The following is a 57,671-nucleotide window of genomic DNA, read 5'->3' as shown; positions in this document are numbered from 1 at the left end:
CCTATGAGTGCAAGGTGGCTTTCATCGGAAATCGCCAGGCTTGCGTCACGACAAACCTGGCCCGGGACCTGCCCGATCGGTTCATCCTGTCAGCAGCCCCTGATTTCGCACCGCGTCGCTGCTCGGTGACGTGGCGAGGAAAGCGCCAAGTCGAAGTCGAGATGTTCGGATAGTCTCTTGCTTCGGCAGGCAGGTGCGAATGACTCGGCTATCTACCGCTCGACCACAACTCGAAATCGACGAGACCGTCAGATCGGATCGATATAGTATTCTGATCTCGCGCCGCAGACGCCAGCAGTTCTCCTTGCGTGTCGCGTGCCCGTTGCGGCGACTTGGAGCCGCGCCCGATCGCGTTGCGACGGGGCACGGCTCCAAGCCGTTGTTGTGACGCGCTCTCTTGCGCCGAACCGGCATCCACTTCGGCTCAAGAGCGCTCGAGCGAGGGCACCAGATCGTCGGCGAACACGGCACGGGTCGCGGTCACTCTCGGTCTGATCCCGAGAACCGCGACGCATGCGCCACCCCTTCGTGGAACGACCTCTGCCCGACCGAACGACCGTTATTTTTCTGAAATGGGACAGCGAATACAGAGATCCATCAATAAATATTGGCGCGAATGATCGCGCACCAGACAGATCGAAGATCGGTCATCTTCAAAAAGTCGAACTAATTTGATTTGGGGAGGCCTGAGTCGACTTCGATCTCGCATGGTTAATCGACGAGCGCGCATCGTTCCAATGTAAGCGTCTGAAAGAAGCCATATAGCCGGCATCGCGATGGAGGGATCACATCTCTGTCATCTTGGCCTTGCTTCCTAACACATTTGCATGCAATCCAACTGGCCGGGTCGTACCGTCTTTGCAGGATGGGCGCACGTCACGCGTCCACCACCGAGAACAGCCCCAACGGGGAACAATGATGTCCCATTTCGATCTGAGCCGCCCGAACAGTGTCCGTGAGACCGATTCGGCCATTCCGTTCAAGGACGGGCGGGCGGCGCTGGCGCTGCCGCCCGCCGCGCAGGCCACGCTGGACGAACTCGCCGCCGCTCTCGGCGTGACCACGGCCCTCCTCGATGGGCGGAAGGGGGTAAGGCCTCGGGATGAGGAATCGGCGACCTTGCTCGAAGCCTCCACGCTGCTGCAGGCCTTCATCCGGATCGATGATCCTGCCGCACGCAGCCGCTGCCTGGCCTTCGTGGAGGCGTGCGCGGCCGAGGGCAGGACCGGCCGTTCCTGACCGTATTGTCTTCGATTTTGCTCCAAGTCATTCTTTTGATGGGACTTTTCTATCGAAGCGGCATGTCCTTCGGCGGAGATCGCTCTCGGGACGGGTTCGCCGATCCGGCATCCACGTCGGCTTGAGAGCGCTCTGGAACGCGCCCGCGCGAACCGGCCTCGGGGTTCGGCACAGGAGCCTGTCGGACCAAGTATCCGAAGCCATCGACCGGCACCGACCGGTGGCGCAGATGCACCGGCCGAGCGCGTCGCATCACCGTTCCCGCCAGGCCTTCGCGACCTGATCGGTGAGGGGCTTCGTGAGGTAGCTCAGCACCGAGCGTTCGCCGAGCTGGAGGAATGCCTCCACCGGCATGCCCGGCACGAGGCGCAGGCCCCCTAAGCGCTCCTTCTGTGCCTCCGGAACCTGGATGCGCGCGATGTAGTAGGTCGCCCCGGTCTTCGGGTCCTGGCTCACGTCGGCGGAGACGCGCGACACCTGTCCCTCGATCTCCGGCGTCGTGCGCTGGTTGAAGGCGGAGAAGCGCAGCATGGCCGGCTGCTCGACGCGGACGCTGTCGATGTCCTGCGGCCGGATCTTCACCTCGACGGCGAGCTGGTCCGCGCTCGGCACGATCAGCATCGCCGGCTCGCTCGGGATCACGAGGCCGCCGATCGTATGCACGGTGAGCTGGTGCACGGTCCCGTCCTGCGGGGCCCGCAGGTCGACGCGCTTGAGCTGGTCCTCGGCGGCGACGCGCTTCTCGACCAGCTCCGACCACTTGCCGCGAACCTCGGCGAGGTCCTTGCCCACCTCGGTGCGCATGTCCCCGTCGATCTGCAGGATCTGCAACTCGGTCTCGGTGATCTTGCCCCGCGCGGAGGCGATCGAGGCGGTGAGCTGGCCGCGCTCGCCCTCCAGGCGGGCCGCGTCGCGCTCCAAAGCTGTCACCCGCGCGTAGGGCACGAGGTTCTTGCCGTAGAGCTCGCGGACGCCGGTGAGTTCGGTGCCGATCAACGCGATCTCGCGCCCCTTGGCGGCCACCTGCTCGCCGAGGCCGGCGATCTCTTGGCGCAGCTGCGACACGCGCTCGCGCAGCTGCGCCTTCTGGCCCTCGCGCCCGCTCACGCGGGCGGCGAACAGCCGCCGCTCGCCGGCCAGCAGGTCCGCCACCGTGCGGTCGCTGTCCGCCCGCGCCAGGAGCGCGCCGGGAAAGGTGATCGCCGCCGCCCCGTCCCGCTCGGCCTCGTTGCGCGCCTGGCGCGCCGCGAGTTCGTCGAGGGCCTTGAGCACGATGTCGAGGCCGGCCCGGGTCTGGGTCTCGTCGAGCCGGATCAGGATCTCGCCGGCCCGCACCCGCGAGCCCTCGTGAACGCGCAACTCGCCGACGACGCCGCCGGTGGGGTGCTGCACCTTCTTGACCTCGGACTCGACCACGAGCTGGCCGGGCGCGATCACGGCGCCGGAGATCTGCGTCAGCGTCGCCCAGCCCCCGACGCCGACCACCAGCACCGCGGAGAGGCCGAGCGCCAGCGCGAGGTGCCGCCGGATCGCGGCATGGGCGCGCGGCCGTGGCAGGGTGGGCGCGATCGGCCCGGCGCGGAGCGGCCCGAGCGGGATCGAGGCGGGACCGGACGGATTGAGGCTCACGGCCATCAGGCGCTCTCCTGCAGAGCGGCCGCCGGGACGGGCGGCGCATCGGTGTTCGCATCGCGGGCCTGGACCGGCGCCGGGGCCGGGCGCAGCACCCGCCGGAAGACCTCGTCCTTCGGTCCGAAAGCCTGAGCGCGGCCATCGGCCATCATCAGGACGAGGTCGACGGCCGCCAGCGCGCTCGGGCGGTGCGCCACCACCACGCAGATGCCGCCCCGCCGGCGCACGCCGAGGATCGCCTGCGTCAGGGCGGCCTCGCCCTCGTTGTCGAGATTGGCGTTCGGCTCGTCGAGCACCACGAGGAAGGGGTCGCGGTAGAGCGCCCGGGCCAGGCCGATCCGCTGGCGCTGGCCGGCCGAGAGACCGGCCCCGCTCTCGCCGATGCGGGTGTCGTAGCCCTCCGACAGGCGCAGGATCAGCTCGTGCGCGCCCGCCGCCTTCGCGGCCGCGATCACCAGTTCGGGATCGGGCTCGGGCTCGAAGCGGCAGATGTTGTCGGCGATCGTGCCGGCGAACAGCTCGACCTCCTGCGGCAGGTAGCCGAGATGGCGCCCGAGATCGGCGCTCGACCATTGGTCGAGGGCGGCGCCGTCGAGGCGCACCTTGCCGCGGCCCGGCGGCCAGACGCCGACGAGGGCGCGCACCAGCGAGGACTTGCCGGAGGCGGAGGGGCCGATCACGCCGAGGCCCTGGCCGGCCTTCAGCCCGAGCGAGAGGTCCTGCACCACCACGCGCAGGGTGCCGGGCGGCGCGATGCTGACGCCCTCGACGGTGAGCCCCTGCGACGGCGCCGGCAGGCCGTGCGGCTGCCCGGCTGCCGGGATGCGGGCGAGCAGCTCCGCGAGCCGGCCCCAGGCCTGGCGCGCCTGGACGAAGCCCTTCCAGTTCGCGATGGCGAGCTCGGCCGGTGCCAGCGCCCGCGAGACCAGGATCGAGGAGGCGATGATCACGCCCGCGCTCGCCTCGTCGTGGATCACCAGCCAAGCGCCGAGCGCGAGCACGCCCGATTGCAGAGCCATGCGGAAGACCTTGGACAGGGCGCCGAAGCCCCCCGCCACGTCCGACACGCGCGCCTGGGCATCCATGTATTCGCGGTTCGCCCCCGCCCAGCGCGCGGCGAGGCGGTCCTGCATGCCGAGGGCGGCCAGGACCTCGGCATTGCGGCGCCCGGCCTCGGCGAGGCCGTTGCGGCGCAGGCCGTGCCCGGTGGCCGCCCGGGCGGGTTCCCGGGTCACGCGGTCGGTGAGCCAGGTGAGCAGCGCCAGAACCACGGCGCCGCCGAGCGCCAGGACGCCGATCAGCGGGTGGAACAGGACGCAGATGGCGAGATAGACCGGCAGCCAGGGCAGGTCGAACAGGGCACCGGGCCCGGCACCCGCGAGGAAGGCACGCACCTGGTCGAGGTCGCGCAGGGGCAGGAGGCCGTCGGCGGGCGGCGCTCCCTTGAGGGGCGCGCGCACCACGAGGTCGAAGACGCGGCCCGAGAGGGCCTCGTCGAGGCTGGCCCCGATCCGCGCGAGGACCCGGGAGCGCAGCATCTCCAGGGCGCCCTGGAAGCCGTAGAGGACGAGGGCCAGCACCAGCAGGCCGACGAGGGTCGGGACAGACCGGCTCGGGATGACCCGGTCATAGACCTCGAGCATGAAGAACGAGCCCGTGAGGTAGAGCAGGTTGATGAGCCCGCTCGTCAGGCCTGTTCCGAGGAAGGCGGCCCGGCACGGCGCCAATGCCGTCACGAGTTCGGCACGTCCCTGGTTCGCGATCACGCTGCACACTCGCTGCACGGGAGGGGCATGGGGCGGCGATCCGATCGCTGCGGCGCCATGCATCGGGGAAGGAGCTGGGGTGGCCGGGCGCGGCCGTGAGGCGCGCGCCCGGCCCGGTCGGCGGCGCCTCAGATCGTCGCGCGGGCGTTCTCGAGGCTGTGGTGGAGGTAGAAGGACAGCGGATCGATGCCGGCCTGGGCCGCCTCGGGATGGCCTTCGAGGAAGGTGTTGGTGTCGAACGCGGCGCTCGGGTTGCGGCCCTGGAGCCAGCCGACCTCCTGGTAGTGGACGAGCGGGTTGGCACCCGAGGCGGCGACATCCGGATTGTTCTGGAGGTAGTAGGCCGTATCGAACAGCGGGTTCGGGTTGCGCAGTTCGCTCGCCCCGTAGGTGAGGTAGTGCTGGAGAGCGAAGGTGCCGGGGTTCTGGCCCCCGGGCACGGCGGCCGCGACGTCCGGGTTCTGCGCGAGGTAGAAGCCCGGATCGAAGGCGCCGATATCGGGGTTCGGCCCACGGGCGTCGCCCTCGTAGATCGTGCGCCCCTCGGCCTGACCGTATTGCAGGTAATGGGCGAGGGCGTTGACGCCTGCGGCCGCCACGTCCGGGTTCTCGTGCAGGTAGGTGACGGCGGTGAAGTCCGGTCCGGGAGTGCGCCCCTCCCGCTCGCCGCTCTGGAGGTAGTGGTCGAGCGGGTTGATCCCGGCAGCGGCCACGTCCTGGTTCTCGGCAAGGTATTCCCGCGTGTCGAAATAAGCGTTCGGGTTGCGGCCCTCCTTCCAGCCGAAGATCGCGAAGTGGACGTCGGCATCGACATGCGCGGCCCAGACGTCGTGGTTGTTGGCGTAGTAGAAGATGTCGTTGACGAGCGGGTTGTCGTCCCTGTTCTGCACCTCGCCGTCGGTGAAGCGCAGGGTGTCGATGCCGCTGATGTCCCGGGCGACGCCGTCCGGGCCGATCAGGACCAGTGCCTCACCCGAGAGCTCGACCCGCGCGTCGACGAGGGCGAAGTCGAAGGACGCGCTCCCCTGCGGGGCGTGGCCGTCGATGCGGATGTCGAGCGCCGCCTGCGCGCTCTGCCCCGCGTCTGTCTCTGCGGTGTAGGTGAAGTGCTCGAGGGCGCTCGCCCCGTTCAGGAGGTTGTTGGAGCCGATGGCTTGGTAGCTGTAGCTGCCGTCGGCTGCGACCGTCAGCGTGCCGTGCTGCGCGACGACGTGGGTGCTGCCTTCGCTCGGAACCGAGACCGTGAGGCCGTCGGCGAACCGGATCTCGGTCACGTGCAGGCCGCTGCCCGCATCGTTCGCGAGCAGGTTGCCGGTGACCGCCGGCGCATGCGCCACGGCCTGGTTGGCATCCGCCGCCAGGACAGGGGACGTGCCGCCCGAGCCGGCATCGACGACCAGGGAGACCTGGGTCGTCCCCTCGGCGCGGTTGCCGGCCGGATCCACCGTTCCGATGGTGAAGGTGTAGGACCCGTCCGACAGGGTCGGCACGTCGATGGACCAGCGGCCATCGGAGCCCACGGGCCCGGTGATCACGACCGGCCCGTCCGGCGTGTCGTAGGAGACTTCCACCGTGCTGCCGGGCTCGGCCGCGCCCGTGAGGGTCGGGCTGGAGTCGTGGACCGTGCCGGTCCCGTCATCGCCCACGACGTCCGTGATGGCGGGCGTCACAGGCGGCGCCGTGTCGATCACGATCCGGAACGGATCCGAGGGCGGGGAGACGCTGCCGTCCGCGGCGGTGGCGGTCGCCACCACGCTGTAGCTGCCGTCCGCCAGCGTCGGGAGCTCGACCTGCCAGGAGCCGTCGGCAGCCGCGGGCCCGCTCGCCGTGTGCGGCCCGGCCGCATCCGTGTAGGGGACCGTGACCGTCGTGCCGGGCGAGGCCGTCCCGACGATGACCGGCGTCGCGGCCGCGGGGATGCCGTCCCCGGGCGTGCCGGTATCCTCGATGATGCCGCCGATAACCGGGGCGCCGAGGAGGCCGCCGACCGTCCGCGAGGCCGGGGCGAGGGTGGCCGCATTGCCGGCCGCGTCGGCAATGTCGGAGCCCTCCGCGAGAGCGAGCGTCAGGCTGCCGCTCCCGGTGACGCCCGCCACGGTGACCGTGTAGGTGCCGCCCGAGCCGGAAACGGCGGTGATCGTTCCGCCGGCGCCGTTCGTGCCGGTGAGCACGAAGTCCTCGATGCCGACATTCGTCACCGTCTCGGGGAAGCTCACCGCATAGGTGAAGCTCGCCGCCGCCGGACCGCCTGCGGTGTCGGCGACCGCCGTACCGGCCGGCGCCAGGGTGTCGAGGCTGAGATTCGGCCCCGCGACCGTGCTGGGATTGCCGGCGGCGTCGGTGACGGTGAGGCTCGTCGTCACCGGACCGTCGAGCCCGCGCAGATCGGCCGTGTAGGTGCCGTCGGCGCCGACCGCCACGCTGACCACATGGCTGCCGTCGCTGAACACCGCCGTCCCGGTGGCACCGGCACCGAACCCGGCCACGGTGAAGCCCGTGGCCGCCGCCTCGGCGGCGTTGAGGATCCCATCCGCCGTCGTCGCCACGGTGAAGGTGACGGGCGCGGCGGTGTCGATGACGACGGTGACCGGAGCGGAGGGCGTGCTGGCATTGCCGGCCGCGTCGGTCAGCTGCACGGCGAGATCGTGCGGGCCCTCGGCGAGCGGATTGGTCGGGCTGACGCTGAAGCTGCCATCCGCGCCGACCGTGGCCGTGCCCACCGGGTTCGTCCCGTCGAGGAGCGTCACCGTGCTGCCGGGCTCACCCGTGCCGGTGATGGCCGGCGTGGTGTCCGCCGTCGTCCCGCCGCCGCCGGTCACCACCGGGGCGATAGGGGCAGTGGTGTCGACGACCACGGCGACCGGGGTCGATGTCGCGCTGACATTGCCCGCCGCGTCGGTCAGCTGCACGGCGAGGTCGTGCTGCCCCTCGGCGAGCGGATTGGTGGGGCTGACCGTGAAGCTGCCATCCGCGCCGACCGTGGCCGTGCCTACCGGATTCGTCCCGTCGAGCAGCGTCACCGTGGCGCCGGGCTCGCCCGTGCCGGTGATGGCCGGCGTGGTGTCCGCGGTCGGACCGGCACCGCCAGTCACCACGGGGACGAGGGGCGCGGCCGTGTCGATCGTGATCGCGACCGGGGCCGAGGCCGCGCTGACATTGCCTGCCGCGTCGGTCGCGGTGGCGGTCAGGCTGTAACTGCCGTCTCCCAGCGCGGTCACCGGGGTGAAGCTGAAGGCGCCGTTGGCGTCGGCGACCGTGGTGCCGAGCACCGTTCCGCCGTCGCTGATCGTGACGGTGCTGCCCGCTTCCGCCGTGCCGGTGAGCGTCGGCGTGGTGTCATTGGTCGGGCCGAGCGGCGCCAGGACCGGAGCCGCCGGCAGGCTGGTATCGACGACGACGCCGACCGGGGCTGAGGGCGTGCCGACATTGCCGGCGGCGTCCGTGAGTTGCACGGAGAGGTCGTGCGAGCCCTCGGTCAGGGGATTGGTCGGGCTGACCGTGAAGCTGCCATCCGCGCCGACCGTGGCACTGCCCACCGGTGTCGTGCCGTCGAGCAACGTCACCGTGGCGCCGGGCTCACCTGTGCCGGTGATGGCCGGCGTGGTGTCTGCCGTCGCTCCGCCGCCGCCGGTCACCACCGGAACACCGGGAGGTGCGGTGTCGATCGTCACCGCGACGGGGGCTGAGGGTGCGCTCACCTGGCCGGCCGCGTCCGTGGCAGTGGCCGTCAGGCTGTAGCTGCCATCGGCCAGCGGCGTGGCCGGGGTGAAGCTGAAGGCGCCGTTGGCGTCGGCGACCGTGGTGCCGAGGACGGTCCCGCCGTCGCTGATCGTGACCGTGCTGCCCGCCTCGGCTGTGCCGGTGAGGGTCGGGGTGGTGTCGTTGGTCGGGCCGAGCGGCGCCAGGACCGGTGCATCCGGAGGGCCGGCATCGATGACGACGGCGACCGGGTTCGAGGGCGCGCTGGCATTGCCGGCCGCATCGGTGAGCTGAACCGTCAGGTCGTGCGGGCCCTCGGCCAGCGGACTGGTCGGGCTGACCGTGAAGCTGCCATCCGCACCGACCGTGGCTGTGCCCACCGGTGTCGTGCCGTCGAGCAGCGTCACCGTGCTGCCGGGCTCACCCGTGCCGGTGATGGCCGGCGTCGTGTCGGTGGTCGCTCCGCCGCCGCCGGTCACCACCGGGACGAAGGGCGCAGCCGTATCGACGACGAGGCCGACCGGGCCGGAGGCCGCGCTGACATTGCCCGCCGCATCGGTCGCGGTGGCGGTCAGGCTGTAGCTGCCGTCGCCGAGCGGCGTGGCCGGCGTGAAGCTGAAGGCACCGTTGGCGTCGGCGACCGCCGTGCCGATGACGGTCCCGCCGTCGCTGATCGTGACGGTGCTGCCGGCTTCCGCCGTGCCGGTGAGCGTCGGGGTATTGTCGTTGGTCGGGCCGAGCGGCGCCAGGACCGGCGTCCCGGGCGCGACCGAATCGACGAGGACGCTGACCGGGGTCGAGGGCGTGCCGACATTGCCGGCCGCGTCCGTCAGCTGCACGGCGAGATCGTGCTGGCCCTCGGCGAGCGGATTGGTCGGGCTGACGCTGAAGCTGCCATCCGCGCCGACCGTGGCACTGCCCACCGGTGTCGTGCCGTCGAGGAGCGTCACCGTGCTGCCGGGCTCACCCGTGCCGGTGATGGCCGGCGTGGTGTCCGCCGTCGTCCCGCCGCCGCCGGTCACCACCGGGGCGATAGGGGCAGTGGTGTTGACGACCACGGCGACCGGGGTCGATGTCGCGCTGACATTGCCCGCCGCGTCGGTCAGCTGCACGGCGAGGTCGTGCGGGCCCTCGGCGAGGGGATTGGTGGGGCTGACCGTGAAGCTGCCATCCGCGCCGACCGTGGCCGTGCCTACCGGATTCGTCCCGTCGAGCAGCGTCACCGTGGCGCCGGGCTCACCCGTGCCGGTGATGGCCGGCGTCGTGTCCGCGGTCGGACCGGCACCGCCGGTCACCACGGGGACGAGGGGCGCGGCCGTGTCGATCGTGATCGCGACCGGGGCCGAGGCCGCGCTGACCTGACCGGCCGCGTCGGTGGCGGTCAGGCTGATCTGGTGGCTGCCGTCACCGAGCGGCGTGGTCGGCGTGAAGCTGAAGGCGCCGTTGGCGTCGGCAACCGTGGTGCCGAGCACCGTTCCGCCGTCGCTGATCGTGACGGTGCTGCCCGCTTCCGCCGTGCCGGTGAGCGTCGGCGTGGTGTCGTTGGTCGGGCCGAGCGGTGCCAGGACGGGCACGCCCGGTGCGGTGATGTCGACGATGACGGCGACCGGAGCGGAAGGCGTGCTGACATTGCCGGCCGCGTCCGTGAGCTGGACCGTCAGCGCGTAGGAGCCCTCGGCGAGCGGGTTGGTCGGGCTGACGGTGAAGCTGCCATCCGCGCCGACCGTGGCACTGCCCACCGGTGTCGTGCCGTCGAGCAGCGTCACCGTGCTGCCGGGCTCACCCGTGCCGGTGATGGCCGGCGTGGTGTCCGCCGTCGTCCCGCCGCCGCCGGTCACTGCCGGGGCGATAGGGGCAGTGGTGTCGATGACGACGGCGATCGGGGTCGAGGCCGCGCTGATATTACCCGCGGCATCGGTCAGCTGCACGGCGAGGTCGTGCTGCCCCTCGGCGAGGGGATTGGTCGGGCTGACCGTGAAGCTGCCATCCGCGCCGACCGTGGCCGTGCCTACCGGATTCGTCCCGTCGAGCAGCGTCACCGTGGCGCCGGGCTCACCCGTGCCGGTGATGGCCGGGGTGGTGTCCGCGGTCGGACCGGCACCGCCAGTCACCACGGGGACGAGGGGCGCGGCCGTGTCGATCGTGATCGCGACCGGGGCGGAGGCCGCGCTGACATTGCCTGCCGCGTCGGTCGCGGTGGCGGTCAGGCTGTAGCTGCCGTCTCCCAGCGCGGTCACCGGGGTGAAGCTGAAGGCGCCGTTGGCGTCGGCGACGGTGGTCCCGAGCACGGTCCCGCCATCGCTGATCGTCACCGTGCTGCCGGCTTCCGCCGTGCCGGTGAGCGTCGGGGTGTTGTCGTTGGTGGGATCGAGGGGCGCCAGGACCGGAGCCACCGGCGCGCCGGAATCGATCGTCAGGGTGATTCCGGCTGAGACCGGGCTGACATTGCCCACCGCGTCGGTGGCCGTCGCGGTGATCACGTTCGGGCCGCTGCCGAGCGCCGAGCCCGGCGTGAAGGTCCAGGTGCCCGCGCCGTCCGCCTGGACGGTGCCGATCGCGTTTCCGTCGTCCAGGATCGTGACGATGCTGTTGGCCTCGGCCGTGCCGGCGATGGTCGGCGTGTCGTCGGCGCTGATGCCGGCCGGGGTGGTGATGACCGGGGCGGCGGGCGCGGTGGTGTCCACCAGCACGGTGATGGCGGCGGAGACGTCCGAGCCGTTGCCGGCCGCATCGTGGGCGATGGCCGTGAGCGTCGCGGTGCCTTGCGGCAGGGGCACGCCCGTCGTGATGGTGAAGCTGCCGTCGGCAGCCGCCGTGGCCGTGCCGAGAACCGTGCTGCCGTTGTAGAGCGTGACCGTGCTGCCCGCCTCGGCGGTGCCGGTGACGGTCGGCGTGGCGGAGGCGATCGCACCGGGCAGGTCGGCGAGGACGGGGGCCGGCGGCGCGGCCGTGTCGACCTCGAGCGCGACCGGTGCGGAGGTGCCCGACAGGTTGCCGGCCGCATCATACGCCGTCGCGGTCAGGGTGACGGTCCCGTCGGCGAGCGCGGTGGTCGGCGTCAGCGCGTAGGTGCCGTCGGCGCCCGCCACCACGGTGCCGAGGGCCGTGCTGCCGTTAAAGACCGTGACCGTGCTGCCCGCCTCGGCGGTGCCGGTGATGGTCGGGGTCGAATCGCCCGTGACCGCCGGGAGGCCGGTGATGGTCGGCGTAGCCGGTGCAATCGTGTCGACCGTCAGCGCGACGCTGGCGGAGACGGGCGAGAGGTTGCCAGCCACGTCCCGTGCCTGGGCGGTCAGGGTCGCGTCGCCGTCGGCGAGCGGGGATGCGGGCGTGAAGGCGAAGACGCCGTTCCCGTCGGCGACGGCGGTTCCGAGGACGGTGCCGCCGCTGCTGATCGTGACCGTGCTGCCCGCCTCGGCGATCCCGGTGATGGTCGGCGTTGCGTCGTCGGTGGGGCTCGGGAAGCCCGTCAGCGTGGGTGCGGGTGGCGGAATGGTGTCGACCAGGACGGTGAGAGGCGCCGCCGGCGAAGCGGTTCCGCCGGGGCTCGTGGCCGTGACCGTGAGGGCGTTGCTGCCCTCGTTGAGCGGGGTCGTGAGCGCGATCGAGAAGGTGCCGTCCGCGGCCACCGTGCCGCTGCCGACCAGGGTGCCGCCATTGAAGATCGCGATCGCATCACCCGCCGCAGCCGTGCCGGAGATGACGGGCGTGGTGTCGCTGGTCGGCGGGACATAGTCGACGCCGGGCGCGCCGGGCACGCTGGTATCGACGGTGAGCGCCACCGCGGCCGAGGCCGGCGAGAGGTTGCCGGCCGCGTCGCGCGCGGTCGCCGTCAGCAGGAGATTGCCGTCCGGCAGCGGCGCGGCGGGCGTGATCGAGAAGGTGCCGTCCGCGCCCGCGACCGCGGTACCGAGCACCGTGCCGCCGTTGAACAGGGTGACGACGGCCCCGGCCTCGGCGGTGCCGGAGATGGTCGGCGTGCTGTCGCCGGTGATCCCGGGCGGCGTGAGAGCCGGCGCGGCGGGTGCGGCGGTGTCGATCGTCAGCGGCACCGCCGCCGAGACGCCGGAGACGTTGCCGGCCGCGTCCGTGGCGGTTGCGGTCAGGCTCGTGGTGCCGTCCTGGAGGGCGACGTTCGGCGTGAAGGCGAAGCTGCCGTCGGCGCCTGCGACCGCCGTGCCGAGCACGGTGCCGCCGTTGAGGATGGTCACCGTGGCGCCGGCCTCGGCGGTGCCGGTGATGGTGGGCGTCGCGTCATTCGTCGGTCCGAGCGCCGTGAGGGTGGGCAGGCCGGGCGCCGTCGTATCGATGTCGAGCGTGACGGCCGCCGAGGGTGAGGAGACGTTGCCGGCGGCATCCGCAGCGGTCGCGGTCAGGCTGATCGGGCCCTCGGCCAGGGGCGTCGCCGGTGTGAATGTGAAGCGGCCGTCGGGCGCGGCGAGGGCCGTGCCGAGCACCGTCGTCCCGTCGAGGATCGTGACGGTGGCGCCGGCCTCGGCGGTGCCGGTGATGGTCGGCGTGGTGTCGTTCGTCGTTCCGGCGGGGTCGATGACCGGGGCGCCGGGCGCGGCCGTATCGACGGTGAGCGCCAGCGCGGCCGAGACCGGCGAGACGTTCCCGGCGGCGTCGCGCGCGGTCGCCGTCAGGCTCGCCGCGCCGTCGGCCAGGGCCGTCGTCGGCGTGAAGGCGAAGCTGCCGTCGGCCGCGGCGACCGTGGTGCCGAGCACGGTGGTGCCGTTGAGGATCGTCACCGTGCTGCCGGCCTCGGCCGTGCCGGTGAGCGTCGGGATCGGATCGTTCGTCGGCCCGAGGGGAGTGAGCACGGGGGCAGCGGGCGCCATGGTGTCGATGGTGACGGACACCGCCGCCGAGGCCGCCGAGACATTCCCCGCGGCGTCGCGCGCGGTCGCCGTCAGGCTTGCCGTGCCATCGGCCAGGGCCGTCGTCGGGGTGAAGGCGAAGCTGCCGTCGGTCGCGGCGACCGTGGTGCCGAGCACGGCGGTGCCGTTGAGGATCGCCACCGTGCTGCCGGCCTCGGCCGTGCCGGTGATGGTCGGGGTCGCGGTGTTCGTCGGCCCGAACGCGGCAATGGCCGGCGCGCCCGGCGCGGCGGTGTCGATGGTGAGCGAGACCGCTGGCGAGATGCCGGAGACGTTGCCGGCGACGTCGCGAGCGGTCGCCGTCAGGCTCAGGGTGCCGTCCGGAAGTGCCGTGGCCGGCGTGAAGGAGAAGGTGCCGTCGGCGGCCGCGATCGTGGTGCCGAGCAGCGTGCCGCCGTTGGAAATGGACACGGTGCTGCCGGCTTCCGCCGTGCCGGTGATGGTCGGGGTCGAATCGCTCGTCGGCTGGAGTGCCACGAGGGTCGGCAGGCCGGGTGCGGCGGTATCGACCATGAGCATCGCCGCCGCGGAGGTGGCGGAGACGTTGCCGGCCGCGTCGCGCGCGGTCGCCGTGAGGCTCGCCGCGCCGTCGGCCAGGGCCGTCGTCGGCGTGAAGGCGAAGCTGCCGTCGGCCGCGGCGACCGTGGTACCGAGCACGGCGGTGCCGTTGAGGATCGTCACCGTGCTGCCCGCCTCGGCCGTGCCGGTGATGGTCGGGGTCGCCTGGTTCGTCGCGCCGATCGGGTTGATGGCCGGCGCGGCGGGCGCCGTGAGGTCGAGGGTGACGGCGAGGGCCACCGACGCGGGCGAGATGTTGCCCAACGCGTCGCGCGCGGTCGCGGTCAGGCTGTAGGTGCCCTGGCTCAGGGGCGTCGTCGGCGTGAAGGAGAAGGTGCCGTCGGCGGCCGCGACCGCGGTGCCGAGCACGGTGGCGCCACTGAGGATGGTGACGGTCGCGCCGGCCTCGGCCGTGCCGGTCAGGGTCGGAGTCGAGTCGTTCGTCAGGCCGCCCCCGGCCGTGAAGATCGGCGCGCCGGGCGCGGTGGTGTCGATGGTCAGGGCGACCGGGGACGAGGCCGTGCCGACATTGCCGGCGGGATCGCGCGCCACTGCGGTGAAGGTGTAGCCGCCGTCCGCGAGGGCCGTGACCGGCGTGAAGCTGTAGCGGCCGTCGGCGCCCGCCGTCGCCGTGCCGAGGGCGGTGGTGCCGCTGAAGATCGTCACCGTGCTGCCGGCCTCGGCCGTGCCGGTCAGGGTCGGGGTGTTGTCGGCCGTGGCGGCGACGCCCGCGCTGAGCGTCGGTGCCGCGGGCGCGGTCAGGTCGATCACCGTCGCCGTCGTTGTGGAGCGGGCGCTGACGTTGCCGGCCAGGTCTGTCGCCGTCGCCGTGAGGGTGTAGCTGCCGGCGGGCAGAGGCGTCGTCGGCGTGAAGCTGTAGCTGCCGTTGGCGGCCGCCACCGTCGTTCCGAGCACAGCGGTGCCGTTGAGGATCGTCACGGTGCTGCCCGCCTCGGCCGTGCCCGTGATGGTCGGCGTCTGGACGTTGGTCAGCGCCGGGGCGACGACGGTCGGGATGCCGGGGGCGGTGGCGTCGATCGTCACGCCGAGAGTTGCGGAGACGGGGCTGACATTGCCGAGGGCGTCGCGCGCGGTCGCGGTCAGGCCGTAGCTGCCCTCTCTCAGGGCCGTGGTCGGCGTGAAGCTGAAGCTGCCGTTGGCAACCGCCACCGTCGTCCCGAGCACGGTGGTGCCGTCGAGGATCGTCACGGTGCTGCCCGCCTCGGCCGTGCCCGTGATGGTAGGGGTCGTATCGTTGGTAAGGCCACCGCCGGCGGTGAAGACCGGCGCCCCCGGAGCCGTCGCGTCGATCCGAAGGCCGACGGCGGCCGAGGCGGCGCTGACATTGCCGGTCGCATCCGCCGCCCGGGCGGTGAAGTTGTAGGTCCCGTCGGGGAGTGGCGTCGTCGGCGTGAAGCTGTAGCGGCCGTCGGCGCCCGCGGACGCCGTGCCGAGGGCGGTTGTACCGTTATAGATCGTCACCGTGCTGCCGATCTCGGCCGTGCCGGTGAGGGTCGGCGTGTTGTCGGCCGTGGCGGCGAGACCCGCGCTGAGGGTCGGCGCGAGGGGGGCGGTGGTGTCCGTGGTCACGACGTCGTCGATCGCGAAGCCGACGCCGATATTCACGTCGAGCACGTTCCGGGAGAAGACGCGCACCTCGGTGATGTTCTGCCACTGGCTTCCCGTGAAGGAGACAGGCTGGTCGCCGATGCCGACCAGATTGCCGACGACTTGCGTGGCGACCTGGACGCCGTCTCGATAGCCGACGAAGACGGTGCTGCCGATGGCGGAGACATCCCGGTCGATCACCAGGCTGTTCAGCGTGAAAGCGGTGCCGGAGGCCTGCGAAATCGAGAGGTAGCCGGTGGTCGAGTTCAAGCCGAGCACAGCATCGCCGAGCAGCTCGCGCTGAACGCCGAGCGTGCCGGTCGCGGCACCTGCATTCGTGCGCAGCGCATAGACGTATCCGCCGATGGTCAGCGGGTTGCCCGAGGCGCCGACGGAATCATCAAAAGTCTGCGTAGCCATCTGCAAGTACCTGCTCAGTTTCCATGGCCCCGATTTCGGAGCACTGGGGCTCATTAACTGACTATTAGGAGATATTTTCCGGACCAATAGTCAGCGATTTCGCCAAGAAAGCTGGAGCAGTCTTTGCTGTATCGACAGGCGTCTTGCTGGAAATGACCTTTCCACGAAATGGATGGAACCCGCACAGGCCGGGCGGGCGCGGCAGTTCTCCCGTATCCCCCTGTCGGAACGCGCGGATCCGCCCGCTCCGGTTGGCCGGAGAGGCGGTTCGGGATCTCAGCGGGGACGTGCTTCGGCGCGGCCGCCCGTTCGGGCGGTCAGCCAGCCTCCGCCCGGCGCATGACCGGGTCACTGGCGCGGCGGCTCTCGCCGAAGGCCGTGCCCAGGCGCGGCACCAGGAAATCGATGAAACACCGCACCTTCGCAGGCACGAGGCGCGAGGTCGTGACCACGAAGACGTCCGTCGCGGGGGTGGCCCAGTCGGCCAGGATCCGCTCGAGCCGGCCCGCCTCGAGGTCGCGTTCGACATCGTTGAGGCTCAGGGCCGCGATACCGCGCCCGGCCAAAGCCAGATGCCGGATGAGACTGAGGCTGTTGCAGGACAGGCGCCCGCTCACCTGCGCCGTATGGATCTCCTTACCGCGGCTCAGCAGCCAGGCCGCGCTTGGCGCCGACAGGAGAATCTCATGTCGCGAGAGGCTGCCGGGATGATCGGGGCGACCATGAGCGCGCAGATAATCCGGTGCGGCAAAGAGGCCGTTCTCGATGGAGCCGACCTTGCGCACGATGACCGAGGCCTCGCGGGGGACTTCCGTGCAGATGGCGAGATCGTAGCTTTCCTGGATCAGATCGACCGCTGCGGAGCGCAGGTCCAGATGGACATGAACCTGCTCGTGCTGCTGCGCGAAATCGGAGGCGATGGCGGACAGATGCCGTGTGACCCAGAAATCGGTCGGGGCGGCGACGGTCAGCTGGCCGCTTGGCCCTTTCGCCTGGGCGACCAGATCCTCGAAGCTGCGCTGCGCATCCTCGACCACCCGTGTCGCCTGCACGAGATAGGCCTCGCCATAGGCGGTGAGGGCAAGCTTTCGCGTGGTCCGATCCAGCAATCGTACGCCGATCGTGGCCTCGAACTGCGTGATCCTTCGCGATAGCGACGAGATCGGCATGTCGAGCGCGTCCGCGGCCCGGCTGAAGCTCTTGCGCTTTGCCACCTCGACGAACAGGGCTAGGTCACGCAAGACTTGCGGGTGCGACATCTAGCTGCGACTTTCTGCGGATCAACGTGGGCGGCAGTACCCCGTGGGCGACTACAACCAGAGGTAGCAAACATGCCGCAAACATCAACCTACTCCATTGAGCAAGATTTTCTGAAATATAAATCTTGGTAAAATGTTACTTAATCTGCCTTATATTCGAGCAATCTTACCGCGGTACGCAAAAATACTTCCTTATCTGCAGAGTGGCGTCGAAAATCTCGACAAACCCATACAGATTTTCTGCGCTATGCTGCGCCCCGGTCTGGGCGGATATCAATACTGGTCAAGCGGCATTGCTCTCCTCAGTGAAAACGCCATCCTGCGCGCCCCACCCATCAGAGGGTTCGTCGACCCCGCCACGGCCCAGCCCGTGGCTGCACAGATGATCCGGCCAATCCGGATCGATGAATAGACGGCCAGGACCTGCCGGGGATCCGATGCACCTCTTGGAAGGGAGAATGGAGCACCCCGCACATACTACCATCACAGGTTGCGCATATCCCTACTGAATCACTAAGGATTGAAATGTCATCGTGAGAAATGGCATCCGATATCCCAGTCGTCAGGAACGATCCGACCCAAAAAAGCAGCGGCCTGATTCAGAGCAGGCTAGCCAGCCAAGTCTTGCAGCGGATCATTCTCTGAATTTCGTCCGCAAGCGTACCCAGACCGGCGCAGATGAATGCTTTTTTGCATGCAATGCGTGCAGCGTGATCGCATCAATGGCGGAAGTGCGAATTTGAATAGGCGTCACGCCTCAATTCCTCATAGATCGGATCACCAGACATTAACGCTACTGCTTGATCCGGATTGAACCAATTGGCGTCGACCGACATCCATTTACAACCTGTGATCATATTCGATGATGTCGGAGTGGAGCAATGGCGCATTCCATATTCGTCCGTGAGATCGTGGAGGGTTGCCGCAAGCCACCCCAACTTCTCGCCTACGATATCGGCAGTCAGCACGAAGCGAGAAGCCTCGTTCAGGGCATTGCGACCTCCTACAAGGAGCACGGCGAACATTTCAATTCTGGACTGTGCTGGTTCAAGCTCGATGGCAAAACCTACGAGCTCTATTGCTGGGATCACTAGGCGTCCCACGCTCAGATCATGGATTCCGTCGCATCAAACGCCGCCGGGCGAACGCGACAGCCCGGCGCGACGACTGCACGGACGTCGAGCGTAACCGAGAGGATCTTGTGATCGTGCCGCCATATCCGACTGGGGCCGCGCGCATGGCTGGCGCCGAGACCTTCGACATGCTCAACACGGCGGCCGAGCCTCAATTCGACGCGGTGTGCCGGATCGCGGCCCATCTCTTTCGGGCTCCGATCGCCATCATACCACTTGTCGTTGAGACACGGCTTCTCTTCAAAGCGCGGTTCGGCCTCGACGTCGATAGTTGCGAACGCGAGGCCTCCTTCTGCGACCTGACCATACGGGGCGGTCGCGGCCGGGCTCTCGTCGTTCCCGATCTCGCGCAGGATCCGCGCTTCGCGGAGAGCCCTCTCGTGCGGGGACCGCCCCATGCGCGCTTCTACGCGGGCGTGGCGCTCGGGCTCGATGCCGAATCCTGCGTCGGCACGATCTGCGTCATGGATCGGGCGCCCCGCTTCGATTTCACCGACGAGCAGGTGGCGCAGCTCAAGGACCTCGCGCAGATCGTCGAGGCGCACCTGCGGTTGCGTGACGCGCGCCTCGCCAGCGAGCGCGAGATCGAGCGGCGGCGGCGGGTGGAGGCGCTGCTCACCGAGCGGGAAGCGCGCCTGCGCGCCGCCCACACCGCCCGCGCCATGGCCGAGCGGACGGCCTGCTTCGGTCACTGGTCGATCGATCTCGCCGATGGGACGGTGCAGTGGTCGGACGGGATCTCGCGGATCTTCGATCGCAACCCGTCCCTGAAGCCCCTCAGCCTCGCCGAGCATCTGAGCTTCTACCACCACGAGGATCGCCTCACGCTCCACGGCCGCCTCCTCGCGGCGGCAGCCGATCCAGGCCATGCGGATATCACCTACGAACATCGCTCGCGGATCCTCCGTCCGAGCGGCGAGGAACGGATCGTCTCGGTGCACGGGGTCATCGAGCGTGATGATGCCGGGCAGGTCACGACCCTGCACGGGGTCTGCCTCGACGTGACGGATCACGTCCACGCCGAACGGCAGCAGCGCGAGACGCTCGAATTGCTGCGCACGACCCTCGAGACGATGGACCAGGGTCTGCTGATGATCGGCCCGGACGACCGCATCGGCGTGCTCAACCGGCGGGCTCACGACCTGCTCGGCCTGCCGGACGACGTCCTGCACGAAGGCGCGTCCTACACCGATGTGCGGGACCACCAGGCCCGTGCGGGCGAGTTCGCCCGGGCCTCGACGGAGCTGCGCCGCTGCCTCGAGACCGAGAGCCTGCAGAGCACGCCCTTCGTCTACGAGCGCGAGCGTCCCAACGGGCTCATCCTCGAGGTCCGGTCGGCGCCGCTCAGCACGGGCGGGCAGGTGCGCACCTTCACGGACATCACGGATCGGAAGCGGCGCGAGGCGGTCATCGAGCACATGGCGCGCCACGACGCGCTGACGGGCTTGCCCAACCGACGCCTGTTCCACGAGACGCTCGGTCAGGAACTGGCGAAGATCGGGAGCGGCGGCGAAGTGGCCGTGCTCTGCTGCGACCTCGACCGGTTCAAGGCCGTCAACGATACGTTCGGGCACTCGGCCGGCGACGCGCTCCTGCGCGAGCTCGCCCGGCGCCTCCTCGCCGTGCTGCGGGAGGAAGATCTCGTCGCCCGGCTCGGCGGCGACGAGTTCGCCATCATCCTGCCGATCCAGGGTCGATCGGACCTGGCGCGCACGGTCGCTGCGCGGGCCATCGAGGCCGTGGGCCAGCCGCTTGAGATCGAGGGTCACCTGACGAATGTCGGTCTCAGCATCGGCATCGCGGTCGCTCCGCGCGACGGGGCCGAACCGGAGCAGCTCTTCAAGAACGCGGACATCGCCCTGTATCGGGCGAAGGAGGCAGGCCGAAACACCTTCCGCTTCTACGAGCCCGCGCTGGATGCGCAGATCGTAGCCCGCAACTTCCTCGAACTCGATCTGCGCGAGGCCGTGCATTCCGGCGGCATGACGCTGCGCTACCAGCCGATCTTCGACCTCGCCACCGGCCGCCTGTGCGGCTTCGAGGCCCTGCTGCGCTGGTTCCATCCGCGGCGAGGCATGATCTCCCCCGCCGAATTCATCCCGCTCGCGGAGGAGACGGGCCTCATCGTCTCGATCGGCGAGTGGGTCCTGCGCGAGGCGTCCAGCGAGGCGGTGGACTGGCCTTCCGACCTACGGGTCGCGGTCAACGTGTCCTCGATCCAGCTCCGCAGACCGGGGCTCGAACAGGCCGTCCTCGGCGCGCTCGCCGCATCGGGCCTGCAGCCGGGGAGGCTCGAGCTCGAGATCACGGAGAGCGCGATGCTCGTCGACGCGGATGGCGTCTTCGCCTGCCTCGGGCGCCTGCGCGGCATGGGCGTGCATATCGCGCTCGACGATTTCGGGACCGGCTTCTCGTCGTTGAGCCACCTGACCCACTTCCTGTTCGACAAGATCAAGATCGACTGCTCGTTCGTGCGTCGCATCGATGAGCCGATCTCGGCGGCGGTCGTGCGGGCGGTGACCGGCCTCGGCGCCCAGCTCCACGCCACCGTGACCGCGGAAGGGGTGGAGACCGTGGAGCAGCTCGACCGCGTGCGGCAGGCGGGATGCACGCAGGTGCAGGGCTATCTGTATGGCGGCCCGATGACGGCCTCCGAGGCGCGCGCCTTCATCCAGGCCGGCGCCTCCGCGCGCGGCGATGTGCAGGCGGCCCGGTTCGGTCCACGTCCGGCGCCCGCGTCGGCCGAACCCGCATCGGTGCTGGCGGGCGCTCGCCGCCTGCCATCCCATACGCGGCGGGCCGCGTCCCCGTCGGAGAGGGAGCCCGAACGGGCGGATGCGCCCGGGCCCTGACGGAGGCGGGAACGGCGCTGGACTACCAGCCGAAGGGCGGCGGCGTCTGGCCGCGGGCGGCCTGGCCCGATGCGTTGGACGACCGGTCATCCGGGCGGACCGGCGACGGCACGGCCTGCGCTCGGGGCACGGCGCGCGGCTCGCTCGGCGCAGGCCCCGGATCCGCCAGGTAGCGGGGCTGCTGAGGCGCGCCCATGGCGGCCGGACGGGGGATGGATACGGGGCTCGCCTGCGCCGGGTTCTGGATCGCCGGAGGCGCAAGGTAGGCGGGACCGGTTCCCGAGGGCGGCAGGCTGATCAGGGTCCGGTTGTCGTTGATGGCGACGCTCGGGGAGGCCGGCGCCGTCCTGGGCGGCCGCGGCTCGGCCGGGGCGGGAGCGGGAGCGGCCGTGACCACTTTCGGCCGCCGCGGCGCGGCCCGCGCCGGCTCGCCGTCACGCATGCCGAGCCGGACGCGCAGGAGGGGGCCGACCAGAGCATCCTCCGAGGCCGACGCCCGCGCGCAATGCTTCACGCGCAGGGAGGCGGAGAATGGCCCGCCGTTCAGGCCAGGACGGCCGAGATCGACCCCGCGGAGATCGTCGATCCACTGCCAACCATAGGCGCAGCGCCCGCTGACCGCGATGCCGATCTGCCCATAGGCGTTGTGGAACGGCTGTTTCAGGACGCGGTAATCGCCACCGAGGGCGGCGAGCTCCGCAGCGATTCCGGCCCGGGTCGGCTTCTCGACCCTGGGGATGCCGGCCTGTCGGCTCACCACGACGAGGTCGGCGAAGCCCGCCGTTCCGGCATAGGTGATCTGCTGGCGCAGGCCGCCGGCGAGGCGCGTCTCCTGCAGCGTGCCGGGACCGCTCTGGGGCACGGTGATCAGCGGAGTCCGTGCCGACACGTCCCCGACGCTGAAGGCGGTATCGAGATGCCGCACGTCCGCGCGCTGCCCCGAGGCGGTGGTGCAGGCCGTGAGCAGCGACCACGCCAGCAGCGCGACCGCGTGCTGCGGAGCGAGGCGAGGCCAGGCGGCAGACGCGGTGCGGCTCATCGGTCCTGTCCCGTAAGGCGAGCGGTGCCGCGGCCGGCATTCGCGGCCGTGTCGAACGGGGAGAAGCGGTCCCCGTCGCGGGTCTGGGTGACGTTGAGGCCGCCCGTCGCCACTGCGAGATCGGTCTGAGCCAGCGTGCCGGCCGGAGGATTCGGCAGGCCCGCCGGCAGGCTCGCCTGGTCCTTGCCGGTCCACCCGGGCAGGAGCGTGTATCCGTAGCGCTCGTAGGGCATGGAGCCGACGCCGATGACCCGTCGCGCGATCAGCGGCTGGGCCGAGCGGACCTCCTCCAGATACTCGCGCGTCCGCTTCGTGCCGGCCGGCGGCTCCGGGAAGCGCAGCGGATTCTCCGCCGCGACGGCGATCGGGAACTCGCTGCGCTTGACCGGCAGGCCCGTCGGCTGAACCTGAGCTTGCTGGCCGGGCTTCGGCACGCGGCTCGCCCGCGCGGCGGGGGCCGCGGCCTGAGGCTGCGCTTCGGCACGGACCGGCGCGCACGGGCTCGTATCCCGGGCCTGGGGATCGGGAACCGTGAAGGCGAGGTCGACCACCTTGGGGAACAGGCCGTCGTAGCGGTTCACGACCTCCCAGTAGTCGTGCATGCGCTTGAGGCGCGAGAGAGCGAGGGCGTAGCCCAGCACGGAGCTCTCGCGGGGCTTCCAGGCGACGGCCCGCTGGAACCAGTCCGCGGCCGCCTCGAACTGGCAGGCATTGTAGGCATACCAACCGAGCGCCTGGGCCCCCTCCCCCGTGCCGAGGGTGAGGACGACCTTGGCGAACCGGTCGAGCCGGGCCGGCTCCAGGGAGGAGCCGGCGCCCCAGGCGAGCTGGCGCTCCACCAGATCGATGTAGAGGGCGGTATTGGTCACGGAGGGGCCGCGCCAGGCGAAGGCGACCTCCTCGGCCTCACGCTCCTGCCCCATCTCGCGCAAGGCGAGCACCTGGCCGGTGGCGACCGTCGCGTCGCCGCCGCGGGCCAGCGCCGTCTTGAACCACTCGAGCGCCTCTCGGAACTGGCGCCGGTGATAGGCGTACCAGCCGAGCAGGCTGAGTTGTCCCGGATCCCTCAGCTTGCGGGCGGCCTCGCCGAGCGCCGCGAGGTCGCCGGGCTCCACGGGGCCGACCGCCTCGCCGCGCAGGATCGCGGCGATCCGGGCCCGGGTCACGTCAAGCTGGATCGGACGGAACTCGCTCATGCCGTCGGCGGCCTTCTGGCCGAGCGCGAGCAGCGGCTCGACCTGCCCCATCGGCAGCACCGACATCGCCTTCTGGATCGTGGCGAGCCGCAGGGCCGTCTCGGGATGGCTCGTCAGGATGCTGCGATAGAAGGCGACGGCCTGGGCGACGTCGCCCGTTCTCGCGTAGGCCTCCGCAACGATCCAGGCGATGTCGATGTCGAGGCTGCGCACCGCCTCCGGCTCGGCTCTCACCCGAGCCAGAACCTCGTTCCAGGCGCCCTCGCGGGCCGCCGCCTTCGCGGCATTGCGGAAGGTCCCGCGATTGAACTTGCGCGCGAGTTCTTCCGAGGGCCGCCAGCTCGGATCAGCCGCCTGGCGGGAGGTGATCGCCGTCCGCAGGTCGTCGAAGCGGCCGGCCGTGAAGAGGTCCCACATCGCCGCCTCTTCGGGCGGGCTCGGCTTCAGGGTATCGAGGTCGCTCGGCACCACCCAGTTCGGATGGCGACGGCGCAGCCGCGCGATCTCGGCCTGGACACGGTCGGTCTGCTTCTGGGCGGCGTAGAAGCGCAGCGCGCTCTCGTCGACAATCTCGACATCCCCGTTTCTGGGCTCGGCCGAATCGAGGATCACGGGCGCGCGCCGCTCGTTCAGCTGGACGACCCCTGGCTGGGGCGCCGTCTCGGCTCTCGTCTCGCCCGCCGCCGTCAGGACGGCCAGGAGCGCGCCGGCGAGTGCAGGTCCGGCCCAGGCCCGATCGGGCCGGTGCCGCTTCAGCGCCCGAGGCATGACAGGTACCTCACGTTCGCGGTCGCGATCGCCAGCAGCTGCAGCGTCGCCGGATAGTAGTTCTCGGATGGGGCGATCTCGCTGAAGCCCGGGGGCAGCGCGGTGCCGGTCGCCGCGCAGGCCGCGATCGCCGGAATCGCCCCGTAGCCGGGCTCCTGGAAGCGGCCGGCGACCGCGTTCGTCTCCGTGTCGATGACCGGCATCCCGCTCGGGTCGGACGTCGCCCACAAACGCAGGAAGGGCTCGTAATACCGACGGTCCGTGATCCCGGCCATCGCGAGATAGAGCGGAATGCGCACCGCGTTGTAGGAGAACACGGTGGGGAAGCCGCTCGCCGGCTTCGGCGTGCCTCCGCGCATCGAGATCCACTCCGTCGGAAGCTGCGCCTGCCCGAACCGGGCGCGCAGAACCAGATCGAGGCCGTTCGCGCTGAGCCGGGCCCACTCGAATTCCGGTGCCACCGCGGCGAGCCGGGCGAAGGCCGGGAAGATCCAGTAGGACAGGTTGGCCACCGGCCCGTCCGTCCGATCCTCGGCGGAGAAGCCGCTCATGCCGGGCAGGAGCAGCGGCCCGCCCTCGACGCGGAACAGCACGGTGCGGCGGGCGATGTCGACCGCGAGGCGCCGCGCGGCCAGCCGGTATCCCTCGTCGGCCCAGCCATCGGCAGCCTCGGCCAAAGCCCAGGCCACGAGGATGTCGCCGTCGGTCGCGTTGTTCATGTCGGCGACGCCCGGCCGCTTGTCCGGCTCCCAACGCCAGGCCAGCAACGCGTCCTCGCGCACCATGAGATTGGCGCGGGTCCAGTCCCAGATCCGCCGGAAGGCGTCCTTGTCGCCCGCCGCGACGGCGAGCAGCATGCCGTAGCCCTGGCCCTCGCTGTGGCTGATCCGCCCGTTCGCGGTGTCGACGACGCGGCCCTGATCGGTCACGAAGCGGGCCTTGTAGCTGCGCCAGCCCGGACCGTCGGCGAGGGCGTTCAGCATGCGGCCGGCCTCCTCCGGGCGCGCCTTCGGCGCCGCTTGGGTCGCGGACGGCGGCTCGGCCTGATCCTGCCCGCGCCCAACCTCCTGCGCGCGTCCGAGAGGCGCCAGCGCCACGAGGGCCAACCCGGCGGCGGCCAGCAGGTGCGATCGCTTCATCGTGACGCCTCGCCGGTCTCGGTCTCGGTCCCTGCGGCGGCTCCCTGCCGGCCGGGATTGCTGCGGCCGACGCCGCGCAACATCGCCGTCGTGCTCAGCCCGAGCGTGACCGCCGCCGCGAACAGGATCAGCGCGAAGAAGGTCGGGTTGGTGGAGAACCACCCGGCCATGACGAGCCGCATGTTCTCGAAGCTGCCGCCGCCCGTCTCGAAGAACGCGGCCTGCTTCGCCTCGTACTGCGCGAGCGTCCCGGTATCGGCGTCGAGGGAGACGGTGCGCCCCTCCAGCCGGTTCCAGATCGCGGGCGCCGTGAGACAGATCGCCGAGGCCGCGAGCGTCGCAGCGTTCGGAGCCGTGAACACGGTCACCAGGCTGTTCATGTCCCGGCCGGACACACCCTGGCTCACCACGAGCGAGGCCTGCGGACCGATCTCGATCTCCGGCTCCTGGACCTGATTGCTCAGCCAGGCCGCCGTCCCGCGGAGGGCGCCCTCGGTCGCGGTGGCGAACCGGCTCGAGAGGTCGGACACGTAGCCGCCCACCGTGTTCTGCGGCCGGACGGCGACGCTCCAGGCGGAGGCCAGTTCTCGCCCCTCGTTATCGGCCGAGGATACGCGGATGCGCTGGCTCGCCGCCACGGCGTTGCGCGGGGCGGCCGCCGGCAGGGCGCAGGCCGGCAGCACATTGCTGCGCAGGCGATCGAGGCTCAGGCCGTCGACGACCGCCTCGCGCACGGTCTCCGTCGCTTGGCCGGCCGCCGCGCGGCCCTGCCAGATCTGCCGGATCTGATCGGGATTGAGCCCGACGGCGCGCAGGGTGTCCGGATCGAGCGCGCGGGCCGGGGCGACGACGATCGTCGGCGTGTGGCGATTGCGGCCCTGATCGGCGACCAGCTCGAAATCGATGGCGCGATTGGCGGCCAGCGCCATCTGGACGACGATCGTCGCGGCCGCGGCCATCGCGTCGCGATCGGGCGCGGGCACGACCAGGCGTGGACGCCGGTCCTGGGCGAGCCTGGGCACGTCGCCGAGGGTCGCAGCCAGATCGGGCAGGCGCACGGCCCGGGCGAGGTTCGGAATCGTCAGCGTCGAATCGCTCAAGAACAGGAAGCGCTTCCGCTCGGTACCGTCCTCGCAGACCCTGTCGTTCTGGGCGGGCAGGAAGGCGCTGACCTCGATCCTGTTGCGGCCGGGCCGCCAGCGGCCCAGCGGCAGGGCGAGTTGCGCATCTTGGAAGACATCGCCGCCCGAGCGCGGCATCGGCAGGCTCGCGACGTTGCGGCCGTTGATGTCGACGATGACCTGAGCGCCGACATCGAGCCCGGCCGCGTAGCCGCCGGCCAGACGCAGGTTGACCTTGGCGTAGTCGGCCGGGACGAAATCGGTCGGCAGCACCACGTCGAAGCCCGTCCGGAACAGGCGCCCGGCGAACTCCCGGTTGCTCACGCCGAGCGCGGAGAGCCGCAGGGTCTCGCCGCCCCGGGTCGGCACGCCGCGCGCCAGGGCGAAGGCCTGCAGGCCCTGCGGGCTCCCGACCGGCTCGGCCGCCGCGGCCGCCCGCAGGGCCTGGATCGCGGCGTCCATCTCGGCCGGGCCGTCGCCGGCCAGGACGAGGGTCAGCGGCCGATCCGCCTGGGCCGGCTCGATGGACAGGGGCTGCGACCCGGCGGCCTCCGCCTGCGCTCCGCCCACGACGAGGTTCAGGCCGGCGCGTCCCGACAGGGCCGGCCCGAAATCGACCGCGACCTGGCTGTAGCGCCCCGCGAGCGCGATGTGCTGGAGGACCGCGAGGATCCGCTCGAAGCCGGCGAAGGCCGGCCGGTTGCCGAGGACCACGCGGATCGGAACGATCCCCCGGGCATCGGGCATCACCGCCGGCAGGCCGCGCAGGCCGCCCGCCTCGGTCGCCTGGGGGACCACGAAGCCGGTCCAGGACGGATCGATCTGGGTCCACAATTCGAAGGTCGCCTGCAGGGAGCAGTCGACGCGATGCCGCTGGGATCCGGCGATCGTCACGGCGTTGTAGCCCGGCTTGAGCAGACCCGGCGGCACCTCGAACTCGATGATGCGCACGGCGCCGGGCGCCTTGATCTCGGTCCGGCCGATGACGACGTCGTTGACCGACGCGGTCAGGAAGGATTCGTGGGGGACGACGGAGATCGCCGACAGGTAGCCGATGCGGAACCGCAGGCGTTCCCGGGTCTGGGCATCGGTCAGGTAGACCGGCCATTGCAGGCTGCTTTCCTCGCCGCTCAGGCGCAGGCTGCCGCCCACGGCCGGGAGCGGCCGCTGCGGCACGGGCAGAGCGGTCGTCGCGGCCACCGGCTCGGCGACGTCCGGCCGCACCGGCCGCAGCGGAGCCGGGTCCGGGGCCGGCTGCGCCTGAGCGGCGGCCGGATCCGCATTCGGCACGGCCAGCGCCCGCGGCGCCCCGGAACCGAGGAAGCTCTGCGCATCCGCCCCGGCCCCGAGAAGCAGGAACCCGGCGGAGGCGAGCAGCCCGAAGCCCAGGCGGCGGCTGGCACGGCGACGGTCTTTGAGGGCATCTGCGGACATGGGACGCCTCTCTGACAGGCTCGCGGGGGCGGCAGGATAGCGGAAACGGTCGCGCATCGCGGATCAGCCGGCGGTCGCGTTGTTCGACGCCGGAAGATCGGAGGAACGCCGGCTCCGCTTGTGCGCCAGCGCGGCGTTCTCCAACTCGAGCATCATCTGCAACCAGCTCGACGTGGCCTCATCCGGCTCGGCGGCCCGGACGCGGGGCGCCGCCTCGGCGCGCGCGGCCATCGGCTGCGGGACGACCTGTGCCGGGGTGGGCTCCGGGACCGGGGCATTGAGGCGGCGGCGCATGCCGACCGTGCGCGGCACCGGCACGTCCTGGGCCGCCTCGGTCGCGCGGCGCGTCTCGGCGCGGGCCGACAGACAGGAGAGGACACGGAACGGGCCGATCAGCCCCCACCAGATGAACTGGAGCGTGCCCGTCAGCAGGTCCTTGTGCGTGCGGCGACGCTGCTGGAAGCGGGTCATCGCGCCGGCGTCGCCGTACATGAGGTCGGCCAGAGCGAAATAGGCCTGCGGCGGCAGCGCCTCGAAGGCGAGGTCGCAGACCGATTCCTCGCCCGCCGCCGTCACGCCCGCGACCCGGACCGGGATCGCCGAGATCTCGTCGGTGGGCATCGCCCAGTGCGGGCGCACGGACAGGGTGCCCGAGAAGCTGTCGTCGCTGCGGCGGACCGGCAGAACCGCATCCATGCGCACGCGGCAGCGCGCGCTCGAAATCCGGTCCACGGCGACGTCGATCGCCATGCCGTTGATGGTCAGGACCGCCTTGCGGTCGACCGCAAGCGAGGGCGACTTCTCGGTCTGGCGCCGCTCGGCCGCCACACCGAGCGCGGCGCCGGCCGTGAGCAGGCCGAACAGGTTCCAGAGCCCGACGACGAGCATCAGGTTCGTGATGCCGGGCTCGAACAGGTAGCGATAGGTCGCGACCACCATGCCCGCGAGCAGGACCGCGTAGACGAGGATGTAGGGCAGCGCGAGCGGCGAGAGCTGATCGTGGTCGAGCGAGACGTTCTTGGCGGTCACCTTGAACTGCGGCTTCCTCGGCGAGAGGATCACGGCCGCCGTCGCCTTGATCAGGAACAGGCCCTGGACGTACTCGTAGAGTTCCGAGACGAACGGCCAGCGGACCCGGCCGTAGAGATAGTTCTGCATCATCAGGTTCACGGCGATGTAGGTCGCCGTGTAGGCGATCGCTTCATCGACGTTGGCGACGACGATCTTCATGTCGAAGAAGATGTACAGCAGCGGCGCCACCATGAAGATCAGACGCGGCAGCGGGAAGAACCAGAACGTCATGCTCGACATGTAGCAAAGCCGCTGGATCGGCTTGAGACCCGACTTGAACAGCGGGTTCTTCAGGAGCATGATCTGGAGCATGCCCTGGCACCAGCGCGAGCGCTGGCCGATGAAGTCCGACAGCGTCTCGGGCTGCAGCCCAGCGATCAGAGGCTTGTCGACGTAGACGCTGGTCCACCCGCGCGAGTGCAGCTCGAAGGCAGTCTCGCAATCCTCGGTGATCGTCACGCCCGAGAAGCCGCCGGCCTCCTCCAGCGCCGCGCGGCGCAGGAGCGCGGCCGAGCCGCAGAAGAACGAGCCGTTCCACTTGTCGAGGCCGCACTGGCTGATCGCGTAGAACATCTCGTTCTCGGACGGCATGCGGTCGAAGGTCTGCAGGTTCCGCTCGAGCGGGTCGGGGTTGAGGAAGGCGTGCGGGGTCTGGACCAGGAACAGCTTGGGGTCCCGCGCGAAATGGCCGATCGTCTCGCGCAGGAACGAGCGGAACGGCACGTGGTCGGCGTCGAGGACGACGACGATCTCGCCCGTGGCGTGCCGCAGGCCGTTATTCAGGTTGCCGGCCTTCGCGTGCACGTTGCGCGGGCGGGTCAGGTAGCTGACGCCGAGATCGTCGCAGAGCGCTTGCAGCACCTGACGGCGCGCCCGCGCCTCCGCCGCTTTCGCGGAGTCGGTGTCTGAGCACTTCTGGTCGGTGCCCCCGTCGTCGAGGAGCCAGACCGTCAGCTTGTCGGCGGGATAGTCGATGGCGCGCGCCGCCGCGAGGGTCGTCGCCAGGATGTGCCGGTCCTCGTTGTAGCTCGGCACGAAGATATCGACGGTGGGCAGGTCCTCATCGTCCCCGGCCGGCGCCGGGACGCGCACCAGCGGGTCCGCATTCACGACGAGGCTGACGGCCAGAATGTAGAAGCAGTACAGTTCCGCCGCGAGCAGGATCAGCCCGGCTCCGAAACCGAACGGATCGCTCATCGGCGGCAGCGTGCTCGACAGGCGCCAGTAGAGGTAGCGCAGCACCACCAGGCTGCCGACCGCCAGGAACATCGACCGGGCCACCCGCCCGCGCCCGAACACCCACAGCAGTGCCATCAGCACGATCGCGCCGAGGCTCAGCTCGAGCTGCGCGGGCGTTCCGATCGGCTGCGCCAGAAGCAGGAGCACCACGATCGCGCTCGACAGCCAGATGGTTCGGACCAGAAAGGCCGGCACGGTACGACTCCAGGGTTCAAGGGCATCGTTCGGGCCCGACGAGGCCCGGGATCCCGCGCGGCGGGCCGACCCGCGCGGTGAAGGGCCTCAGAAGGCCATGCGGCTCTCGATGCTGGTGTAGTACCCGCCCTTGCGGACACGGTCGTAGGCGTAGCCGGCGCCGACGGAGAACTTCATCGGTCCGAGCGCGAAGCCGGTCAGATGACCGCCGACGCGCCAACTGTTGAAGAAGTCGTCGCCGAGCAGGGTGGCTTCCGGTCCGATGAACACGCCGTTGAAAACGGCGAAGCCGGCCCGCGCACGCACGTAATAGGCGTTGAATTGCGTCGAGTACGACGCATTGACGGCGTAGAACTGGTCCGGCGTCGGATTCAGGTAGATGTCGGCCGCCACCTTCCCGCCGATGCCCGTGCCGACGACGGGGTTGCCCGGATCGAGGATCGAGAGCTCGTTGTTGCGGACGTTGAAGCCGACATAGCCCGCGACCGCGGCCTGCTGCCAGATCCACTCGTAGCCGAACAGGACCGATCCCTCCTGCTGCACGCCGCGGACGGTCTGCCCGGTGACGGTGCCCGGATAGGTGTAGGTGCCGGCGACACCCTGGAGCCGGACGCGCGGACCGCTGTCCAGGAGCGTATTGACCGGCGCGATCGTCGCCGTGACCGCGCCGAAGGCGGAGCTGTTCGACGTCACGGTCGCGGCGGCGTCGATGGCCACGATCCAATCGTCCCGCGGGATCTCGCGCTCGGCCCCAGTGTACCAATCGGCCGCGACAGCGGTCTGAGCGCTCGTCCCGAGCGCCAGCGCTGCGAACACTGGAATCAGCTTGGCTGCATTAGAAGACAACGGTCTTCCCCGAATAGGATGCCTGACGCGACCGATGCCGCCCTGCCAGAGGAGTCGCCCCGTAGTTAACAAATGGTTAACGCAGCGTTTTTGTCTGGATTATATCCCCCTCAGACAGCTATTGATGCAATGTAGCAACAGCTCGCATCTGCAGAAATCAGACCAGTTTCTATGCGCGCCTGAGTATTAAATGAGCACAGGTCAATTCATATTAGAGACTTAATTCCTCTTCTGATAACTCGTTGACCTGACTTCGCACGAATTTGGATCATAGATCGCATTGCTGCACTGCAACCCGATAGATGTACTGGATGAAATCAGGTTTTTCAGGTCGATCATAGGGATCTGCGAACTCATACGTCCCCGTAGACCCTGCGGGCATCGCACATGACATGTCGCCGAGGGGCGCAGGTCCGGCCGCGTGGCGTCCGGGGTCGCAGTGGTGTCGGAGTTTCGGCTCGGGCTTACGCTGAGGCGTCGCCCGGTGCGTCGCCGAAAGGCTCGCGCTCGCTCTTCCGGAGATGAAACAGCTCCGGCTCGCGCCGCCTATCGGCGTCCTGGGACGTCCGGCCGTGGCCGTCGCGGGCTCATGCCGCCCCACGCCGCATCTCGACGATGCGCCGGCTCGGGATCGGGCCCGAGCCCCGTCCAGACCACAAGGATTGCCGACACGCGGGCCCCCTTCGGTCGCTCTCCCCCCGTGGCGATCAGGCGGCCTGCGCTTCGGGCACCGTGCTGCGGTCGAGGGACGCGGCGAGCTCGGCGGCTCCGAACGGTTTGTGGAGAACCTGGAAGGTGTAGGCGTTCGCCGGCATCTGGTTGCGCACGCCCGTCAGGACGATGCGGATGCGCGGATGGGTCCGCGAGATGACCGAGGCGAGGTGGAGGCCGCCCGGGTCGGGCAGAGCGTAGTCGCAGAGGACGAGCGCGAAATCGCGCCGCGCCGCCAGGATCTCCAGCGCCTGCGGACCCGAAGTCGCCACCGTGACGGTGTGGCCGAGATCGCTCAGCGAGTCCGCGATGGCCGCGCGGACCAGCGGATCCGCCTCCACCACCAGGATGTCGGACGGCCCGAGCGGCGTCGCCCGGGAGCCGAGCCTGGCGGCCGGCGCCTCGACGGCCGGGAAATAGAGGCTGACGGTGGTGCCGTCCGCGCTCGCCTCGACATCGACCCGACCGCCGAGGTCGTCCATCAGCTCGCGGACCGCCGCCTGCCCCTGGCCGGCGGCGGCCTCGTGCGGGCTGGACAGGCGGATGCGCACCGTCGCCTGGCCGAGGAGCGGGAACTCGGAATCGTGCGTCAGACGCTCGGCGACGATCGAGAGGACGGCGCCGGACGGCATACCGTGCTTCAGTTCGCAGGCAAGGTTCAGAAGGACGAGTTCGAACGCGTGCTCGCTACAGCGCAGGCGCGGCAGGTCCTCGTCACGGGACAGGGCGACGAGGATGTCGGAGAGCGCGGTGTTGCGCATGAACTCGACCACGTCGTCGAGCATCGGGGCGAGGTCGAGGTCGCAGACGGGAGGCGCCTCACGCCGGGCGAGGCTCGTGATGCAGCGGGTCAGCGAGGCGCCGCGCCGGGCGGCGCGCAGGGCGGAACCGGTCAGGTGCTGCCCGCTCTGGCTCGCGGCATCCTGCGAGCGCTGAAATGTGCCCAGGGCGGTCATCACGGTCGTCAGCGCGTTGTTCACGTCGTGCACGATGCCCGAGACGACCGCGCGCATCGCCGAATCCTGGCGGCGCTCCGTCGGCGCACGCCCCTCCGCCGGGATCGCCAGGCCACCCTCGACGGGCGGCGCAAGCACGGGCGCGACCTCGCGGCTGACCACGTGCAGCCGCGAGGCCACCTTCGGTCCGAGCGCGGCCACCCGCAGGACAAGCCGGCGGCCCGAGATCTCCTCCTGGCCCTGCATCGTGCGCACCGCGATCTCCCGGATGCTGCCGCGATCGGCGAGCGCCTCGCGCATCGCGGCCCGAAGCAGGTCCCGGTCCCCGTCCTCGATATGCGCGAGGATGGCCTCGAGTTCGCAGACGCGCTCCACCGCCCGGCTCGCCGTATTCTGCGCACCGTCCGTCCAGAAGACCTGCCCGGCGCCGAGATCGACCTCCCAGCAGGTCGCCCCGGCCATCACGCGCGCGGCGTGCAGGCGCTCGCGGCTGCGGCCGAGCGCGACGCGCGTCGCGTTGAGCAGGCGCTCGCGACCCTGGCTGCGGGTGGCCGCCTCGCGGGCGGTCTCGGCGAGCGCGTGCAGTTCGCGGACGACGCACCGGCCGACCGGAGCCTCAGGGTTATCCTGTGCGCCGATCCGGCCGATGCCGGCGGCGGCGCGCCCCAGCAATCCGCCGAGCAGCCAGCCGAGCCCGCCGGCGGCGAGCATCGCGGCCAGCAGGGCCAGCAGCGGGGTGGCGCGGATAGGGCCGCCGAGAGCGGGCCCATCGCGTCGCGCGCTCACGAGCCAGTTGAGGCCGCCGATCTCCGGCTTGCCGACCGGAGCCGTCACGCCGAGGCTGTCGGAACCGGTCAGCTCGATCTCGGGTCCGGAACGGTGGACGGGTCGCCCGCTCGCGTTCAGGACGGTGATCGCCAGCTCACGCTGGATCTCCGGCAAGGCTCGCCGGGTCGCGGCGATGGTCTCGTCCGCCCAGTCGGTCGTCAGCTGGACGGCGAGTACGGCGCTCGCGGCGTGCCCGGACACCGCGCCGACGGGGGCGGCCACGATGAGATTGCGGGCGTTCTGCACGCCGGCTCGGCTGTTCTCCGCGGCATCCCCGATCACCACGCCGCCGAGGGCGCGGGCGAACCAGCTGGTGCTCGACACGTTCGCGCCCAGGAAGCGCCCGCTCGCCGTCGCGAGGACGCGCCCCGACCGGTCCGCCAGCATCACATCGGCGTAACCGGGCTGGATTTTCTGCCAGCGCGCGAAGAACGCCGCCAGCGCCTCGGGCGGCGCGTCGAGCGCCTGCAGGAGCACGTTCTCGGTGCCGAGGCTGACGTCGCGGGCCACCGTCAGCATCGCGCGGTCGAGATTGTCCGCGATCAGCGCGACCGCCTGCTGCGTCCGCGCGGCACCGTCCGAGACCAGGGCGCCTCTGTCCTGGCTCGTGGAGAGCACGACCGCCCCGCCGAGGCCGGTGGCGGCCGCGAGCACGGCGGCGAACAGGTGGCGCGCGGAGACGAAGCGTCCGATCGGCATGACGTCTGGTGATCCCGGGGTGAGAACTCGCGGGGGGCGCGTCCTGGGTTCACAGGACACCAGACCAGGGATGGTTAACAAATGGTTAACGGCCGGTTAAAGCGCCGCCGGACTTCAATCTTTTGCGGGCCTTGTATCATCGACGCACCGCAACGTCGGCGCCAATATGCTGATGTCTACCAATATTTTCGGCATCATATTCGCAATAAGGCGCACTTCAAGACCACCGGCAAGTCCATTGTCATGCTCGTTCTCAAATTTGCGACGTATCGTCGGCCTGAAGTTTTGGAATTCGCCCGAGGATCGTGCTGACGCATTCTCTACACAGAAAGACGAAGACCGCGTGATCGCCGAGACCGGGCGCATGCGGGCGGGCCGTGGGATGACCCATCCATCGTTCCGTGCCGGGCGCTCCCGGCTGGCCCGGCTCTGCACGCGCGGATCGAGTCGGAGGGCCAAATCCAGAGACGTCCGGCATGCGATGATCGCGGCTGACCGATGCGGAGCCGGGGCAGGCACCGGGGAAACCTGTGCTGTTTGGCCCACCGGAGCTTGATGGGCGGCCCCCTTGGCGTCCATCGCATCCGGGGCTACGGGTGCTGCACGGGAGGCTGCGCTCGTGACCTGCCCGACCCTTTCGGAACCGAGCAAACTGGCCATGGCCGCTCCCTCCGACTCCCTCGACAAGGCCATGCTCGGTGTCCAGGGCCTCGACGACGTGCTCGGCGGCGGCTTGAGGCGTGAGCGCCTCTACCTGATGGAGGGCAACCCCGGCACCGGCAAGACCACGATCGCCCTGCAATTCCTGCTGGCTGGAGCGGAGCTCGGCGAGCGCGGACTCTATATCAGTCTGTCCGAGACCCACGAGGAGCTGCGCGAGACCGCGCGTTCGCATGGCTGGACGATCAGCGACCGCATCACCGTCTACGAGGTGATCCCGCCCGAGAGCGTGCTCGACGCCGAGCAGCAGCAGAGCCTGCTGTATTCCTCTGATCTCGAACTCGGGGAGACTACCCGGGTTATCTTCACGCAGGTCGAAGCGATCAAGCCGGCCCGGATCGTGCTCGACAGCCTGTCCGAGATCCGGCTGCTCGCCGCGGGATCGCTGCGCTATCGCCGGCAGATCCTGGCCCTGAAGCACTACTTCGCACGCCACGACTCCACCGTGCTGCTTCTCGACGACCTCACCGCAGAGGCGCAGGACAAGGCGGTGCACAGCATTGCCCATGCGGTGATCCGGCTGGAGGAGCTGGCGCCCGATTACGGTGCCGAGCGGCGGCGGCTGCGTGTGGTGAAATACAGGGGCCAGCGGTTCCGCGGCGGCTACCACGACTTCACCATCACGACGGGCGGCGTCCAGGTCTTTCCGCGCCTGGTCTCGCTGGAGCACAAGACGGCGTTCGTCCGCAGCCAGATCAAGAGCGGCGTGACCGAACTCGACGCGCTGCTCGGCGGCGGCGTCGAGACGGGATCGAGCACCCTGATCCTCGGGCCGGCCGGCACCGGCAAGTCGCTGCTCGCGATCCAGTACGTGCTGGCCGCCACCGCCCGCGGCGAGAAGGCGGCGATGTTCGTCTTCGACGAGGAACTCGGGGTGATGCTGGAACGCACCCGGGCGATGGGCTTCGACCTCGCCGGACTGCGCGATGCCGGCGCGCTGACGATCAATCAGGTCGACGCAGCCGAGCTGTCGCCGGGGGAATTCGCCAACCTCGTGCGCCGGCAGGTCGACGAGGCGCAGGCCAAGACGGTGGTGATCGACAGTCTCAACGGCTACCAGGCGGCGATGCCGCAGGAGAATGCCCTGATCCTGCACGTTCACGAACTGCTGCAGTACCTGAACCGGCAGGGCGTCACGACCTTCCTGACGGTCGCGCAGCACGGGCTGGTCGGCGACATGAAGAGCCCCGTGGACGTCACCTACCTGGCCGATACCGTGGTCCTGCTGCGCTATTTCGAGGCGCTGGGGCAGGTGCGCCGCGCCATCTCGGCGGTGAAGAAGCGGACCGGCGCGCACGAGAACACGATCCGCGAGTACCGCATCACCGCGTCGGGCCTGAGAGTCGGCGAGCCGCTGCGCTCGTTCCAGGGCATTCTGCGGGGGGTTCCGACGCCGATCCGGGGCGACGACACGAGCCTCTTGGACAGCGATCCCGCGTGACGAGGCCCGGCAACCCGCTTTCCGAGCGCGTACTGATCCTCGCGCCGCACGGGCGCGACGCCGAGCTGGCTCGGGCCCTGCTCGTCGATGCCGACCTCGCGGCCTTGATCGTGCCGGACCTGCCGGGACTTGTGCAGAGCCTCTCCGAGACCGCGGGAGCGGTCCTGGTGACCGAAGAGGCGGTGCGCACCGCCGACCTGGCGCCGCTCGCCGCCTGGATCGCGGAGCAGCCGGCGTGGTCCGACATGCCGTTCATCCTGCTGACCCGGCAGGGCGGCGGATCCGAACGCAACCCGACCGCGGCGCGGCTGTCGAAGGTGCTGGGCAATGTCAGCTTTCTGGAGCGGCCCTTCCACCCGACCACACTGATCAGCGTCGTGGTGACGGCGCTGCGCGGCCGGCGCCGTCAATACGAGGCCCGGGCCCGATTGGAGCAGCTGCGCACCCGGGAGGCGCAGCTGCGCGAGCTGAACGCGACCCTGGAGAGCCGGGTCGCCGAGGCGATCGAGGAGCGGACGATCGCCGAGGAAGCGCTGCGCCAGTCACAGAAGATGGAGGCGGTGGGCCAGCTCACCGGCGGCGTCGCCCACGACTTCAACAACCTCCTCACCATCATCCGCTCGTCCGTCGACTTCCTGCGCCGGCCCGACCTGCCCGAGGAGCGCCGACGCCGCTACATGGATGCCGTCTCCGACACCGTCGACCGCGCCGCCAAGCTCACCAGCCAGCTCCTCGCCTTCGCCCGCCGACAGACCCTCAAGCCCGAGGTCTTCGAGGTCGGAGCCTGTCTGAGCAGCGTGGCGGACATGCTCGACACGGTGACCGGGGCGCGCATCCAGGTCGATCTGACGCTGCCTCAGGCCCGATGCTTCGTCCGCTGCGATCGCAGCCAGTTCGAGACGGCGCTCGTGAACATGGCGGTCAACGCCCGGGACGCGATGGACGGCCAGGGCACGCTGACGCTGCGCCTCGTCGGCGACCGGCCGATGCCGGCGATCCGCGGCCATGCCGGCTCGCGCAGCGCCTTCGTCGCCGTTTCACTCGCCGATACCGGCGCCGGCATCGCCCCGGACGATCTCGCGCACATCTTCGAGCCCTTCTTCACCACGAAGGGCGTCGGCAAGGGCACCGGGCTCGGTCTCTCCCAGGTCTTCGGCTTCGCCAAGCAGTCGGGCGGGGACGTGGACGTGCACAGCGTGCTCGGGCAGGGCACGACCTTCACGATGTTCCTGCCGCAGGTCGCGGCACCGGCCGAGATCGATCCGGCGGTCGAGGTCGTGGGCCCGGCGACCGACGGCGCCGGGCGGCGCGTGCTGGTGGTCGAGGACAATGTCGAGGTCGGCCGCTTCGCGACGCAGATCCTGCAGGATCTCGGCTATGCGACCGAGTGGGCGGCCAACGCCGAGGCGGCTCTGGAGCGGCTCGACGGCGATGGCGCGGGCTTCGATGCGGTGTTCTCGGACGTGGTGATGCCCGGCATGGGCGGTATCGCACTCGCGGAAGAACTGCGCCGCCGCCTTCCGGACCTGCCCGTGGTTCTGGCTTCGGGCTACAGCCACGTTCTGGCGGAGGAAGGCCCGCACGGCTTCGAGCTCCTGCACAAGCCCTACTCGGCGGATCAGCTGTCGCGCGTGCTGCAGCGGATCGTCGGGCGGCCGGGCCGCGTGCCCTGCGCGCGAGCGCGATAGGCGCGCGCGGCGTTCTGTCCGGACGCGGATTTCCCGGCACACCAGCCCCCCGACTGAGCCTCCGCCGCTGCCTGGACGCGGTTTCTCCTCGTCGTCGCCCCAATCGCTCTGCTAGGGACAACGCTTTCGTTCAAGACGCGCGAGCGCCCGGCCATTTCTCACGCATCCCATCCTGTCCGCGGTGCGGTGCCTCCGCTCCCGTCGAGGATCGGCCGACGCGCCGTCTTCTACCTGCCCGGCTTCGACCCGCGTGAGCCGGAGACCTACTGGGGCCTGTTCCGGCGCGAGGCGCGGCGCACCGCGGAGCGCCGGGATCTAACGATCGCGGTGGGAGAGCCGCGCCGCTCGGCGGACGGCATCAGTCTCGACTGGGCGGTCACCGCCGACGGCACCCGGACGGTCTACAGCCTGCTGCGCTGGGACGCGATCGTGCGCAGCCGGTTTCCCCGGCCCGAGTGGCGTCGCCTCGTGGCCGTGCCGGCCCTCCTGCTTCGCCTGTCCCGCGCGGGCTACACGCGCCGCCTGCGCAAGGAGGCGCGCCGCTTCTCCACCGTGATCTACGGTGTGCACCGGATCTACCTGGCGCTCGCCGCGCTGAGCCTCGTCATCGCCTGGGCGGCCCTGAGCCTTCTCCCCGCCGGGGTCCGCCCCTGGTCATGGCTCGCCCTGCCCGTCGCGGCCTACGCGATTCTGGCTCTGATAACCCGCCTCACCCGCGGAAAGCCGCTCTACGTCGCACATCTCGTGGACGACACCGCCTTTACCCACGACCACGCCGCGGGCCGCACCCCGGAGATGCCCGCCCGCCTCGACGCCTTCGCGGCGCGGATCGCCGACGCGGAGGCGGCCGGCGGCGTCGATGAGATCGTGGTGGTCGGTCATTCCTCGTCGAGCTTCCTCGGCGTCGAGGTGCTCGACCGGATCCTCGCCCGCAACCCTGGATTCGGCAGCCGCGTCCCGGTCTCCTTCGTGACGCTCGGCAGCGTCATCCCCTGGATCGCCCTCGATCCGGCGGCGGACCGGATCCGCGGGGCGCTCGCCCGGGTCGCGGCGGCCGACGGAATCGCGTGGCTCGACATCCGCGCGCCTTGGGACTGGCTCTCGATCCACCTGCGCGATCCGCTGACCGCCTCGGGCGTCCCCTCCCCCGGCCCGGACCGGCCGGCGGTGATGCGCGTCCAGATCGAGGACCTGATCGAGCCGCGGGTGGTGGCGCGGCGGCGCTGGAACCTGTTCCGGATGCACTTCCAGCTCCTGATGTCGAGCCGCAGGACGGAGGCGTTCGACTACATCGCCTTCGTGGCCGGACCCGAGCCGGTCCGCGCGACGATCGACCGGTGCCGTCGGATGGCGGCGCAGGCCGCTCCGGACACGGCACGGGTTGCGTGAGTTCAGCGATACGCCCAGATCGTGCACGCTGCCGCGGCGGCGTAGAGTTGCCAGGGCCGCCGCTTCCGCTCTAGAGCGCTTGGTGTTCAAGAGAGCCGCCCGGTTCAGGCTCGTGTCCGCGGGATCCGTCCCGCGGGCGGGACCACAATCAGCCGAGACCCGCCGCATGTTCCGCAATGATGTTCCGATCACGCCCGAACTCGTGCGCCAGCACGGTCTGACCCCGGACGAGTACGAACGCTTCCGCGGCCTGATCGGGCGCGACCCGACGCTGACCGAACTCGGCATCGTCTCGGCGATGTGGAACGAGCACTGCTCCTACAAGTCCTCGCGCAAGCACCTGCGCGGCCTGCCGACCTCGGCCCCCTGGGTGATCCAGGGCCCCGGCGAGAACGCGGGCGTGATCGACATCGGGGACGGGCTGGCCTGCGTCTTCAAGATGGAGAGCCACAACCATCCGAGCTTCATCGAGCCCTACCAGGGCGCGGCGACGGGGGTCGGCGGCATCCTGCGCGACGTCTTCACCATGGGTGCACGGCCGATCGCGGCGCTGAATGCGCTCCGATTCGGCTCGCCGGACCATCCGCGCACGCGCCATCTCGTCTCGGGCGTGGTCGCAGGCATCGGCGGCTACGGCAATTCCTTCGGCGTGCCGACGGTGGGCGGCCAGGTCGGCTTCCACCCGCGCTACGACGGCAACATCCTCGTCAACGCCATGGCCGTCGGGCTCGCGCGGACGGATTCGATCTTCTACGCGGCCGCCGCCGGGGTCGGGAATCCGATCGTGTATCTCGGCTCCAAGACCGGCCGCGACGGCATCCACGGCGCCACCATGGCCTCGGCCGAGTTCGACGAGGAGAGCGAGTCGAAGCGCCCGACCGTTCAGGTCGGCGACCCCTTCGCGGAGAAGCTGCTGCTCGAGGCCTGCCTCGAACTGATGGCCTCCGGCGCCGTCATCGCCATCCAGGACATGGGCGCGGCAGGTCTCACCTGCTCGGCGGTCGAGATGGGCGCCAAGGGCGATCTCGGCGTGGAGCTCGACATCGAGAAGGTGCCGGCCCGCGAGGCGGGCATGACGCCCTACGAGATGATGCTCTCGGAGAGCCAGGAGCGCATGCTCATGGTGCTCAAGCCGGGCATGGAGAAGGAGGCCGAGGCCATCTTCGTGAAGTGGGGCCTCGACTTCGCGGTGATCGGGCGCACCACCGACACGTTGCGCTTCGTCATCAAGTGGCACGGCGAGACCGTCGCCGACCTGCCGATCAAGGAGCTCGGCGACGAGGCGCCGCTCTATGACCGGCCGCATATCGCCAACACGCATCTGCCCGTCCTGAAGCCGGCCGAGGTGGCGGCGCCCGCCTCCCTCGCAGATGCGCTGCGCCGCATGGTCGGCTCGCCGGACCTGTCGTCCAAGCGCTGGGTCTACGAGCAGTACGACCACTACATCCTCGGCAACACCGTGCAGAAGCCGGGCGGCGACGCCGCCATCGTGCGCGTCGAGGACGGGCCGAAGGGGCTCGCCCTCACCTGCGACGTGACCCCTCGCTACTGCGAAGCCGATCCGGTCGAGGGCGGCCGGCAGGCGGTGGCCGAGGCATGGCGCAACATCACGGCGGTGGGCGCCAAGCCGCTGGCGATCACCGACAACCTCAATTTCGGCAACCCGGAGAAGCCCGAGGTGATGGGCCAGCTCGTCGGCTGCCTCACCGGCATCGGCGAGGCCTGCCGGGCGCTCGACTTCCCCGTCGTGTCGGGCAACGTCTCGCTCTACAACGAGACGAACGGCGTCGGCATCCTGCCGACCCCGACCATCGGCGGCGTCGGCGTGCTCGACGACGTGGAGCGCCATGCCACGCTCGCGCTGAAGCGCGAGGGCGACGTGCTGCTGCTGATCGGCTCGGGCGAGGGCTGGCTCGGCCAGTCGGCCTATCTCGCGGTCGTCGAGGGCCGCGAGGAGGGCGCGCCGCCGCCCGTCGATCTCGGCGTCGAGCGCCGCAACGGCGACTTCGTGCGCGGCCTGATCACCTCCGGCCTCGTCGACACGGTGCATGACCTCTCGGATGGCGGCCTCGCCGTCGCCCTCGCCGAGATGGCGATGGCCGGCGGCATCGGCGCGGCGCTCCCCGAGGTCCCGGTCGACCTGCCCGCCCATGCCTATCTCTTCGGCGAGGACCAGGCCCGCTACCTGCTCGCCGTCGACCCCGAGACCGCGTCGGACATCCTCTACAGCGCCTCCTCGCAGGGCATCGACGCGGCGGTGGTGGGCGTGACCGGCTCCGACCGCCTGACCCTGCCCGGCGGCGAGACCATCACGGTGGCCGATCTGCGCCAAGCGCATGAGAGCTGGCTGCCGGCCTACATGGCGAGCCAGCCGGCCGCGGTCGCCGCCTGAACCGGACAAGGAGATTCTGCCATGCCGATGGATGCGCGCGAGATCGAGCGGATGATCCGCGAGGCTTTGCCCGACGCCCAGATCGAGATCCGCGACCTCGCGGGTGACGGCGACCACTACGCCGCGACGGTCCTCTCCTCCGCCTTCAAGGGCAAGACCCGCGTCGCCCAGCACCAGATGGTCTATGGCGCGCTCCAGGGGCGGATGGGGGGCGTGCTGCACGCGCTTGCGCTGACCACGGGCGTGCCGCAGGATTGAGGCCCCGCGCGGGAGTCCTCTCTCTGTGGACCGACTGAGCCTCTCCGCCGACCGGATGGTGACATGGGCCGAGAAGGGGTCCGGCCGTGCGACGCAGGCGCCCAGCACGGCGTTGGACACCGGGCTCGATCATCACTAGATCACGGTTCTAAGGAAACAGGGATCAGACATATGTCCGACGTCAACGCCGCGATCGAGAACGAGATCAAGTCCCAGGACGTGGTCGTGTTCATGAAGGGCACGCCGCAGATGCCGCAATGCGGCTTCTCGGGCCAGGTCGTGCAGATCCTCAACTACCTCGGCGTGCCCTTCAAGGGCGTGAACGTGCTCGCCGACCAGAGCATCCGCGAGGGCATCAAGGCCTACTCGAACTGGCCGACCATCCCGCAGATCTATGTGAAGGGTGAGTTCGTCGGCGGCTGCGACATCACCCGCGAGATGTTCCAGTCGGGCGAGTTGCAGACCTTCCTCGCCGAGAAGGGCGTGCCGGTGAAGACCGCCGCCGCCTGAGGCGCGCGTTCCCGCACGGGACCGGATCAGGGCGCGCGAGCGCCCTTTTTCATGAGTGGGCGAGGGAAACCCCGGCGCCCGCGGCCGTTTGCCCGGAGACCTCACTTCTCCGGGCCGCGCGGATGTATGACGTGATCATCGTGGGCGGCGGCCCTGCCGGGCTCAACGCCGCCCTCATTCTCGGGCGCTGCCGCCGCAAGGTCCTGCTCTGCGACCTCGGCAAGCCCCGCAACGCCGCAACGCCGCTGACCTGGGGCGTCTTCACGCGCGACGGCACGCCTCCGGCCGAGTTGCGCCGACACGCCCATGCCGATCTCGACCGCTACGCCACCATCGAGCGCCGGAGCGTCGAGGTGGTGGGTGCACGCCGCCTCGATCCGGGCTTCGCCGTCGATCTCGCGGATGGCGGCACGGCGCAGGCTCGTCGCCTGATCCTCGCCACGGGCCTGCATCAGGACATTCCCGAGATCGAAGGCTTCGCCGCATTCTGGGGCACGGGCGTGCATTCCTGCCCCTATTGCGACGGCTACGAGGCCGCCGACCAGCCGATCGTCGCCTATGGCCATGGGCAGGGCGCCAAAGGCTTCGCTCTGGAGCTGTCGGCCTGGAGCCGCCAGGTGACGCTCTGCACCCACGGGCTGCCGACGGAACTGTCCGACACGGATCGCGAGCGCCTCGCCCGCAACGGGGTGCAGGTGGCCGAGACGCCGATCCGCCGCCTCGCCGGAACGGACGGAATGCCGACCCACCTGGGCTTCGCGGACGGGACGACGATTCCCTGCCGGGCCGTGTTCCTGATGCCGGAGGGCTGCCGCCCCTCCGACCTGATCACCAGTCTCGGCTGCGAGCTTGGTCCCACCGGTACCGTGCCGACCGGCGACTACGAGAACACCAACGTGCCCGGGCTCTACGTGGCGGGCGATGCCTCGCGGCGGGTGCAATTCGCCGTGGTGGCCGCCGCGGAGGGCGCGATGGCGGCCTTCGCGGCCAACACGGATCTCCTGCGCGAGGACACGCGCTGAGCGCCCCGCTTTAACCTTTGCGAAAGCTTAATCGGTCGCTGCGTAGTCTGGAGATCTCGTGCAGCGCAGGCCCCGCGTGCGAATGCGCACCGCAGCGCGGCCGCGGCGATGCAATCCTTAAAAAATCGTCAGCGTCCGAAATCTTTCGGAACTTGTTCAGGTTTTGCCCGTTACGCACGAACAGCCCAGTTTGTTCGGGTGCGTGGCGTTCGCTCACCGCAGCTTTGCAAGGCCGGCCATGCCCGTCTTCGAATCCAAGAATCTCGACACCGCCTTCGAGGGTCAGGCCCTGCTCGCAGCGATCCTGCACCCGACGCGGGCCGAGCGCGTCCGCGCGCTCACCCATGGCCGACGCCGCGCCAAGCGCCCGTCGCTGCTTGCCGATCCGACGACGCTCGAGGTCCGTCATCCCCTCGAGGGAGCGGACGATCTGGCGGTCACGCCGATCTCGGCCCGCTGAGCCAGCTCTCCGCCGCGGCGGAGAGGGCATCGGGCGCAGGAACCGGCCCCGCTCACCACGCCTGCGGCGTGATCAAGCCCTGACGCGTCACCACGATCCAGTCGCGGCCGCGCCGCTCGATGCCCTCGACGCGCCCGATGCCCGGCACCGCGCCGCCCGGGCCGACCTCCACGAGCCGGCGCCGACGGTCCTCAAGGATCGCCATCCCGTCATAGACGTCGCGCACCGCCCAGCTTTCGATGACCGGCGGCTTCTCCTTCTTCGGCTCGATGCTGCCCGTCTGGACGGGCTCGGCCTTCACCGGCTCGACCTTGGCCGCGACAGGCTGAGCCGGGGCCGGCGCGGCAGCGCGCTGCTTCTCGATCTGCCCGCTCAAGGCGGTGAAGCGCCCGGCCGCCTCGCGCTCCGCCTGCTCGACGCGCTCGGACAGGGCCGCGAACTTGGCGGCAAGCGCCTGCTCCGCCTTACCGACGCGCTCGGACAGGGCCGCGCTACGCGTGACCGCATCCTTGCGCCCACCCTCGGTCGCCTCCTGAACGGAGGCGATCGCGCGCGTGAGGCGCTCGATCTCGGTGGCGACCCGCGCCGTGTCCGCCCGCGCCGCGTCGATGCCGGCCTGCATCTCGACGAGGCCCTCCGTGCGGTCCGGGCGCGGCAGGGACGCCGCCGTGAGGCCGGCGCCGCAGATCAGGCCGAGGGCGAGCGCGCTGCCGCCGACGGCCATCAGCAGCGGATCCACGCGGCGCCGCGCCACGACGGCAGACGCCTCGACCCGGCCGCCGGTGACCACCGCCTTCAGCAGCGCCTCGGGGGAGAGCGCGGCCTTGGTCTCGGTCTTCGCGTCGGCCGAGGCCGCGTCCGTGGCTTTGCTCGTCATCGCTCGTCCTCGCACCCCGCCCGCGCGGATGCCCGCGAAAGCATTGGTTAAGGACGCTTGTTTACCGAACCGTTACCATGACGGCGGCTGCGGCTCAGGCGGCGAGCCCCCGCTTGCGCAGGAGCGGTCCGGTCGTCGGCAGGCGGCCGCGGAACAGGGTGTAGGCCTCGCGCGGGTCGCGCAGGTTCCCGGCCCCGTAGACGTAGGTGCGCAGCCGCTTGGCCGTCTCCGGATCGAAGATGTCGCCGGCCTCCTTGAAGGCGTCGAAGGCGTCGGCGTCGAGAACCTCGGACCAGAGATAGCTGTAATAGCCGGCCGCGTATCCGTCGCCCGAGAAGATATGCGCGAAGTGCGGGCTGCGGTGACGCATGCCGATCTCACCGGGCATCGCGATGCGGTTCAGGGCCTCCGTCTCGAAGGCGAGCACGTCGAGGCCGCGCTCGCCCTCGGCCGAGAGGTGCAGCGTCATGTCGACAATGGCCGAGGCCGTGTACTCCACCGTCGCGAAGCCCTGGTTGAAGGTGCGGGCGGCCAAGAGCTTCTTCAGCAGATCCTCGGGCATCGGCTCGCCGGTACGGTGGTGGCGGGCATGGGCGCGCAGGACCTCCGGCTGTTCGAGCCAATGCTCGTAGAGCTGCGAGGGCAGCTCCACGAAATCGCCCGAGACGGCCGTGCCGGCGAGCAGCGGATAGGTCACGTCCGAGAGCAGGCCGTGGAGCGCGTGGCCGAATTCGTGGAACAGGGTGCGGGCATCGTCGAAGGAGAGCAGCGGCACCTCGCCGGGCGGGGCCTTGGCGAAGTTCATCACGTTCACGATGATCGGCGTCACCGTGCCGGTCAGGCGCTCCTGCGAGCGGAAGGCGCTCATCCAGGCGCCCGAGCGCTTCGAGGCGCGGGCGAAATAGTCGCCGAGGAACAGCCCGACCTCGGAGCCGTCCGCGTTCGAGACGCGCCAGGCGCGCACGTCCGGATGGTAGCGCGGCACATCCTGCAATTCCTCGAAGCGCAGCCCGAACAGGCGCGAGGCCGTGTCGAAGGCGGCCTGGATCATGCCGTCGAGCGGCAGGTAGGCCTTGATCTCGCCCTCGTCGAGGTCGTGCTCGGCGCGCCGCAGCTTCTCGGCGTAGTGGCGCCAGTCATGCGCCTGAAGAGCGAAGTTCCCGCCCTCGCGGGCGACGATCTCCTGGAGGCGCTCACGCTCCTGACCCGCCCGCTTCTGGGCGGGAGCCCAAACCTCGGAGAGGAGCGCGGTCGCCGCCTCCGGGCTCGCCGCCATGGTGTCGTCGAGCTTGTAGTGCGCGAAACTCTCGTAGCCGAGGAGCCGCGCCCGCTCGGCGCGCAGCTGCACGATCTCGCGGATGATCGCGCGGTTGTCGGTCTCGCCGCCGGTCTCCCCACGGCGGATCCAGGCCTCGTAGGCGCGCTCGCGCAGGTCGCGCCGCGTCGAGAAGACGAGGAAGGGCTCGATCAGCGAGCGCGACAGGGTGATGACATGGCCGGAGAGCCCGCGTTCCTGCGCGGCGCTCGCGGCAGCTGCGCGCAGGAAGGGCGGCAGGCCGGCGAGATCGTCCTCGTTCGCGAGCGGCAGCACGAAGGCGCTCTCGTCGGCGAGCAGGTTCTGGCTGAAGCGGGTGCCGAGTTCGGACAGGCGCGCGGCGATCTCGGCCATGCGCGCCTTGGCCTCGGGCGCGAGATCGGCGCCGGCCCGGCGGAAGCGCGTGCGGTAGCGCGCGAGCACGCGCCGCTCCTCCTCGCCGAGCCCCTCAGCCTCGGGGTCGACGGCGGAGATGCGCGCCCAGAGCTCGGCATTGAGGTAGATCGCGCTGCCGTGGCGGGCGAGCTTCGGACCGATCTCGCGCTCGATCGCCTGCAGCTCCGGATTCGTATGGCTGCCGGTGAGATTGTAGAAGACGCCGGCCACCCGGTCGAGGGCGAGGCCTGCGCGCTCCATCGCCGCCACGGTGTTGGCGAAGCGCGGCGGCTCGGACGCGCCCGCGATCGCCGCGACCTCGGCCTCGTGCGCGGCGATCGCCGCATCGAAGGCCGGGCGATAATGCTCGGGCCTGATCCGCTCGAAGGGCGGCAGCGCGTAGGGCGTGCTCCACACGTCCTGCGAGAAGGGGTTCTCGGCATCGAGCGCGGGGAGCCCTGCGGTGGCCTGAATCATTCCGATCCTCGTCCTGGTCATCCGGTATCGGGCGTCGAGACGGATGTGCGCCGCGCCGCCCGCAAAGATGCCGAACCCTAGCGCGCTCTCCGCCGGGGTGGCTACCGGTGAGGCGCAAGAGCGTGCGGAACCGGCAGATCCCACCCGGCGGAGCCATTGCCGGATCGACAGCGTTGCAGCCGAGACCCGAATCCGCGGCCCTGGCCCACGGAACACGGTGCGAGGGGGACGCGATGCAGCAGGAGCTGGCACGGAAGGTCGCCGCGGGACGTTCGTGGAATGCTCTGACCCGGCTTGCGGCCGGCGCATGCATCGTGGCGGTGCTCGTCCCGCCCTGCGCGGCGGCACCTCAGGACCATCCGCCCGCCAGCGCCCCGCTGCCCCCGCCCGTGCCGCCCGAGCGCCCGGCGGATCTCAAGCCGCCCGCCGAGACGCCGAAGCCGCCGGAATCTGCGGAGGACACCGCCAAGAAGGCGCCGGGGCCCGGCGAATCGCCTCCCCTCCCCCCCGCCCGGCCACCCGAACTCTCCGGCGAGGCGGCCCTCGCCCTCACGGTGGCGCCGCCGGACGACACCGCCTGCCGGGTGCGCCTGAAGCGCCTCGGCGTCGCCTTCGAGCCGCTGCCGCCGATCAGCAACGGGCAATGCGGCGCGCCGCTGCCCCTGAAGGTGACCGCCCTCGACGGCGTCGCCCTGCCGCAATCGGCCACCCTCACCTGCGTGGCCGCCGAGGCCTTGGCCCGCTGGACCACGGAGGTCGAGGTCGCCGCCGAGCGCGAGCTGAAGCGCCCCTTGCGCGCGGTGGTCGTCGGCACCTCCTACGAGTGCCGCGGCCAGAACCACGACCTCGACGCCAAGCTCAGCGAGCACGCCTTCGCCAACGGGATCGACGTGATGAGCTTCGGGATCGAGGGACGCGCAAGCCTGCCCGTGGCGGCCCAGCAGGCGGGTTCGGATGAGGGCCGCTTCCTCGACGCGGTGCGCGCCCGGGCCTGCGCCTTCTTCCGCACGGTGCTGGGACCGGGGTCGAACGCGGCACACGCCAACCATCTCCATCTCGACGAGCGCGAGCGGAGCAACGGCCACCGCCTCTGCCAGTAGGCACACGGAACGCTTCCCACCTGCCGGAACTTGAGGCGGCGGAGCGTGCCGCTCCCGGAGTCGAACGGAGATGATGCGCGGGTTCCCGATGCGGGCAGGGCTGGACAGCGCCATGGCCGCCCTCCTCCTGGCAGGCCTCACGGGGGTGGCCGAGGCGCGGAAGGGGCCCAAGACGCCCGAGGCGCCCAAGCCGCCGCCCCTGACCGCGGAGGCCATCAACGGTGCGTCGGTGCCGGATTCCGGCACGGGGAAGCCCGGTGAGACCGCCCAGAAGCCGAGGAAGGCGACGCGACCGGACCCGCTCCTCGTGAAGGTCCAAGTCCTGCTCGACCGCGCCCGGTTCTCGCCCGGTGCCATCGACGGCAAGGATGGCGACAACATGCGGCGTGCGCTGAAAGCCTACGCGCAGGCGCAGGGACTGCCGGATGCGGACGGGCCCACGCCCGAGATCCTTGCCAAGCTGCAGGCCGACACCGCGCCCGCCGTCACCGAATACACGGTGACGGAGGACGACACGAAGACCGACTTCGTCACGCGCATCCCCGCGAAGATGGAAGATCAGGCCGAGCTCGACGATCTCGGCTACACCAATGCCCGGGAGATGCTCGCCGAGCGCTTCCACATGAGCCGCGACCTGCTCAGCGCCCTCAATCCTGCCAAGCCCTTCGACAAGGCCGGAACGGTCCTGCTCGTGGCCGCCGTGACCCCGATGGGCAGCGGGCGGCCGAACCCGAAGGACCTGCCCGAGGCCCCGAAGGTCGAGCGGATCGAGATCGACAAGGGCAGCCGCGATCTGCGCGCCTTCGACGGGAGCGGCAAGCTCTTCGCCTTCTACCCCGCCTCGATCGGCAGCGCCGAGAAGCCGGCCCCGAGCGGCGAGACCAAGGTGACCCGCGTCGCCTTCGATCCGACCTACACCTACAATCCCAAATATGCGTTCAAGGGCGTGAAGGCGCGCGAGAAGTTCACGATCAAGCCGGGCCCGAACAATCCGGTCGGTGCGGTCTGGATCGATCTGGCGATCGATTCCTACGGCATCCACGGCACCCCCGAGCCGGAGAAGGTCGGCAAGACGGAGTCGCACGGCTGCATTCGTCTGACCAATTGGAGCGCCCGCGAGCTTGGCCGCCACGTTGTGAAGGGCGCGAGGGTCACATTCAAAGACGGATGACGACAGGCGCCTGTCCGGCGACGGCCAAGGTCAATCCAACCTAGGTTAGATCAACATGCGGTGCCCTTCTGCATCGTCTGCCCACAAATGTATCGCTGCGTAACATTGCCGCGAACACCGCGCACCGATGGGACGGTCAGCCGCTTGACATGCCCCTCCATCCGGGCGACGGCTCAGGCGTTCCCGCGAGCCGACGGCTTCGCGGGATCATGCTTCCGAGGGCGTGGACGAACCGCTCCGGCAGAGATTCGGGCCTCTCTGGAGGCTCATATCAGGACGGATTCAAGGGAAGATAACTCGGCGTGAGTGCGGAACCGACAGAGAACCTTCTCCAGGGCATCCGCGTGCTCGTCGTCGAGGACGAGGCCGCGATCTCGATGCTTCTCGAGGATATGCTCCTCGATTTCGGGTGTGACGTCGTCGGGCCTGCCGCCCGCCTCGCCACGGCCCTCGAGATGGCGGGCAACGAGACCTTCGACATCGCGATCCTCGACGTGAACGTCGCGGGTGAGCCGATCTATCCGGTCGCGGAAGCCATCGCGCAACGCGACCTGCCGCTCGTCTTCTCCACCGGCTACGGCGGCGCCGGCATCCGCGAGCCGTTCCGCGATCGCCCGGTGGTGCAGAAGCCCTTCAGCCAGTCCGACCTGAAGCGCACCCTGATCGGGGCGATCAAGGGCAAGGGCGGCTGAGCGCGAAGGCGTCCGGCCATAGCGGCTCCCGGTTCGGTGCGGGCGCACGCGACCCTCTCACGACCTAGAGTCCTTCGAGCGTGAACGCATCGGGGCGGTGCTCCGGCCACCGCCCGCGTCCGACGAAGACCGCGTCCGCGCGCAAGGTCAGCCCAGCACAGGATGGGTTCCGCGCGAGCCAAGCCCGCACCGCCTTCGAGAAGCGCCGCCGCTTGATCGCCCCGATCGCCTGACGCGCGTCATCGAGATTCGCGCGGGCCTTGACCTCCACGAAGGCGATGGTCCCGCCGCGGCGCACGATCAGGTCGATCTCGCCGCCGCCCATCACCACCCGCAGGGCGAGCGGCCGGTAGCCTTTCAGCAGCAATGCGCCGAGCGCCAGCCATTCGGCGCGCCGGCCGCGCAACTCCGTGGCGCGGCGACGCGCGGCCGCCGCCTCAGGCAGGCTCATCGGATCGGCCCCCGGCCTGGGCCAGCTCGACGGCCCGGGCATAGACGAGGCGGCGCTTGCGGCCTGTCCGCGCCGCAACGAGGCTTGCCGCATCCTTCACCGAGTGCTCGGCGAGCGCGGCCTTGAGCGCGGCATCGAGGGCGTCCGGGTCGCCGTCGTCCGGCGCGTCCTCGGGGCCGGCGCCGATCAGCACCACGATCTCGCCCTTCGGCGCGCCCTCAGCCGCGAAGGCGGCGCTGAGTTCGCCGAGCGTGCCGCGCCGGATGGTCTCGTAGAGCTTGGTCAGCTCGCGGGTCACCGCCGCAGGGCGCTCGGGCCCGAGCACTGTCGCCGCATCCGCCAGCATGTCGGGCAGGCGGTGGGGCGACTCGAACAGGACCAGCGTGCCGGGCAGCTGCCCCAGATCGGCGAGGCGGTTGCGCCGGGCACCCGCCTTCTGCGGCAGGAATCCCTCGAAGAAGAAGCGGTCGGTCGGCAGGCCCGCGGCGACGAGGGCGGTCATCACGGCCGAGGCACCCGGCACAGGGGTCACCGGGATGCCGGCCTCGATCGCCGCGAGCACCAGCTTGAAACCGGGATCCGAGACCAGGGGCGTGCCGGCATCGGAGACGAGGGCGAGTGCCTGTCCCTCGCGCAGGCGCTCGACCATCCGGTCGCGCACGCTCTCCGTCGAGTGCTCGTGGTAGGCCATCAGCGGGGTCGTGATCCCGTAATGGGCGAGCAGGGTCCGGGTGACGCGCGTGTCCTCGGCGAGCACCGCGTCGGCCGCGGCCAGCGTCGCGAGCGCCCGGATGGTGATGTCGCGCAGGTTGCCGATCGGCGTCGCCACGACATGCAAGCCGGGCGCGAGCGGCTCGGCCTCGCTGGCGAGGCCGAAGGCGGTGAAGGTCGGCGGCGCCTCGCGGCGGGGCGGTGCGCCCGGGCGGCGAGCAGGGTCGGTTCGTTCGGTCATCATGGCGACAATGCCACGGCTGCTGTGGGAAATTGGCATGATTCCCGCGCCCGCGTTGCCTTTTCACAGCTTGGGCTTCAGCGTGGCAGGACGTTTCGTCCGGCGAGGGAGACCAGCGATGGCGCGCTCACGCAATCCCGCGGCACGCCTCGCCGTGCTGTGTGCGGGCCTGATCGCCCTCGGCGGCTGCCTCTCGGGTCCGGACGGGCCGCGCACGGTCCGCCAAGCTCCTCCACCTCAGGCGGAGCTTCCCCCCACCGCGGCGCCGGGCCCCGCCGGGCAGCCTGGCTCGATCGGAGCCGGCTCGGTGAAGGTGGCGCTCGTGCTGCCACTGACCGGGCCCGGCGCCCAGATCGGCGCGGCGATGCGCAACGCCGCCGAACTCGCCTATGAGGAGTTCCAGCAGCCGGACCTGCAGATCCTGGTCAAGGACGACCGCAGCACGCCGGACGGCGCCCGCGAGGCCGCCCAGGCGGCCATCACCGAGGGGGCCGACCTTGTCCTCGGTCCGGTCTTCGCCGGCAGCGTCCAGGCCGCCGCCCTGCCGGCCCGCAACGCGGGCAAGCCGGTGATCGCCTTCTCGACCGACGCGACGGTGGCCTCGCGCGGCGTCTACCTGCTCAGCTTCCTGCCACAGACGGAGGTCGACCGGATCGTCGACGAGTCGGTGGCCGGCGGCAAGCGTTCCTTCGCGGCGCTGATCCCCGAGAGTGCCTACGGCAACGCCGTCGAGGCGCAGTTCCGCGAGGCGCTGGCCCGCAAGGGCGCGCGCCTCGCGGGAATCGAGCGCTACCCACCCGGCCAGCCGGGCCCCGCGGTGGAGCGGCTCGCTTCCGTCATCGGCGGCCCCGCCCCGCAGGCCGATGCGCTGTTCCTGCCCGAGACCGCGGAGGGCCTGCCGGCCGTGTCGGCGGCGCTGATGAAGGCCGGGTTCTCGCCGGCCCGCGTGCGCCCGGTCGGCACCGCAGTCTGGAACGAGCCGCGGCTCTTCGCCCTTCCGGCTTTGCAGGGCGGACGCTTCGCGGCCCCCGACGCGGCGGGCTTCACCGCCTTTGCCGGACGCTACCAGGCCCGCTACGGCACCAACCCGCCGCGTGTGGCCTCCCTCGCCTTCGACGCGGTATCCCTGGCCGCCGCTCTGGCGCGGCAATACGGCTCGCAGCGCTTCGCCGAGCCGACGCTGACGGCGGGGGCGGGCTTTGCCGGGGTCGACGGCACCTTCCGCCTGCGGCCGGAGGGGCTGAGCGAGCGGGCGCTGGCCGTCTACGAGATCCGTAACAACGCGGTCACCGCGGTGAGCCCCGCCCCGCGGGCGCTGGCCAAGCCCGGGACCTGATCCGAGGGAAAGACCGGGGTGCTGCCCCGTGCCCCGCCAAAGGGATGATCCCTTTGGGAACCCGGGATCTCAGGCCGCGAGTTCGGCCACCAGGGCGTTCAGGACCGGGGCGCCGCGCGGCGTCGCGGCGATGCGGCCCGAGGCGAGGCGCGCCACCAAGCCGTCTGCGATGAGGGCATCGAGCCGGGTTCGGTCGAGCGGTCGGCCCTTGAGCGCTGCGTAACGTGCGGGGTCGATGCCCTCGGAGAGGCGCAGGCCCATCATCAGGAACTCGTCGCCTTGATCGGCCTCGGAGAGCATCTCGGTCTCGGCGATGCCGTGGCCCGCGCCCTCCACGCGGGCGAGCCACGCTTCCGGGGCGCGCTCGGTGACGGTGCCGATGCGGCCCTCCGCCGTCACGAGGCGGCCATGCGCGCCAGGCCCGATGCCGGCATATTCGCCGTAGCGCCAGTAGAGCAGGTTGTGGCGCGATTCGGCGCCCGGGCGGGCATGGTTCGAGATCTCGTAAGCCGGGAGCCCGGCAGCCGCACAGACCTCCTGCGTCACGTCGTAGAGGATGCGCGCGCTCTCCTCGTCCGGAGGGACCAGCTTGCCGGCGGCGGCGAGGCCGAAGAACGGCGTGCCGGGCTCGATGGTGAGCTGATAGAGCGAGAGATGCTCGGCGGCACGCGCCAGCGCCTCCGTCAGTTCGGCGCGCCACGCCGCGGGCGTCTGGCCCGGCCGGGCGTAGATCAGGTCGAAGGAGGTGCGCGCGAAATGCGTCTGCGCCACCCGGATCGCCGCGAAGGCTTCGGCCGCGTCGTGCAGCCGGCCGAGCTTCTTCAGGGAAGCGTCGTCGAAGGCCTGGACCCCGAGCGACACGCGGTTGACGCCGGCGAGGCGGTAACCGGCGAAGCGTCCGGCCTCGACGCTCGACGGGTTGGCCTCGAGGGTGATCTCGGCATCGGCCTGGATGCCCCAGGCGCCATCGACGGCCTCGATCAGCCCGGCCACCGTCTTAGGCCGCATCAGCGAGGGCGTGCCGCCGCCGAGGAAGACGCTCGTGACCCGCCGCCCGGGCGTGCGCGCGGCAACATGCGCGATCTCGGCGCGGAAGGCAGCGAGGAAGCGCGCCTCGTCCACGGGCGCGTGGCGGACATGGCTGTTGAAGTCGCAATACGGGCATTTGGCCGCGCAGAACGGCCAGTGCAGGTAGACCCCGAAGCCCGCGTCGCGGGTCGGGTGGTCCGGTGGCATCGTCATCGTCGCGATGTGAGGGGCCGCCCCGCCTCCCGCAATCAGCCCGGCCGCCGCAGGCAGGCGGCGGCGAGCGCCACGAAGGCGCGGGCGCGATGCGAGAGGGCGTTGCCGCTCTGCCAGTCGACGCCGTGCTTCTCGGCCGAGGAGATCTCGCCGAAGGTCCGATCGAAGCCCTCGGGGCGGAACATCGGATCGTAGCCGAAGCCGGCCGTGCCGCGCGGTTCAACGAGATCGCCGAAGACGCGGCCCTCGAACAGCTCCGTGTGGCCATCCGGCCAGGCGAGCACCAGGGCCGAGACGAAATGGGCGCGCCGGTCCGTGGCGCCGCGCCGGTCGAGCTCGGCCAGGATGCGCGCCATCGCGCCGGAGAAGTCCTTGGAGGCGCCGGCCCAGCGGGCCGAGAAGATGCCGGGCGCCCCGTCGAGGGCATCCACGCAGAGGCCGGAATCGTCGGCGAAGGCCGGCAGGCCGGACGCCTCGGCCGCGGCCTGCGCCTTGATCGCCGCGTTCTCGGCGAACATCGTGCCGGTCTCGTCGGGCTCCGGCAGGCCCAGCTCGCCGGCCGAGACCGCCTCGACGCCGAAGGGCTCCAGAAGCTCGCGCATCTCCACGAGCTTGCCGGCATTGTGGGTCGCGATGACGACCTTGCCCGAGAGGATGCGGCTCACGATCCGATCGCCTGCTTCTGGAGGGTGACGAGCTGCGCCACGCCGCCCCGGGCGAGCCGCAGGAGGTCGATCAGCTCGGCTTCGGAGAAGGGCGCGCCCTCGGCGGTGCCCTGCACCTCGACGAGGCCGCCCGCTCCGGTCATCACGAAGTTGGCATCCGTCTCCGCCGCGGAATCCTCGGCATAGTCGAGATCGAGCACCGGCGTGCCCTTGGTGATGCCGCAAGAGACGGCAGCGACGTGGTCGCGCAGCGGGTTGACCGAGATGATCGAGCGCTCGCGCATCCAGGCGAAGCACTCGTGCAGCGCCACCCAGGCCCCGGTGATCGCGGCGGTGCGGGTGCCGCCATCGGCCTGGATCACGTCGCAATCAACCGTGATCTGGCGCTCACCGAGGGCGGGCAGATTGGTCACGGCGCGCAAGCTGCGGCCGATCAGGCGCTGGATCTCCTGCGTACGACCCGAGGGCTTGCCGGAGGAGAGTTCGCGCCGGGTGCGGGTATGGGTCGCCCGCGGCAGCATGGAATACTCGGCCGTGACCCAGCCCTTGCCCGAGCCGCGCAGCCAGGGCGGCCCGCGCTCCTCAAGCGAGGCGGTGCAGAGCACCTTGGTCTCGCCGAAGCTGACGAGGCAGGACCCTTCCGCGTAGCGCGCCACCGCGCGCTCCAGCGTCACCTTGCGCAGCTCGTCGGCCGCACGTTTCGAGGGCCGCATGACCCGCTCCTCATGTCTGATCGAGGCCGGGCTCATAAGGGCCGCCGGGGCGGGCGGCAACCCGCCCCGGTGCAATGGAGGTCAGTAGCGGTAGAAGCCGCGGCGGTGATGGTGATGATGGCGGAAGCCGCGATGGTGGTGGTGCCAATGGCGGCGATGGTGCCAGCCCCGATGGTAGCCGTGATGGCGGTGACCCCAGCCGTGGTGCCGGTGGCCCCAGCCATCACGCACCGAGACCAGGGGCGCGTCCGGCGCCTCGACGCCGGGAACGGCGAGCGGCGCGGCCTCGGCTCCGCGCGGTGCGGCAGCGAGGCCGAGGCCGGTGCAGAGCACGAAGGCGGCGGCGAGCTTGGGCAGAATCGATCGGGCACCATGGTGCATGCGTTGGACTCCCATCCTCGGTTTCTGGCGTTGGTTCACGGTGTCGGAGAGGGCGGCCAAGGCCGTCATCTCGCCACTGAAACGCGGGCCGCGCCCGTTCCGTCTCATCGCTCCGCAATTATCCTGAATGCATCGGAACGGGCGGCGGCGCCGTTGCGTGTCAGATTGCACCCCTGCGGCGGGGGAGTGCGGCGTGCGGGCGATTGATCGCGCGCGGCCGCGCCCCCACAATGCCGGATCAGGATCCGACCCGTGACCGAGCATCCATCCTTCGCCTCTCCGCATCCCGGCCCCGCGCTGAACGCCCTGAACGAGCGCGCGCGCGAGATCTTCCGGCAAATCGTCGAGAGCTACCTCACGACGGGGGAGCCAGTGGGATCGCGCAACCTCGCGCGCGTCCTGCCGATGGCGCTCTCCCCGGCCTCGATCCGCAACGTGATGTCGGATCTCGAGCATTCCGGACTCATCTTCGCGCCTCACACCTCGGCCGGTCGCCTGCCGACGGAGCTGGGCCTGCGCTTCTTCGTGGACGCGATGCTGGAACTCGGCGATGTCGGCCGGGAGGAGCAGGAGCGGATCGAGGCGCAGATGCGGGCCGCGGCCTCGCGGCACACCTTCGACTCGGCCCTGGCGGAAGCCTCGACGCTCCTGTCGGGCATTTCGCGCGGCGCCGGCGTGGTGCTGACCACGAAGTTCAACGTCAACCTGAAGCACATCGAGTTCGTGCGGCTCGACGCGGAGCGGGCCCTCGTCGTCCTCGTCTCGGACGACGGCTCGGTGGAGAACCGCCTTCTCGACCTGCCGAGCGGCCTGCCGGCGGGCGCGCTGCAGGAAGCCTCGAACTACCTGAACGCGCGGCTGAAGGGCCGGACGCTCGGCACGCTGCGCGCCGACATCGAGGCCGAGCGGCAGGCGATGAAGCGCGAGCTCGACGCGATCACCGAGCGTCTGGTCGATGCGGGGCTCGCCACCTCGGTCGGCCCGTCCGAGGCGCGCCAGCTCATCGTGCGCGGCCAGGCCAACCTCCTCGACGACCTGCGCGCGGTGGAGGACCTGGAGCGGATCCGACTGCTCTTCAACGACCTGGAGACGCAGAAGGACGTGATCGACCTGCTCGCCCGGGCCGAGGGCGGCGACGGCGTGCGCATCTTCATCGGATCCGAGAACAAGCTGTTCTCGCTGTCGGGCTCATCGATGATCGCCGCCCCGTTCCGCGACGGCTCGCAGCAGATCGTCGGCGTGGTCGGCGTGATCGGCCCGACGCGGCTCAACTACGCCCGCATCGTGCCGATGGTCGACTACACCGCCCGCGTGGTCTCGAAGCTGCTGGACGGGGGGCGCTGACGCCCCCCGCTTTCGCGTTCTTCCCAGTCAGGCCGGGATCACGTCCACGATCTCGTAGGTGTCGGGATCGATGATGACGATATCGTCGCGCACCAAGATGAAGCTGTAGCCCTCGTAGGCCGGCACGATGCTGACGATGGCCGGCGGCAGCCGGTGCAGCGAGACCGAGCGCGGGATCGCCGTTCCGACATTCAGGCTGAAGTTCACATTGCTGACGCGGCTGACCCCGGTGCGGGTGATCGACTGCCGGAACTCGGTGCGCTTGGCCGTGTCGAGCCGGTTCACCGCGCCGCGCACCTCGCCGCCGCCCCGGGCCCCGCGCTCGGACGCGCCACGCTCGGATGCACCGCGCTCCGAGATCGGAAGAGCACACTGAACTCCAGTCACCTTGTAATCTCGTATGCCGTCTTCT

At 70.6% G+C, this 57,671-nt stretch carries 36 protein-coding genes; 15 read left to right on the top strand and 21 right to left on the bottom strand.

The genetic code is table 11. From position 1 onward, the window contains the following. Positions 1 to 918 precede the first annotated feature (918 nt). Positions 919 to 1,239: a hypothetical protein gene (locus MET9862_RS10130; protein WP_142582877.1), complete on the top strand. Its 321-nt coding sequence runs from the start codon at positions 919 to 921 to the stop codon at positions 1,237 to 1,239. 252 nt (positions 1,240 to 1,491) lie between these two features. Here MET9862_RS10130 and MET9862_RS10125 read toward each other — a convergent pair whose 3' ends face one another. From MET9862_RS10125 to MET9862_RS10105, 5 genes are all read right to left on the bottom strand, one after another. Next, positions 1,492 to 2,874 carry an HlyD family type I secretion periplasmic adaptor subunit gene (locus MET9862_RS10125; RefSeq protein WP_142582876.1) on the bottom strand — a complete coding sequence of 461 codons (1,383 nt, stop codon included), beginning with the start codon at positions 2,872 to 2,874 and terminating at the stop codon, positions 1,492 to 1,494. After that, positions 2,874 to 4,637 carry a type I secretion system permease/ATPase gene (locus MET9862_RS10120; RefSeq protein ID WP_244612657.1) on the bottom strand — a complete coding sequence of 588 codons (1,764 nt, stop codon included), beginning with the start codon at positions 4,635 to 4,637 and terminating at the stop codon, positions 2,874 to 2,876. The genes MET9862_RS10125 and MET9862_RS10120 overlap by 1 nt, the downstream gene beginning before the upstream one ends. A gap of 128 nt (positions 4,638 to 4,765) precedes the next feature. Continuing rightward, positions 4,766 to 15,802, bottom strand: coding sequence for an Ig-like domain-containing protein (locus tag MET9862_RS10115; protein ID WP_185156818.1), 11,037 nt, complete (start codon positions 15,800 to 15,802; stop codon positions 4,766 to 4,768). A gap of 317 nt (positions 15,803 to 16,119) precedes the next feature. Next, positions 16,120 to 17,061, bottom strand: coding sequence for a LysR family transcriptional regulator (locus MET9862_RS10110; RefSeq protein WP_142582873.1), 942 nt, complete (start codon positions 17,059 to 17,061; stop codon positions 16,120 to 16,122). Between the two features lie 719 nt (positions 17,062 to 17,780). Next, positions 17,781 to 18,164 (bottom strand): hypothetical protein, encoded by a 384-nt coding sequence (locus tag MET9862_RS10105; RefSeq protein WP_142582872.1) that lies wholly within the window; start codon positions 18,162 to 18,164, stop codon positions 17,781 to 17,783. A 134-nt stretch (positions 18,165 to 18,298) separates the two neighbouring features. Between MET9862_RS10105 and MET9862_RS10100 the strand changes: the two genes are divergently transcribed. Next, the gene (locus MET9862_RS10100; protein WP_185156817.1) at positions 18,299 to 21,046 is read left to right on the top strand and encodes a sensor domain-containing phosphodiesterase; all 2,748 of its coding nucleotides are present in this window, start codon (positions 18,299 to 18,301) and stop codon (positions 21,044 to 21,046) included. Positions 21,047 to 21,068: 22 nt separating this feature from the next. Here the strand turns inward: MET9862_RS10100 and MET9862_RS10095 are convergent, their stop codons facing one another. The 7 genes from MET9862_RS10095 to MET9862_RS10065 all read right to left on the bottom strand — a co-directional run bounded on the left by MET9862_RS10095 (position 21,069) and on the right by MET9862_RS10065 (position 34,288). Then, complete coding sequence (locus MET9862_RS10095; RefSeq protein WP_142582870.1) at positions 21,069 to 22,085, bottom strand: hypothetical protein; 1,017 nt, start codon at positions 22,083 to 22,085, stop codon at positions 21,069 to 21,071. Continuing rightward, positions 22,082 to 24,049 (bottom strand): tetratricopeptide repeat protein, encoded by a 1,968-nt coding sequence (locus MET9862_RS10090; RefSeq protein ID WP_142582869.1) that lies wholly within the window; start codon positions 24,047 to 24,049, stop codon positions 22,082 to 22,084. Before MET9862_RS10090 ends, MET9862_RS10095 begins: the two co-directional genes overlap by 4 nt. Beyond that, entirely contained in the window at positions 24,034 to 25,188 is a 1,155-nt protein-coding gene (locus MET9862_RS10085) for a family 8 glycosyl hydrolase (protein ID WP_142582868.1), read from the bottom strand. The genes MET9862_RS10090 and MET9862_RS10085 overlap by 16 nt, the downstream gene beginning before the upstream one ends. Further along, a complete protein-coding gene (locus tag MET9862_RS10080) occupies positions 25,185 to 27,743 on the bottom strand; it encodes a cellulose biosynthesis cyclic di-GMP-binding regulatory protein BcsB (protein WP_142582867.1) in 2,559 nt (852 codons plus the stop codon). The genes MET9862_RS10085 and MET9862_RS10080 overlap by 4 nt, the downstream gene beginning before the upstream one ends. 63 nt (positions 27,744 to 27,806) lie before the next feature. Then, positions 27,807 to 30,248, bottom strand: a complete 2,442-nt coding sequence (gene bcsA, locus MET9862_RS10075) for a UDP-forming cellulose synthase catalytic subunit (RefSeq protein ID WP_142582866.1) — start codon at positions 30,246 to 30,248, stop codon at positions 27,807 to 27,809. 87 nt (positions 30,249 to 30,335) lie between these two features. Then, positions 30,336 to 31,064: a cellulose biosynthesis protein BcsS gene (bcsS, locus tag MET9862_RS10070; protein ID WP_244612656.1), complete on the bottom strand. Its 729-nt coding sequence runs from the start codon at positions 31,062 to 31,064 to the stop codon at positions 30,336 to 30,338. Positions 31,065 to 31,801: 737 nt separating this feature from the next. Then, positions 31,802 to 34,288, bottom strand: a complete 2,487-nt coding sequence (locus tag MET9862_RS10065; RefSeq protein ID WP_142582865.1) for a response regulator — start codon at positions 34,286 to 34,288, stop codon at positions 31,802 to 31,804. Positions 34,289 to 34,946: 658 nt separating this feature from the next. Here MET9862_RS10065 and MET9862_RS10060 point away from each other — a divergent pair. From MET9862_RS10060 to MET9862_RS10025, 8 genes are all read left to right on the top strand, one after another. Next, positions 34,947 to 36,449, top strand: coding sequence for an ATPase domain-containing protein (locus MET9862_RS10060; protein ID WP_142582864.1), 1,503 nt, complete (start codon positions 34,947 to 34,949; stop codon positions 36,447 to 36,449). Next, entirely contained in the window at positions 36,446 to 38,137 is a 1,692-nt protein-coding gene (locus MET9862_RS10055) for an ATP-binding protein (RefSeq protein ID WP_244612655.1), read from the top strand. Before MET9862_RS10060 ends, MET9862_RS10055 begins: the two co-directional genes overlap by 4 nt. Before the next feature lie 186 nt (positions 38,138 to 38,323). Further along, positions 38,324 to 39,526, top strand: coding sequence for a hydrolase (locus MET9862_RS10050; RefSeq protein ID WP_244612654.1), 1,203 nt, complete (start codon positions 38,324 to 38,326; stop codon positions 39,524 to 39,526). Positions 39,527 to 39,692: 166 nt separating this feature from the next. After that, a complete protein-coding gene (gene purL, locus MET9862_RS10045; protein WP_142582863.1) occupies positions 39,693 to 41,918 on the top strand; it encodes a phosphoribosylformylglycinamidine synthase subunit PurL in 2,226 nt (741 codons plus the stop codon). Between the two features lie 21 nt (positions 41,919 to 41,939). Next, on the top strand, positions 41,940 to 42,176 hold the full coding sequence (locus MET9862_RS10040; RefSeq protein ID WP_142582862.1) for a BolA family protein: 237 nt from the start codon (positions 41,940 to 41,942) through the stop codon (positions 42,174 to 42,176). A gap of 171 nt (positions 42,177 to 42,347) precedes the next feature. Continuing rightward, the gene (grxD, locus tag MET9862_RS10035; RefSeq protein WP_142582861.1) at positions 42,348 to 42,686 is read left to right on the top strand and encodes a Grx4 family monothiol glutaredoxin; all 339 of its coding nucleotides are present in this window, start codon (positions 42,348 to 42,350) and stop codon (positions 42,684 to 42,686) included. A gap of 122 nt (positions 42,687 to 42,808) precedes the next feature. Further along, positions 42,809 to 43,708, top strand: coding sequence for an NAD(P)/FAD-dependent oxidoreductase (locus MET9862_RS10030; RefSeq protein WP_142582860.1), 900 nt, complete (start codon positions 42,809 to 42,811; stop codon positions 43,706 to 43,708). A 238-nt stretch (positions 43,709 to 43,946) separates the two neighbouring features. Then, positions 43,947 to 44,168: a hypothetical protein gene (locus MET9862_RS10025; protein WP_142582859.1), complete on the top strand. Its 222-nt coding sequence runs from the start codon at positions 43,947 to 43,949 to the stop codon at positions 44,166 to 44,168. 52 nt (positions 44,169 to 44,220) lie between these two features. On the opposite strand, the gene MET9862_RS10020 is transcribed toward MET9862_RS10025, so the two are convergent. Next, positions 44,221 to 45,045: a hypothetical protein gene (locus MET9862_RS10020; protein ID WP_244612653.1), complete on the bottom strand. Its 825-nt coding sequence runs from the start codon at positions 45,043 to 45,045 to the stop codon at positions 44,221 to 44,223. A gap of 94 nt (positions 45,046 to 45,139) precedes the next feature. Then, complete coding sequence (locus MET9862_RS10015) at positions 45,140 to 47,212, bottom strand: M3 family metallopeptidase (RefSeq protein ID WP_244612652.1); 2,073 nt, start codon at positions 47,210 to 47,212, stop codon at positions 45,140 to 45,142. Between the two features lie 233 nt (positions 47,213 to 47,445). Here MET9862_RS10015 and MET9862_RS10010 point away from each other — a divergent pair, with 233 nt between their 5' ends. The 3 genes from MET9862_RS10010 to MET9862_RS10000 all read left to right on the top strand — a co-directional run bounded on the left by MET9862_RS10010 (position 47,446) and on the right by MET9862_RS10000 (position 50,175). Next, positions 47,446 to 48,312 (top strand): extensin-like domain-containing protein, encoded by an 867-nt coding sequence (locus tag MET9862_RS10010; RefSeq protein ID WP_142582857.1) that lies wholly within the window; start codon positions 47,446 to 47,448, stop codon positions 48,310 to 48,312. Between the two features lie 112 nt (positions 48,313 to 48,424). Continuing rightward, on the top strand, positions 48,425 to 49,483 hold the full coding sequence (locus tag MET9862_RS10005; RefSeq protein ID WP_244612651.1) for a L,D-transpeptidase family protein: 1,059 nt from the start codon (positions 48,425 to 48,427) through the stop codon (positions 49,481 to 49,483). Between the two features lie 302 nt (positions 49,484 to 49,785). Then, entirely contained in the window at positions 49,786 to 50,175 is a 390-nt protein-coding gene (locus MET9862_RS10000; protein WP_142582856.1) for a response regulator, read from the top strand. 64 nt (positions 50,176 to 50,239) lie between these two features. Here MET9862_RS10000 and MET9862_RS09995 read toward each other — a convergent pair whose 3' ends face one another. Both MET9862_RS09995 and rsmI read right to left on the bottom strand, forming a co-directional pair. Next, positions 50,240 to 50,668: a YraN family protein gene (locus tag MET9862_RS09995; RefSeq protein ID WP_438616607.1), complete on the bottom strand. Its 429-nt coding sequence runs from the start codon at positions 50,666 to 50,668 to the stop codon at positions 50,240 to 50,242. Further along, the gene (gene rsmI, locus MET9862_RS09990) at positions 50,613 to 51,578 is read right to left on the bottom strand and encodes a 16S rRNA (cytidine(1402)-2'-O)-methyltransferase (RefSeq protein WP_142582885.1); all 966 of its coding nucleotides are present in this window, start codon (positions 51,576 to 51,578) and stop codon (positions 50,613 to 50,615) included. Before rsmI ends, MET9862_RS09995 begins: the two co-directional genes overlap by 56 nt. Before the next feature lie 118 nt (positions 51,579 to 51,696). Here rsmI and MET9862_RS09985 point away from each other — a divergent pair, with 118 nt between their 5' ends. Beyond that, positions 51,697 to 52,914 (top strand): penicillin-binding protein activator, encoded by a 1,218-nt coding sequence (locus MET9862_RS09985; RefSeq protein WP_142582854.1) that lies wholly within the window; start codon positions 51,697 to 51,699, stop codon positions 52,912 to 52,914. A gap of 69 nt (positions 52,915 to 52,983) precedes the next feature. Here MET9862_RS09985 and hemW read toward each other — a convergent pair whose 3' ends face one another. The 4 genes from hemW to MET9862_RS09965 form a co-directional block, all read right to left on the bottom strand. Further along, positions 52,984 to 54,156: a radical SAM family heme chaperone HemW gene (hemW, locus tag MET9862_RS09980; protein WP_142582853.1), complete on the bottom strand. Its 1,173-nt coding sequence runs from the start codon at positions 54,154 to 54,156 to the stop codon at positions 52,984 to 52,986. A gap of 35 nt (positions 54,157 to 54,191) precedes the next feature. Continuing rightward, positions 54,192 to 54,821: an RdgB/HAM1 family non-canonical purine NTP pyrophosphatase gene (gene rdgB, locus MET9862_RS09975; protein ID WP_142582852.1), complete on the bottom strand. Its 630-nt coding sequence runs from the start codon at positions 54,819 to 54,821 to the stop codon at positions 54,192 to 54,194. Next, on the bottom strand, positions 54,818 to 55,534 hold the full coding sequence (gene rph / locus MET9862_RS09970) for a ribonuclease PH (protein WP_142582851.1): 717 nt from the start codon (positions 55,532 to 55,534) through the stop codon (positions 54,818 to 54,820). Before rph ends, rdgB begins: the two co-directional genes overlap by 4 nt. A gap of 81 nt (positions 55,535 to 55,615) precedes the next feature. Next, the gene (locus tag MET9862_RS09965) at positions 55,616 to 55,915 is read right to left on the bottom strand and encodes a hypothetical protein (RefSeq protein WP_142582850.1); all 300 of its coding nucleotides are present in this window, start codon (positions 55,913 to 55,915) and stop codon (positions 55,616 to 55,618) included. Between the two features lie 252 nt (positions 55,916 to 56,167). Between MET9862_RS09965 and hrcA the strand changes: the two genes are divergently transcribed. Continuing rightward, entirely contained in the window at positions 56,168 to 57,259 is a 1,092-nt protein-coding gene (gene hrcA, locus MET9862_RS09960) for a heat-inducible transcriptional repressor HrcA (RefSeq protein ID WP_142582849.1), read from the top strand. 27 nt (positions 57,260 to 57,286) lie between these two features. On the opposite strand, the gene MET9862_RS30855 is transcribed toward hrcA, so the two are convergent. After that, positions 57,287 to 57,646, bottom strand: a complete 360-nt coding sequence (locus MET9862_RS30855) for a DUF1236 domain-containing protein (protein ID WP_497756006.1) — start codon at positions 57,644 to 57,646, stop codon at positions 57,287 to 57,289. Between the last annotated feature and the right edge of the window lie 25 nt (positions 57,647 to 57,671).

The organism is Methylobacterium symbioticum, from assembly GCF_902141845.1.
In the GTDB taxonomy this organism is placed as follows: Bacteria; Pseudomonadota; Alphaproteobacteria; order Rhizobiales; family Beijerinckiaceae; genus Methylobacterium; species Methylobacterium symbioticum.
Note: the sequence above shows the minus strand (reverse complement) of the source record. Positions and strands in the feature narration are given on the sequence as shown.

Coding starts and splice junctions, on each gene's coding strand:
- MET9862_RS10130 (WP_142582877.1), top strand. CDS start 919: ATGTCCCATTTCGATCTGAGCCGCCCGAACAGTGTCCGTGAGACCGAT.
- MET9862_RS10125 (WP_142582876.1), bottom strand. CDS start 2,874: ATGGCCGTGAGCCTCAATCCGTCCGGTCCCGCCTCGATCCCGCTCGGG.
- MET9862_RS10115 (WP_185156818.1), bottom strand. CDS start 15,802: ATGGCTACGCAGACTTTTGATGATTCCGTCGGCGCCTCGGGCAACCCG.
- MET9862_RS10110 (WP_142582873.1), bottom strand. CDS start 17,061: ATGTCGCACCCGCAAGTCTTGCGTGACCTAGCCCTGTTCGTCGAGGTG.
- MET9862_RS10100 (WP_185156817.1), top strand. CDS start 18,299: ATGGCTGGCGCCGAGACCTTCGACATGCTCAACACGGCGGCCGAGCCT.
- MET9862_RS10095 (WP_142582870.1), bottom strand. CDS start 22,085: ATGAGCCGCACCGCGTCTGCCGCCTGGCCTCGCCTCGCTCCGCAGCAC.
- MET9862_RS10090 (WP_142582869.1), bottom strand. CDS start 24,049: ATGCCTCGGGCGCTGAAGCGGCACCGGCCCGATCGGGCCTGGGCCGGA.
- MET9862_RS10085 (WP_142582868.1), bottom strand. CDS start 25,188: ATGAAGCGATCGCACCTGCTGGCCGCCGCCGGGTTGGCCCTCGTGGCG.
- MET9862_RS10080 (WP_142582867.1), bottom strand. CDS start 27,743: ATGTCCGCAGATGCCCTCAAAGACCGTCGCCGTGCCAGCCGCCGCCTG.
- MET9862_RS10065 (WP_142582865.1), bottom strand. CDS start 34,288: ATGCCGATCGGACGCTTCGTCTCCGCGCGCCACCTGTTCGCCGCCGTG.
- MET9862_RS10060 (WP_142582864.1), top strand. CDS start 34,947: ATGGCCGCTCCCTCCGACTCCCTCGACAAGGCCATGCTCGGTGTCCAG.
- purL (WP_142582863.1), top strand. CDS start 39,693: ATGTTCCGCAATGATGTTCCGATCACGCCCGAACTCGTGCGCCAGCAC.
- MET9862_RS10040 (WP_142582862.1), top strand. CDS start 41,940: ATGCCGATGGATGCGCGCGAGATCGAGCGGATGATCCGCGAGGCTTTG.
- grxD (WP_142582861.1), top strand. CDS start 42,348: ATGTCCGACGTCAACGCCGCGATCGAGAACGAGATCAAGTCCCAGGAC.
- MET9862_RS10030 (WP_142582860.1), top strand. CDS start 42,809: ATGTATGACGTGATCATCGTGGGCGGCGGCCCTGCCGGGCTCAACGCC.
- MET9862_RS10025 (WP_142582859.1), top strand. CDS start 43,947: ATGCCCGTCTTCGAATCCAAGAATCTCGACACCGCCTTCGAGGGTCAG.
- MET9862_RS10020 (WP_244612653.1), bottom strand. CDS start 45,045: ATGACGAGCAAAGCCACGGACGCGGCCTCGGCCGACGCGAAGACCGAG.
- MET9862_RS10015 (WP_244612652.1), bottom strand. CDS start 47,212: ATGATTCAGGCCACCGCAGGGCTCCCCGCGCTCGATGCCGAGAACCCC.
- MET9862_RS10010 (WP_142582857.1), top strand. CDS start 47,446: ATGCAGCAGGAGCTGGCACGGAAGGTCGCCGCGGGACGTTCGTGGAAT.
- MET9862_RS10005 (WP_244612651.1), top strand. CDS start 48,425: ATGGCCGCCCTCCTCCTGGCAGGCCTCACGGGGGTGGCCGAGGCGCGG.
- MET9862_RS09995 (WP_438616607.1), bottom strand. CDS start 50,668: ATGCCCGGGCCGTCGAGCTGGCCCAGGCCGGGGGCCGATCCGATGAGC.
- rsmI (WP_142582885.1), bottom strand. CDS start 51,578: ATGACCGAACGAACCGACCCTGCTCGCCGCCCGGGCGCACCGCCCCGC.
- MET9862_RS09985 (WP_142582854.1), top strand. CDS start 51,697: ATGGCGCGCTCACGCAATCCCGCGGCACGCCTCGCCGTGCTGTGTGCG.
- hemW (WP_142582853.1), bottom strand. CDS start 54,156: ATGACGATGCCACCGGACCACCCGACCCGCGACGCGGGCTTCGGGGTC.
- rph (WP_142582851.1), bottom strand. CDS start 55,534: ATGCGGCCCTCGAAACGTGCGGCCGACGAGCTGCGCAAGGTGACGCTG.
- MET9862_RS09965 (WP_142582850.1), bottom strand. CDS start 55,915: ATGCACCATGGTGCCCGATCGATTCTGCCCAAGCTCGCCGCCGCCTTC.